We start from the raw sequence: 57,671 nt of genomic DNA, 5'->3' as shown, positions 1-57,671 counted from the left end.
GCCTGTCCACCCCCTTCGCCGAGCGCGTGCGCTCGAACATCGCCGCCTCTTCCGGCCGTTCAGCCACTGGTGCCCGCGAAGAGACCCGCCGGATCCCGCGGGGCGCCGTCGCCCGTCGTCGGGAGGTCGCCACGCTGGGGCTGGTCCTGGCCGCCCCCGTCTTCCGAGGGCAGGACATCGGCCGCCTCCCCACCGGAGGCCCGGTGGACGTGGTCCGCGGCCTGCCGCAGGACGTCGCGGCTCACCGTGCCCGTGTCCGCGGACAACCGGATCACGCGGTCCGCGTCCTCGAGCACATAGGAGTGCGAGGTACCCGTCGCCCGGTACCAGTGGTTCCCCTCCTGCTCGCACGTCGCCTGATCGGTGCCCGCTTTGCCGGCGCTGTCCTCGCAGCCGACGGGACCGGCGTAAGCGCGCTCGTCGACCCGGAGTTCGATCGTTCCTCCGTCCGGCCCGGTGTAGGAGGCGCCGAAGCCGTGGTCGCCGATGACGCCGACGGACTGGAGGGCGACGCTGTAGCCGGGTACGTCGGTGACGTAGACCATGGCGGGTTCGATGCCCAGGGCCCGGGCCCTGCTGTCCAGCGCGGGCGCGTCCGCGGACTGCGTTCCGCAAGCGGACAGCGCCAGCACCCCTGACAGCAGCAGGGGCGGCAGGGCCGATCGTATGTGCGCCATGCGCTCATGATCTCTTGCGGGACGAGGGGGCGGGGACGTTTTCGTGATCGTCATGGGTCATGCCGGATTCGGCGGGTCCACCGGACGCTGCCTTTGGGTATCGCGTCGCGCGGCCTCCCTGAGCGCCGCACGGAGGTCCCGGCGGTGCCGCCACCACTCGGTCACCGAGCCCGTCTCGCCCCGCCGGTGGGGTGGCACCAGGAACTTGGGCCGGTTGAACCACGCGATCGTGGCGTGCAGCATCAGCAACGGGAACGAGCCCAGTACGAAGAACGCGCCGACGGCCTCGACAGAGGGGCCCGCCCCGCCCGAGGCCGCGGCGGAGGCGACGATGCCGATCGTCATGCACACCAGCCAGGCCGCGAGGGCGACGACGCCGCGCTCGTGCCCGCGGATGACCGACGGGTTCCTCGTGTACCGGTACGTTCGCATGGCGGGCGCGCGCTCCGAGCCGGTCCAGTGGAGCCACGCCGCCCGTACGGAGAACAGGCTCACCGCTGTCATGAAGAGAAGGACGAAGATCCCGAAGCTGATGTCTGCCACAGCCCCTCCCCGGGGTCGGCGCCGACGAGACCCCCAGTATCCGCGCGGCCTCGCGGGGTTGTCGGTCGGGGGTCCGGCGCCAGTGGTCCGATCCTCGGCTACTCCGGCTGTGTCGTGATGCGCGGGCTCTTCGATCGGCACCTGATCGACACGCTCATCGGCGTCGTCATGGCGGCCGCGTTCGCCTGCATGCTCACCGTCGCCGTGCCGGGAACGCCCGGCGGGCTGGTCGGCGCGTGGCTCTTCCGGGGCCGGCGGGCGCGGGGCGGCGGATCCGCGCGCGCCGACGGCGGCACCGGACCGGCCGGTGCGCGCGGCGTCCTCCCGGTCCCCGCCGACCACCCGCGCGCCGGCCTGCACGAGGAACTCGGGGACCTCGGTCTTTGTCAGGCCTGGCCTAGATCCAGGTGTCGAACCACATCCTGGCCTGCCAGCCGGAGTAGGGGATCGTCCGGCCGGTGTAGATCGGGAAGAAGTAGATGAAGTTCCAGACGATCAGCAGGACGAGGACGCCCGAGGCCACCGCCCCGTAGGCCCGACGGCGTTCGGACGCGCCCGGCGGGCCGAGGAGGGCGCCGAGCCCCATGGCGAGGGCCAGGCAGAGGTACGGGAGGAAGACGACGGCGTAGAACGAGAAGATCGTGCGGTCTTGGTAGTTGAACCACGGCAGGTAGCCGGCCGCGACCCCGCACAGGACGGCACCGGCGCGCCAGTCGCGGCGCAGGGCCCAGCGGTAGAGGACATAGGCGAGGGCGAAGCAGGCCGCCCACCAGAGCAGGGGCGTGCCGAGGGCGAGGATCTCCCGTGAGCAGCCCTCGGCGGCGCGGCAGCCGTCCTGCCCCGGCTTGGGGGATTCGTAGAAGAAGGACACGGGCCGGCCGAGGACCAGCCAGCTCCAGGGGTTGGACTGGTACCTGTGCGGATCCTCCAGGCCGATGTTGAACTGGTAGACCCCGTACTCGTAGTGCCACAGGCTGCGCAGCGGCGCCGGGATCCACGACCACGTGCCGCCGCGGCCGTCCGCCCAGTGCCGGCCGTAGCCGTCGTCGGTGAGGAACCAGCCGGTCCATGTCGTCAGGTACGTCAGCAGGGCGACCGGCACGAGGGACAGGAACGACCAGCCGAGGTCCCGGCGGAGCACCGAGACGTACGGGCGGCGGGCCCCGGCCAGGCGGCGGGCGCCGACGTCCCAGAGCACGGTCATCAGCAGGAAGAAGACCAGGAAGTACAGGCCGTTCCACTTGACGGCCGAGGCGAGGCCGAGGAGCGCGCCGGCCGCGAGCCGCCAGGGTCGCAGGCCGGTGCCGGCCCGGGCGGCGGTGTACGCGTCGGGGCCGGCGAAGCCGTCGCCGTCCACCGGGAGGGCGGCCGCGAGCCGGGCCCGCGCGCGGTCGCGGTCGACGAGCAGGCAGCCGAACGCCGCCAGTACGAAGAACATGACGATGACGTCGAGCAGGGCGGCGCGGCTCAACACGAAGTGCAGCCCGTCCACCGCCATCAGCCCGCCGGCCAGGCACCCCAGGGCCGTGGAGCGGAAGAGCCGGCGCCCGATGCGGCACAGCATCAGCACCGAGAGGGTGCCGAGCACGGCCACCATGAAGCGCCAGCCGACCGGGTTCAGGCCGAACATCCACTCGCCGAGGGCGATGACCCACTTGCCCATCGGCGGGTGGGCCATGAAGTGACCGGTCTCGGAGAGGGGTACGACCTGGGGGTCCGCGAGGATCTGGGGATCGGCGACCTTGCTGTCGGGCCAGGTGCCCTCGTAGCCGAACCGCAGCAGGGACCAGGCGTCCTTGGCGTAGAACGTCTCGTCGAAGACGACGCGGTGCGGGCTGCCGAGGTGCACGAAGCGCAGGACACCGGCGAAGAGGGCGATCAGGAGGGGGCCGAGCCAGCCCGTGGCCCGTGCGGCGCGTTGCGCCCGCACCGGGCCGAGGCCCACCGTCCGCCAGATCCGGGTCCCCGGCTCCGGGAAGGGCGGGACCAGCCGCTCGCGGGTGTCGGTGCGGGGGCGTGCGGTGTGGCCGAACCGGCGCAGTCGCAGTGGCCAGTCGGAGGGCGCGGTCGCCGCCCGGGAGTCGCCGGCGTCGTCGGTGCGGTCCGGCGTAGCGGTGTCCGTCGTCACCGGGCCATCTTAGGGAGGTTGTCGGATCGTCATACCGGCCGTGGGCGGGAAGAGCCTGTCGCCGGTTCCGCTCGGTCCGGTGGTGGAGCCGCTCGCCGGGCGGCCCGGGCGGTGACGCCGCCGCGCGGCCCGGGCCGACCTCGATGACGCGCAGGTCCGGGACCGTGCCGCGCCGTCCGTCGCTCAGGTCGTGCGACGCCGTGCCCACCGGGTGGCCGACGAGGAATCCCCGGACGTGCCGGTCGAGTGCCTCGCGCGCCGGATCCGCCTCGCTCGTCGTCGTGGCGGGGATCCTTTCGGTCGCTCCGCGGCCGCCCGGGCGCCGTCGTGGGGGCGCGCGGGAGTCCGTCGCGCGCCCCGGGAAGCGCCGGTGCTTCCCGGGACCCGTGCTCCGCGAGGGCGGCGGACCGCTGCCCGTTTCCGGGGGTGGGACGGGAGTGACACCGCTGACGGGTGCGACCGCCGATCCCATCGCGCGGAGCCCGCGTGCCACCGCCAATGCCGACGGCGCACGCGTCAGTTGCGGTAACGGCGGGTGACGGAAAGCCGAAGCGCGCCCACGGGGCCCGGACGCGTCTAGGCTGGTGCTGCGCGTTCACGCGCCCCCCGCATACCGCTGCATTGGAGACCCCGCCATGGCCGCTGACCGCCTCGACCTGCCGCCGGTGAGGCTGCTGCCCGAGGAGGAGCTGGCGCGGCTCGCACTCGCCGTACCGCTCCTCGACCGCGCGGTACGCCTTGCCCGCTGGTCCGCGCCCCACGTGACCGTGGACGCGATGGGGGAACTGACCGCCGACGACGCCGTGCGCGCGGTGCGCGAGCTGGGTCTGGAGGGGCAACCGGACGGCCCGGCGGAGACGGCACAGGCCTGGGGCGTGGCCGTGGACGCGGGACTGGTCGACCTGGACATCGAGGACGCCGACGAGGCCACGGCGGACGAGGGCCCCGGCGCCGGCAGCGTCGCCCTGGACGAGCCCGCCGGGCGCGCCGTGCCCGGCGAGGCACTGAGGCGGCTGGAGGGCGGCGCGCCCCGCGACGTGCTGGAGCTGTGGCTCGCCGCCGTGGACACCGCGCTGGCCGAGGCCGCGACCCCCGACCTCGACGGTCTGATGGAGGAGCTGGGCCCGGACGGCGAGGTCGATCTGAGCACCCTGGACTGGGACCCGGAGGAGGAGGCGGAGTTCCTCGACGGCGCGCTCGCCAACCTCTACCTCTTCACCGCCATGGAGGACTCCGGTTCCGGCGACACCAAGGACGCCGTACCGCTGCCGGTCCTCGCCGCCTCTCTCGTCGTCCCCGAGGACGTGGAGGAGCCGAGCGACGCCCTGCTGGAGGACGTCACCGAGGTGATGATGCGCCTGGACGACCACTTCCGGCTGCTTACCACGACCGGGCTGCTGGAGTACCAGCCGCTCGACGAGGCGCTGATCGAGGAGGCCGAGTCCGAGGACGCCGGGCCCCCCGAGAGCGCCGCGGCCCTCCCGCAGGAGATCGGGCCCGAGGAGGTCTCCCGCTACGGGCTGGTCCGGCTGACCCCGCTGGGTCTCTACGGCGTACGGTCCCGGATGATCGACGCCGGCATGCGGGCCCCGGCCGCCGGGGATCTGGCCGGACAGCCCGCCGCCGTCCTCCTGGAGGCGCTGTTCGAGTACCCGGACCAGATCGCCCGCCGGGAGGCCGACGCGTGGCTGGGCAACCGCAAGGCGTACGAGGCGGCCCGCGAGCTGCTGGAGGCGGCCCGCGGCGAGGACCGCAACGCGCCCGGACGGCGGCTCGTGGCCCAGCAGACCCTGAGCCTGCTCGGTGACGAGGCGGAGCCGGCCCTGCGCGAGGTGCTCGCCGACCGCCAGCTCGGCGGGCTGGCGCGGGTCTGGCTGACGGAACGCGGCGCCGCGGACGTCCCCGCGCCCGACGAGGACATGATCTTCTGGCTCACCGTCGACACCATCGCCGCCCAGCTGGACGCCGACGACGACCCGGAGTTGCTGCGCGAGCTGGTCACCGACCTCGTCGCCCGGCACGACGGGTTCTTCGCCGCGGCCTGGCGGGTGGACCACCCGGCCACCGCCGACGTCCTGGAGGCCATGGGCCGCATCCACCCCGACAAGCGGCTGGCCAAGGAGGCGCGCAAGGCCGCCTTCAAGGCCCGCTCGGCGGGACCCACGGCGCCCTGACCCGGCCGGCGGCGTCCGACCCGGCCCGCGGGCCGGGGACGGGGCCCGAACGCCTCAGGGAATGGGCGGCGGAATGTCCCGCTCAGTTCAACTCGTGTTCGCCATGGGGCGGGAGCGTGACTGCGCCAGAGCAGTGACCTTGTTGCCCCAGGAGTAGACGATGCCGCTCACCCGCAGAGACTTCGCCAAGCGTACGGCGATCACCGGCGCGGGAGTCGCGCTGGCCGGAACCGTGGACGTCCTCGCCACCGCGCCGGGCGCCCTCGCCGCCGAGGCTCCGGCGACCGCCGCGGCGGCGGGCGCCTCCCGGCACCACGCCCAGCTGGGCTACGGCGAGCTGATCCCGGACCCCAAGGGCGTGCTCGCCCTCCCCAAGGGCTTCTCCTACCGCGTCATCACGCGGACCGGCGTCACCAAGCTGGAGTCCGGCGAGTCGACCCCCTCCAACCACGACGGCACGGCCACCTTCGAGGGCCTGCGCGGCGCCACGCTGCTCGCCAACAACCACGAACTGGCCGGCGCCCGCGCCGACTGGCCGCACCCGGTGCCGCTGACCGAGGGCCTGGTCTACGACTCCGGCGCGGCCGGCGGGGTGACCATCGTCGAGGTCGCCCAGCACGGCGGGCACGTCGTGGAGTGGGTCGGCGTCGCCGGCACCGCCACCAACTGCGCGGGCGGCCGCACCCCGTGGGGCACCTGGCTGACCTGCGAGGAGACCGAGGACAAGGCCGGCAAGAACGGCTTCCTCAAGGACCACGGCTATGTCTTCGAGGTCGACCCGTACGACCGCAAGGCCAACCGCGACCCCAAGCCGATCAAGGCCCTGGGCCGCTACGCGCACGAGGCGGTCGTCGTCGACCCCAAGCGCGGCCACCTCTTCCTGACCGAGGACGCCTCCAACCCCAACGGGCTCTTCTTCCGCTGGACCCCGCCGGCCGGCTTCCACCACGGCCGCGGGAGGCTGCGCGGCCTCAAGGACGACGCGGGCGTGCTGCAGGCCTTCAAGTGCTTCGACTCCGGCGGCAAGTTCGTCGACGACCTGTCCCGCGCGACGAAGATCGGCACGGTCTACGGCGTGGACTGGGTGGACGTCCCGGACCGCGACGCCAAGGCCGTCTCCGTGCGCAAGCAGTTCGCGGCCGGCGAGGTCACCCGCGCGCGCAAGCTGGAGGGCATGTGGTGGGGTGACGGCGGCGTGTACGTCGTCTCCTCCTACGCCCGCGAGGAGAGCCCGGGCGCGTCGCACGACGGTGCCGTGTGGTTCTACGACCCCAAGCGCCGCACCCTGACCCTCAAGGTCCTGCTGGGCGTCAACCCCGACCCGTCGGTCGACGGCGCCTTCGACGGCCCGGACAACATCACCGTCTCGCCCTACGGCGGCCTGGTCATCGCCGAGGACGGCGAGGGCCAGCAGCACCTCTTCGGCGCGCTCGGCGACGGCCGCACCTACCCGATCGCCCGCAACGAGCTGAACATCGGCACCGCGGAGGAGCCGGAGTACAGCGAGTTCACCGGTGTGACCTTCTCGCCCGACGGCAAGACGCTCTTCGCCAACATCCAGGTGCCCGGCATCATGGTGGCCATCACCGGCCCCTGGCGCCGCCAGGGCCACGGCGGCGCCTGCTGAGCCCCGACCGCACCACTCGCGCCCGGTGGTCCGTGCCTCCGCACGGACCACCGGGCGCGCCCGTGTCGCTCAGAGGGCCTGCGCGGCGGGCTTGACCATGCCCTTCACGGTGCGGGAGTCGACGAAGTCGCCCATCGCCGTCATCTCCCACTCGCCGGAGAACTGGCGGATGAACTTGGCCATCATCACGCCCGTGCGGGGTTCGGCGCCGGTGAGGTCGAAGCGCACCAGCTCCTCGCCCGTCGCGCCGTCCATCAGGCGGCAGTAGGCCTTGGCGACCTGGTTGAACTTCTGGCCCGAGAAGGAGTTCACCGTGAAGACCAGCCCGGTGACCTCGGGCGGCAGTCCGCCGAGGTGGACGGTGATGACCTCGTCGTCGCCCGCGCCCTCGCCGGTGAGGTTGTCACCGGAGTGCTGGATCGCGCCGCCCAGGATCGTGAGCCGGCCGAAGTAGCAGGACTCGATGTGGTTGCGCTGCGGCCCGTACGCGATGACCGAGGCGTCCAGGTCGATGTCCTTGCCGCGGTACGCGGGCTCCCAGCCGAGGCCCATGCGGACCGAGGTCATCAGCGGCTTGCCGCCCTTGACCAGGGAGACCGTCTGGTTCTTCTGGAGGTTGACCCGGCCCTTGTCCAGGTTGATCTTGCCGGTGCCGACCGGGGGAGCAGGGGGTGCGGCCGGCGGTGCGGGCGGCGCCGGGGGTGCGGCCGGGGGCGTCATGGCGGCGGCCGGGGGAGCGGGCGGCGGGGGAGCCATGGGCGGTGCCTGGGGTGCCGCCTGCGGGGCGGCGGCCGCGGGCTCGTCGACGGAGACGCCGAAGTCGGTGGCGATGCCCGCCAGCCCGTTCGCGTACCCCTGGCCGACCGCGCGGGCCTTCCAGACGCCGGCGCGGCGGTAGATCTCGACCACGACCAGGGCGGTCTCGTTGGTCAGGGCGGACGGGGTGAAGGTCGCGATGACGCTGCCGCTGCCGGCGTCACGGATCGTCGCCGTGGGCTCGGTGCCCGCGAAGGTCGCCCCCGGCGCGTCGGGACTCGCCGTGACGACGATCTTCTCGATGTCGGCCGGCACGGCTGCCGTGTCCACCGTGATCGCGTCGGGGGAGGTGCCACCGCCGGACCGGTAGGTCACGCCCGGCCCGGTGGGCTGGTTGTAGAAGACGAAGTCGTCGTCGGAGCGCACCTTGCCGTTGGCGGCGATCAGCAGGCCCGACACATCAAGCCGCACGGGCGCGGATACCTCCACTGCCACGCGCCCCGCGGAGAGCGGGATGTTCGAGCCGGGTGTCATTGCGGTCATGTTCCGCTTAACGATCGTTCCGGGTTTACGGTTCCATTACCGAACGGCGTTTTCACGTATCACGCATCGTGGCCGTCAGCGGCCGCGGTACGGGGATCGGCCCGGCCGTCGCGGAGGCCCTCGTCCGCGACGGGGATCAGGTCGTGCCGATCGGACGGCCGGGGCGACGTCCTGGACGAGGCGGTCGCCCGGCTGGGCTCCGGATCGGCGCCGGCCGTCCCGGCGGCCTGACCGGCGAGGCGGCGGCGGCCGGGGTCGGCGACCTCCGCCCATCTCACCGCCCGGATCCAGCAGGTCGACGGCTGGGTCGGACGCGGCCGGTGGGCGCCGCCCCGGTCAGTGGGGCCAGATGGGCGGGTGCGTGGTGAAGTGGCCGCCGAGGTGGGCGTGGTCCGGGTTCGCGGGGTCGAGTTCGCCTTGTTCCGCGATGAGCTTCGCGGCGAAGGGCTCGGAGTCGTCCCGCGGCTCGTACCCCAGCGCCCGCGCCGAGGACAGGTCCCACCACAGTCGGGTGTTGGCCGAGCTGCCGTAGACGACGGTGTGCCCGACGCCCTCGGCGGTGAGGGCGGCGTGGAAGAGCCGGGCGCCGTCCTCCGGGCTCATCCAGACCGAGAGCATGCGCACCGACGTCGGCTCCCGGAAGCAGGAGCCGATGCGGACGGAGACGGTCTCCACGCCGTGCAGGTCCCAGTAGAGCTGGGCGAGGTCCTCGCCGAAGCCCTTGGACAGGCCGTAGTAGGTGTCGGGACGGCGCGGGGTGTCGACCGGGATGAGCGGGTCGTCCCCGACCGGGCGCGGGGTGAAGCCCACGGCGTGGTTGCTGGAGGCGAAGACGATCCGCGGCACGCCTTCCTCGCGGGCGGCCTCGTAGAGGTGATACGTGCCCTCGATGTTGGCGCGCAGGATCTTCTCGAAGGGGGCTTCCAGGGAGATGCCCGCGAGGTGGATGATCGCGTCGACCCCGCGCACGGCCTCGCGCAGGGCCGCGCGGTCCGCCAGGTCCGCGGTGATCGCGTCCGGCGCGCCCTCGACGGGCAGCATGTCGAGGAGGCGCAGCTCGTAGCCGTACGCCGGCAGCAGCTCGCGCATCAGGGTGCCCAGGCCGCCCGCGGCGCCGGTGAGCAGGACGGTGCGGGGAGCGGGCATACGCGGATCTCCTCGATCAGTTGTCCACGTTCATGGACATCATTCATATCTATGGACACGCTAGAGAGCGCCTGCCGGAGCGTCAAGACTCCACCACCTGCGGCTGTCTTCCTTGACCCTTCCTCCTGTGCTGCTTTAGCGTGAACGCGTTCATGAATATAGACATCGATCAGATGAGCGCACAGACGCCAGTCTTCAGGGAGAACCCGATGACCGATGCCGCCTCACTCTCCGCGCGCCTCGACGGCCTGCTGTTCTTCCCCGTGACGCCCTTCGGCCCGGACGGCGCCGTTGACCTGGAGGTCTTCCGCACGCATGTGCGCCGCGGGATCGAGGCCGGGGCCGGAGCGGTCTTCGTCTGCTGCGGCACCGGCGAGTTCCACGCGCTGACACCCGAGGAGTTCCGCGTCTGCGTCGCCGCGGCCGTCGAGGAGTCCGCGGGCCGGATCCCCGTCGTCGCCGGCGCCGGCTACGGCACCGCCCTGGCCCTGCAGTTCGCGCGCCTCGCCGAGGAGGCGGGCGCCGACGGACTGCTCGCCATGCCGCCCTACCTCGTCGTCGCCGATCAGGCCGGACTGCTGCGGCACTACACGGCGCTCGCCGAGGGCACCTCCCTGGACGTCATCGTCTACCAGCGCGACAACGCCGTCCTCACCCCCGCCACCGTCGCGGAACTCGCCCGCGTCCCCCGCGTGATCGGCCTCAAGGACGGCGTCGGCGACCTCGACCTGATGCAGCGCATCATCAGCGCCGTCCGCAGCTCCGTCCCCGATCGCGACTTCCGGTACTTCAACGGGCTCCCCACCGCCGAACTCACCGGCCTCGCCTACCGAGGCATCGGCGTCACCCTCTACTCCTCCGCCGTCTTCTGCTTCGCGCCCGAGATCGCCCTCGCCTTCCACCGCGCCCTGACCGGCGGCGACGACACCACCGTCAACGCCCTCCTCGACGGCTTCTACCGGCCCCTGGTGGAGCTGCGCCAGAAGGGCCGGGGCTACGCGGTCTCCCTGGTCAAGGCGGGTGTCCGGCTGCGCGGCCTCGACGTCGGCGAGGTGCGCCCGCCGCTGTCCGAGCCCTCGCCCGCGCACATCAAGGAGCTCGCCGAGCTCATCGACCGCGGACTGGCCCTGCTCGGCGAGGGCTGACATACGGTGACCCGCGACACCCCCCATCCCCAGGAGCCGAGTTGAGAGCCTCCACCTTCGTCTACCCGTGGGACGTCGTCGGCGACCCGGACGCGGCGGACCGCATCGCCGGCCTCGGCGTCCAGCAGGTCACCCTCGCCTCCGCCTACCACTCCACGCGGGCGCTGACCCCCCGGCACCCCGGGCACCGCGTCGTCACCGCCCGCCACGCGGCCGTGCTCTACCCACCCGACGAGCACCGCTGGGCGGGGCGCGCCCTGCGGCCCTACACCCAGGACTGGGCGGGCGCCGAGGACGCCTACGGCGAGGCCGCCGCGGCCCTGCGGGCGGCCGGGCTGGCCGTGCACTCCTGGGTCGTGCTCGCCCACAACTCCCGTCTCGGGGACGAACACCCCCGGGTGAGCGTGCGCAACGCCTACGGCGACCGCTATCCATGGGCGCCGTGCATCGCGCAGCCGGAGGTGCGCGCGTACCTGGTCACGCTGGCGGCGGAGGCCGCGGTGCGGCCGGGGACGGGCACGGAGGGCACGGAACTGGAGTCGTGCGGCTGGTACGGCCTCGCCCATCTGCACGCACACGACAAGACCGGCGGAGTGCCGCTGCCCGGGGCCGCGCAGTACCTGATGTCCCTGTGCTTCTGCCCCGCGTGCGAGGCGGGGTACGCCGGGCTGGGCGCGGACCCGGACGAACTGCGGGCGGCCGTGCGGGGCGCCCTCGCGCCGGTGTGGGCGGGGGAGTGGGCGCCGGCCCCGGGGTCCGACGAGTGGGCCGACGTCGAGAAGCTGCTGGGGGCGGACCTGGCGGGGCTGACCATGGCGTGGCGGGGGCCCGTGGCGCGGGAGCTCCAGCGGGCCGCGGTGGAGGCGGTCCGGGAGGCGGCCCGGGAGGCGGTCCGGGAGGCCGCGGCACCGGGGTTCCGGGTGCTGCTGCACGCGGACCCGCACGCGCACCGCTGCGGGGCCAACGTGGGCGTCGACCCGGGGTACGTCCTGGGCCACGCGGACGGGCTCGTGCTGCCCGGGGCGGATCTGGTGGCCGCGTGCGTGCCGCACGCGCGGGCGGGGACCGTGCTGGCGGCGAACTTCCCCGTGGTCGCGGGGATGGGGGGCAGCCCCGGCACGTTGGCCGCGGACGCGGCCCGGGCGGCGGCGGCCGGGGCGACGGAGTTGCGGCTCTACCATGCGGGGCTCGCGTCCGCGGGGGATCTGGCGGCGGTTCGGGCGTTTTTGGCGGGGGTACGTTGACGCTTGCGCGTCGTGTTCCGGTTGGTTGTCGTTGCGGTCCGTTGTTGTGTGCGGGTTCGTTGCGCCTGCGGCGGGCTGTCCCCCGCCCGCCCGCCCTCCCCCAACCTTCGGCCGGGGGTGCCCCCATCCGGCGCGGTCAGTGACCGCGCCGCTGCGTGTGGGGTGGGCCGGGGGCGGGGCCTCCGGGGCTGGGCATTCTGGACCGCATATTTATGTGCATGGCGGGCGGTACTTGTTGTGCCGTCTGTGCCGCACAACAAATACACGTAAGTGTCCAGAACGCCCACCCTCCCCCAGCCTTCGGCCGGGGGTGCCCCCAACTCCCCGCCCCCTCCGTCTCGTAGCGCGCCTGATCCCCGGAGGGGGGTCAGAAAGCGGTCCGGGGTTGCCGCAGTCCGCAGGATGCGAGCACGAGGTGCAGGCGCTCTTCGGTGGCGTCTGCAAGAGGCGGGACCAGCAGGGTCGCGATACCGGCCTCGACTCCCGCACCGTCGTAGGCGGAACGGTCGCCGACCATCAGCGCCTCGCTCGGCGCCACGCCGAGCTCGTCCAACGCCAGGCGGAAGATGGCGGGATCGGGCTTGCAGACACCGTGCTCGAAGGACAACACGAACCGGTCGACGTAGCCGTCGAGGCCGACTTTCTGGAACCACGGGCGGATGTCGAAGTGGACGTCACTGACCACGGCCACCCGCACCCCCGCGGCCTTCAGCGTCGCGAGGGTCGGCTCCACATCCACAGCGAAGAGAGCGACGTCCGGTTGCGCCAGTTCGGCCAACAGCGCGTCCATCAGCACCTCGTCGATGCCCGCGGCCGAGGCCCATCGCCTGAATCCGGCCCCGTACGACTCCACGGACGCGTCCGCGCCGCTCATCGCACGCGCCACCTCGGGTCGCCTGATCGCCGCGTCGAGAGCAGCGCTGATCCGCCTCACCTCCGACAGCGAAGCATCCCGCCCTACGCGTCGCAGCGCGCCCTCGATCCACAACGCACCCTTGGGACCGGCGTGGTCAGGCCCCCACTTGGGGACGATCAGCGTTCCCACCCAGTCCAGCAGGACGGCCTTGAAAGTGGGCATGTCTCCCTCGGGGCACATCTGTTCAGTCACCTCGCCGGTATACCGGTGCGCTGTTGCCAGCGGAAGGCGACTCCCCCCCCTCGCCCCCCTCCGGGGATCAGGCGCACTACGAGAGCGAGGGGGCGGGGGAGTTGGGGGCTCCCCCGGCCGAAGGCTGGGGGAGGGTGGGCGTTCTGGACACTGGGCGTATTTGTGTGCGGCACAGACGGCACAGACGGCACCGACGTGGACCGCCCGCCATGCACGTAAATATGCGTCCAGAATGGCCAGCCCCGGAGGCCCCGCACCCGGCCCACCCACACACGCAGCGGCGCGGTGCCTGACCGCGCTGGGCAATCGGGAGGGCGGGCGGGGGAAACCCAACCGCAACCACAACGCACCCGCACACAAGTACGCGCCGAACTCGGCGCACCCCATTGACGAAGCCCGCCCCCCGCCCTACTTTCATCGCGTCGTACTTCGTACGTCATATATGAGACGCCATACGCGAGACCCGAAAGAGCCCTCATGGACCTGCTCGCCGGCACCGCGCCGACGCCGATTCCGTCCCGTACCCAGGTCGTGTTGGAAACGATCAAGCACGGGATACTGACCGGCCGGCTGAAGCCCGGTCAGGCACTCGTGGAGGCCGAACTGGCGGCGCAGTTCGGGGTGTCCAAGACGCCGGTGCGGGAGGCGCTCAAGACCCTCGCCGGGACCGGGCTGGTCGTGATGAGCCAGTACAAGGGCGTGACGGTACGGACCGTGGACGCGGAGATGGCGCGTCAGGTGTACGACGTGCGCCTGCTCCTGGAGCCGGAGGCCCTGCGCCGCACCGTCACGCACCGCGCCCCGCTGGACGCCGCCCGGGACGCGCTGGCGCGGGCCGACGAGGCGGCGGACCGCGCCGACCGCTCGCTCGCCAACCGGGAGTTTCATCGCGCGCTGTACCTGCCGTGCGGCAACCCCCTGCTGGCCCGGATGCTCGACGACGTGCGGGACCAGGCGGCTCTGGTGTCGGCCGTCGTCTGGCAGGAGACCCCGTCGTGGGAGCAGGAGGCCCGCGAGCACCGGGAGATCCTGGCGCACGCGCTGGACGGTGACGCGGACGGCGCGGCGCGGCTGCTGCACGACCACATCGCGAGCTTCGTGGCCCGGGCCTTCCCGGACGGCGGCGCGGTGCCGGCCCGCTGAGCCGCGGGTGCGCGGAGGGAGGGGACGGTCCTCCGCGCACCCGCTTCCCCCACGGCAGGACCCCCGAACCCGATCGAAGGGCAACCGCATGTCGTTCGCAGAGCAGTCGTCGGCGCTCGCCGAGGTCGTGGCGATCCCCGTGACCCCGTTCGACGGGGACGGAGGCGTGGATCGCGCGGCGTACCGGGCGCTGTTGCGCAGGCTGCTCGACAGCGGGGTGCGGACCGTCACGCCGAACGGCAACACCGGCGAGTTCTACGCCCTGGACCCGGCCGAACGCCGTCTGGTGGTCGACCTGACGATGGCGGAGGCGGGCCCGGACACCCAGGTCGTCGTGGGCGTCGGCCACGACGTGCCGACCGCGGTGGCCGCGGCGCGGTACGCCCGTGACGCCGGGGCGCGGATGGTGATGGTCCACCAGCCGATCCACCCGTATGTGTCCCCGGACGGCTGGGTGGACTACCACCGCGCCGTCGCGGAGGCGGTCCCGGAGACCGGGGTCGTCCCGTACATCCGCAACGCGGCGCTGGACGGCGGCGTGATCGCCCGGCTCGGGGAGCTGTGCCCGAACGTCGTCGGGGTGAAGTACGCGGTGCCCGACGCCGCCCGCTTCGCGGCGGTGGCGCGGGACGCGGGGCTGGACCGCTTCACCTGGGTCGCCGGCCTCGCCGAGCTGTACGCCCCCGCGTACTGGGCGGTCGGCGCCACCGGCTTCACCTCGGGCCTGGTCAACGTCGCGCCCAGGGTGTCGCTGGAGATGCTGCGCGCGCTGCGCGACGGCGACTACGCGGCGGCGATGAAGGTGTGGGAGCAGATCAGGGAGTTCGAGGACCTGCGCGCCGAGCAGGGTTCGGCCAACAACGTGTCGGTGGTGAAGGAGGCGCTGGCGGTGCTGGGGCTGTGCCGCCGCGAGGTGCGCCCGCCCAGCCGCCTGCTGACCGGTGACCGGCGCGAGCGGGTGGCCGCCCTCATCGCCGGCTGGGACGTGTGAGCCGGGACGGGACGGAGGGCCGCCATGAAGAAGCCGGAAGAGCTCCGCAGCCACCAGTGGTACGGGACGGACGGCCTGCGCTCGTTCAGCCACCGGGCCCGCACCCGGCAGCTGGGCTATCTGCCCGAGGAGCACCTGGGCAAGCCGGTGATCGCGATCCTCAACACCTGGAGCGACATCAACCCGTGCCACGTCCACCTCCGCGACCGGGCCCAGGCGGTCAAGCGCGGGGTGTGGCAGGCGGGCGGCTTCCCCCTGGAGTTCCCCGTGGCGACGCTGTCGGAGACCTACCAGAAGCCGACGCCCATGCTCTACCGCAACCTGCTCGCGATGGAGACCGAGGAGCTGCTGCGCTCCTATCCCGTGGACGGGGCCGTGTTGCTGGGCGGTTGCGACAAGTCCACGCCCGCGCTGCTGATGGGGGCCGCCAGCGCCGACCTGCCGGCGGTCTTCGTGCCGGCCGGGCCGATGCTGCCCGGGCACTGGCGGGGCGAGGTGCTGGGTTCCGGCACCGACATGTGGAAGTACTGGGACGACAAGCGGGCGGGTCTCATCGGCGACTGCGAGATGGCCGAGCTGGAGAGCGGCCTGGCGCGGTCGCCCGGTCACTGCATGACCATGGGCACCGCCTCCACGCTGACCGCCGCGGCGGAGGCGCTGGGGATGACCGTGCCGGGCGCGTCGTCGATCCCCGCCGTTGACTCCGGGCACGACCGCATGGCGGCGGCGTCCGGGATGCGCATCGTCGGCCTGGTGCGCGAGGACCTGAGGCCGTCGGCGATCCTCACGCGCGAGGCGTATGAGGACGCGGTGGCCACGGTGCTCGCGCTGGGCGGCTCGACCAACGCCGTGATCCACCTGATCGCGATGGCGGGGCGGAGCGGGGTCCGGCTCACCCTTGACGACTTCGACCGCGTCGCGCGTACGGTGCCCGTGCTGGCGAACCTCCGGCCGGGCGGCCGGTATCTGATGGAGGACTTCCACTTCGCGGGCGGCCTCCCCGGTTTCCTCACGCGGCTGCGGGACGCCGGCGTCCTGCACCTGGACCGGCCCACGGTCGCGCACGGCACGTTGCGTGAACAGCTCGCCGGGGCGCTCGTCCACGACGAGGACGTGATCCGCCCGCTGGACAATCCGCTCGCGGCCGAGGGCGGCGTCGCCGTGCTGCGGGGCAACCTGTGCCCGGACGGTGCGGTCATCAAGCACATCGCCGCCGAACCGCGCCTGCTGAAGCACACCGGCCCGGCCGTCGTCTTCGACGACTACCGGACCCTGCAGCGCACCATCGACGACCCCGGGCTCGGCATCACCGAGGACAGCGTCCTGGTGCTGCGCGGCTCCGGTCCGCTCGGCGGGCCGGGCATGCCCGAGTACGGGATGCTGCCGCTGCCCGGCCACCTCCTGAGGAAGGGGGTGCGGGACATGGTGCGGATCTCCGACGCCCGGATGAGCGGGACGAGTTACGGCGCGTGCGTCCTGCACGTGGCGCCCGAGTCGCACGTGGGCGGCCCGCTCGCCCTCGTCCGCACCGGGGACCCGATCACCCTGGACGTCGAGGCGCGCACCCTGCGCCTGGAGGTCGAGGACGCCGAGCTGGAGCGCCGCCGCGCGCAGTGGCAGGCACCGCCGCCCCGCTACGGACGCGGGTACGGCGCGCTGTACCAGGACCAGATCACCCAGGCCGACACCGGCTGCGACTTCCGCTTCCTGGCCCGGCCCGGAGAAGTGCCGGAGCCCTACGCGGGCTGACGCCCCGCCCCGCAATACCCCGCCGCACCCGCCCCGCGCCATGGGCGGCCCCGCACCGTTCAGCAAGCGCTTTCCCCGCATCGCACCCGTACGAAGGAGTACCGGTCATGGCCACAGCCGTGGCGAAACCACCCCGGCCCCCGCGGCGCCGGCCGTCCGGCGCGGCCCGGCGCACCCCGTACCTCCTGATCGCCCCGGCCGTCCTGCTCATGCTGGGCTTCATCGCCTACCCGATGCTCAGCGTCCTCTACTACAGCCTGCAGGACCACAACGTCACCAAGCCCTGGCGGAACGGCTTCGCGGGCCTCGGCAACTTCCGCCGGATCCTCTTCGACGACCCGCTGTTCTGGCAGAGCCTGCTCTTCAGCGTCAAGTGGGTCGCCGCGGAGGTGGGGCTGCAACTCGCCCTCGGACTGGTGCTGGCCCTGATCGTCAACCAGACCTTCGTCGGCCGCGGACTGGCGCGCGCCCTGGTCTTCTCGCCGTGGGCCGTCTCCGGCGTGCTGACCACGACCATCTGGATGCTGCTGTACAACCCCGCCACCGGCATCAGCCGCTACCTCGCGGACGCCGGCATCGGCGCGTACGGCACCTCCGTGCTCTCCGACCCCGACACCGTCTTCCCGGCCGCCGTCCTGGCCGAACTGTGGCGCGGCGTGCCCTTCTTCGCCATCCTCATCCTCGCCGACCTGCAGTCCATCCCGAACGAGCTGTACGAGGCCGCCTCGGTCGACGGGGCCGGGCGCTTCCGGCGGTTCCTCCACATCACGCTGCCCCATCTGCGGGACGCCATCGTGCTGTCCACGCTGCTGCGCGGGGTGTGGGAGTTCAACAACGTCGACCTGCTCTACACCCTCACCGGCGGCGGTCCCGCCGGTTCGACGACCACCCTGCCGCTGTACGTCGCCAACACCGGCATCGACGGCCACGACTTCGGTTACGCGTCGGCGCTGACCACCGTCGCGTTCGTGATCCTGCTCTTCTGCTCGATCGTCTACCTGCGTCTCAGCAAGTTCGGGGGCGACCGCACATGACCACCACCGTGTCGGAGAAGAACGGCGTCCCCGTCCCGGGCGTCGCAGCGGTCGCGCGCCCCGACGGCGGCGGCACCGGGCCGCGCCGCGGGCGCCGGGCGCTCGCCGCCGGGGCGCCGCGCTGGCAGATCCACCTGCCGCTCGGCCTGTACCTGCTCTTCACGCTCGTCCCCTTCTACTGGATGCTGCTGTTCGCGCTACGCCCCTCGGGGTCCACCTCGCTGGTGCCGTGGCCGGCCACCACCGCGCACTTCTCGAAGGTGTGGAACGACCTCGGCTTCGCGGTCTTCTTCAAGAACAGCCTGCTCATCGGCGTGGCCACGCTCGTGATGACCACCGTGATCGCCCTGCTCGGCGGCTACGCCCTGGCCCGCTTCGACTTCCGCGCCAAGCGGGCCTTCCTCCTCGCCCTGCTGTGCTCGCAGTTCATCCCGGGCGCGCTCATGCTGGTGCCGCTCTTCCAGATCTTCAGCGAACTCCGCATGATCGACTCCCTCTGGAGCGTCATCGTCGCCGAGACGGTCTTCCAGCTGCCACTGTCGATCATCCTGATCAGCGGCTTCATCAAGAACGTGCCGGTGTCGCTGGAGGAGGCGGCCTGGGTCGACGGCTGCAGCCGGGTGCGCGCCTTCTGCGCGGTGGTGCTGCCGCTGCTGAGGCCCGGGCTGATCGCGGTGGGCTCCTTCGCCTTCGTGCACAGCTGGAACCACTTCCTCTTCTCGCTGATGTTCCTCAGCACCCAGGAGAAGTACACGATCCCCGTCGGCCTCAGCTACACCATCGGCTCCGGCGAGAGCGTCGAACTGGGAACGCTCGCGGCCGGTGGCGTCGTGGCCGCCGTGCCCGTCGTCATCGTCTTCGCCTTCATCCAGAAATGGCTGGTCACCGGCTTCAGCGCGGGAGCGGTGAAGGGCTGAGGCCCTTCCCGCCGACCCGCTCATGCCCCGCGGACGAGGAGGTCCGAACCGTGCGTGATGCGTTTCCACCGCCCGCCGCCGGCGGCGGTCCGGCACGGACACCGGCCGGCGCGCCCTTGCCGGTCGTCCTGGCCGGAGCCCGCGGCCACGGCGCCTGGCACCTGGCGAACCTGCGGCGGCTCTCGGCGGCCGGACTGGTCCGCCTCGCCGGGGTCTGCGACACCACCCCGTTCGGCCCGGGGGAACTGCCCGGCTTCCCCGAACCCGCGCAGGGCACCGACCTCGGCGAGCTGACCGCGCGGACCGGCGCCGGGATAGCCATCGTCTGCACACCCCTCCACACGCACACCGACCTGGCGCTGGCCGCGCTCGCCCAGGGCGCCCACGTGCTGCTGGAGAAGCCGCCGGCGCCCTCGTACGCCGCCTACGAGCGACTGGTCGCCGGGGTCGAGGCGAGCGGCCGGGCCTGTCAGATCGGTTTCCAGTCGCTCGGCTCGCACGCCCTCACCGCCGTCCGCGAACTCGTCGCGGACGGAGCCGTCGGTGCCGTGCGGGGCATCGGCGCGGCGGGCAACTGGGTGCGCGAGGAGCACTACTTCAACCGTGCCGCCTGGTCCGGCCGCCGCAGGATGGGCGGTACGGACGTCGTCGACGGGGTGCTCACCAACCCGCTCGCCCACGCCGTCGCCACCGCGCTCGCCCTCGACGGCAGCGAACACGCCGAGGACGTCGGGGAGATCGAGCTCGAACTGTTCCGGGCCAACGCCATCGAGGCGGACGACACCTCCGCCCTGCGGCTGCGCACCGCGCGGGGCACGGTCGTCACGGTCACCGCCACCCTGTGCGCCGAACGGGACACCGAGCCCTATGTGATCGTGCACGGCGACCGCGGCCGGGTGACCTTCTGGTACAAGCAGGACCGGGTGCTGCTGCAGCGCGCCGGACGCGGTCCGGAGGAGCACCGGTACGGCCGCACCGACCTGCTGGAGAACCTGGTCGCGCACCTGCGGCACGGCGAGGAGCTGCTCGTGCCGCCCCGCGCGACCGGTGCCTTCATGAAGGTCGTCGAAGCCGTGCGCACCGCCCCGGACCCGGCCCCGCTCCCCGAGGGCGTCTGGCGCACCGAGCCCGGCGAGCGCTCCGCACGGCGCGTCGTCACCGGGGTCGACGGCATGGTCGCCGCCGGCGCGGAGACCCTGGCCCTCTTCTCCGAGCTGGGCGCCCCCTGGGCCGCGCCGACACGGGTGGGCCCGCGATGACGACCACCGAGCTGCGCGTCGCCGGGCGCCCCGTCGGCCGGTACGTCCACCGCCCCGAACTGCCGGAGCGGCTCTCCCCGCGCCCGTACCTGCATCCGCTGACCACCCTGGCGGGGGTGCCGGTCACCGACTTCATGCCCGGCGACCACCTCCACCACCTCGGGGTGAGCCTCGCCGTCCCGGACGTCGACGGGCGCAACTTCTGGGGCGGCCGCACCTTCGTACGGGACCGGGGCCCGACCGAGCTCGACAACCACGGCGTCCAGGAACACCGGGCCCTGCTCCGCGGCGGCCCGGACGGCTTCGCCGAGGAGCTGTCCTGGCGCTCGGGGGGCCGTGAACTGCTCCGCGAGCGCCGTACGGTCGCGGTCCGCGCGCTCGGCGAGGGCCGCTGGGCGCTCGACGTCACCTTCGCGCTGGCCAACCCGGGCGCCGGGGAGCTGTCCCTCGGCAGCCCCGCCACCAACGGCCGCCCCGGCGCCGGTTACGGCGGCTTCTTCTGGCGCGCGCCCGCCGGGCCGGAGCCGGCACGGGTGTTCTCGGCCGGCGCGGAGGGCGAGGAGGCCGTGCACGGACGTCCGGCCGACTGGCTGGCCCTGGCCGGAGAGAGGTGGACGCTGGTCTTCGCCGGGGCGACCGAGGAGACCCGGCGTGATCCCTGGTTCGTGCGCGTCGCCGAGTACCCCGGCGTCGGCTCGTCGCTCGCGTGGGCGGAGCGGCTGCCGGTCCCGGCGGGCGGCACCGTGACCCGGCGGATCGTGACCGCGGTCGCCGACGGACGGCTCGGCCCCGCGGCGGCCGGCGCGCTGGCCCGCCGCCTCGTCGAGGGGAGCCGCTGACGATGCGCCCCTGGACCGCCGGCCTCGGCGACGGCCCGTGGCGCCGGGTCGGCGCGCGGCTCGGGCTCCGCGTCGCGGCGCCCACGGCGTCCACCACGCCCCGCGCGCCCACCGGTTCCGGCGGTCCCGCCGGGTACGCGGACTTCTCGCACTTCCGGATCACGGCGGGCACGGGCCGCCCCGCCCGCCCCGGACCCCGCGCCGGAACCCCGGCAGCCCCGAACGTCCCCACCACCCGCACACATCCCGACAGGAGAGTCACCATGAGAGCACCGATGGGCCGCGGAGCGCGCCTGACCGCCGCCGTCGCGGCCGTCTCCGCACTGGCGCTGACCGCCACCGCCTGCGGCACCGACGGCAAGGGCAGCTCGGGCAGCGAGGGCAGCGGCAAGGGCACCGTCGTCTTCTGGGACAACAACGGCGGTGTCCGCACCGAGGTGTGGAAGGAGATCATCTCCCGCTTCGAGAAGAAGAACCCGGACATCGAGGTGAAGTACGTCGGGGTCGCCGCCGCCGACGTGCAGTCCAAGTACGACACCGCCATCGCCGGCGGCAAGGGCCTGCCCGACGTGGGCGGCGTGGGCACCGCCATGCTCGCGAGCCTCGTGGCGCAGGGCGCGCTCGACCCGGTGACCGACCGCATCGCGGACGGTTCCCTGAAGGGCAGGTTCGACCCCAACCTGGTCGAGAGCGTGCGGGTGGCGGGCGGCGGCGACGAGCTGTTCTCCGTGCCGACCTCCGCGAACATGGGCGTCCTGTGGTACCGCACCGACCTGTTCGAGGCCGCGGGGGCGCCCGCGCCCACCACCTGGGACGCCTTCTTCTCGGCCACGGAGAAGCTGACGGACAAGAAGAAGAACGAGTTCGGCTTCACCTTCCGCGGCGGCGCCGGCTCGATCGCCCAGGCCCTGGACATGATGTACGGCCAGTCGGGCATCGACACCTTCTGGAACGGCGACTCGACCACGGTCAACGACCCGAAGAACGTCGCGGCGCTGGAGAAGTACGTCGCGCTGTACAAGAAGACCACGCCGGAGGCCGACCTCAACAACGACTTCACCAAGATGGTCGCCGAGTTCGACAACGGGAAGATCGGCATCCTGCAGCACAACCTGGGCTCCTACCAGAACCACCTGGACGCCCTCGGCAAGGACAGGTTCGCGGGTGTGGCCATGCCGGTCGACGCGTCGGGGGTCCGCACCACGGTGTCCAACCCGGTGGACGGGCTGGGCCTGTTCAAGAGTTCCGGGAACAAGGAGGCCGCCTGGAAGTTCCTCGAGTTCGCCGCCTCGGCGGAGGCGAACAGCCTGTGGAACGAGTCGGCCGGGGCGATCCCGTCCAACACCGAGGCCCAGGACGACGACTGGATCGCCTCCGCCGGGGCCACCAAGATCGCCCTCGACGCGCTCACCGACCCCAAGACCAAGATCGTCCAGCTGCCGTACTACCTGCCGGACTGGAACACCCTCAGCAAGGCCGACACCGAGCCGGAGTTCCAGAAGGTCGTCCTCGGACGGCTGAGCGCCAAGGACTTCCTCGACGCGTTCGCCGGGAAGCTGAACGCCGCGCAGGCGGACTGGAAGAAGCACAACTCCTGATCCGCGCTTACGGGAACGGGACGGCCGGTGGTGACCACACGGTGCCGAGCCGCCGGCCGTCCCCCGGGCCTGCGCGGCCGGGCCGACCGCGTCGCCGCGGTGCCGCGCACCGCGGACTGCCACGCGGGCAACGGAGGGCTCAGGCCGCCGGGGCGCCCTCGGGCGGCGCGGCCGGGGCCCCGCGGCCCTCGCGCCAGAGGGCCGCGCCCGTCACGAGCGCGCCCACGCCCTCCCACACGCCCACCCCGAGGAAGCCGGACGGGGCTCGGCCGGCGAGTACCGCCACCGTGAAGACCGTGAAGGTCAGCAGCCGGAACGGGACCGTCCAGCGGAAGAAGGCGCGCCAGTCGGCGAGGGCGGCGAGGACGTAGTACACGCCCATGTTGAGCGCCGCCATCGAGGACGCGGTCAGGAAGACCAGGGTGTAGTCGCCGGTCGCGCGGTGGTCCGGCTGGTGGAAGCCGAGCAGGGACAGCTGCACGGCGGGGGAGACCAGGCCGACGATGCCCAGCGCCGCGGCGAGCAGCCCGAAGACGGCCATGGTCCAACCGGAAAGGGAGCGGGGGAGACGCACCGGTCCTCCAGAGTCCTGGGGCAGTGTGCGATGCCCCAACTCCCTTGATCCTAGGGGATGTTCAGGTCGACTCCCGCCGCACCAGCTCCGTCGGAAGGATCACCCCGGACGCCTCGTCGCCGGCGATGCGGGCGAGCAGCAGCCGCACCATCTCGGCGCTGATCCGGTTCCATGGCTGGCGGATCGTGGTCAGCGGCGGCAGCGTGGCCAGCGCCGCCGGCGAGTCGTCGAAGCCGCCGACCGCGACGTCCTCCGGCACCCGCCGCCCGGCGCGCTCCAGTGCCGCCAGCGCGCCCTGCGCCATCAGGTCGGAGGCGACGAAGACCGCGTCCAGGTCGGGGGCGCGGCCCAGCAACGCGCCCATGGCGGCCTCGCCGCTGGCCCGGCTGTAGTCGCCCTCGGCGATCAGCGTCTCGTCCGCGGGCAGCCCCGACGCGGCCAGCTCCTCGCGGTAGCCGGCCAGCCGCTGGACACCGCCCGGGGTGTCCAGCGGACCGGTGATCATCGCGATCCGGCGCCGCCCCGAGGCCGCGAGGTGGCGCACCATCTGGTGCGCGCCGCCCCGCTCGTCCGCGGCGACGTAGGCGACCCTGCCCCCCTGCCCCAGCGGCTCCCCGCAGGCGACGACCGGGACTCCGGCCTTCTCCAGCCGCTCGGCGACCGGGTTCCCGGAGTGGCTGGACACCAGCAGCACGCCGTCGACGTGCCCGGCGGTGATGTAGCGGGTGATCCGCCGCCGCTCGGGCTCGTCGCCCGCGATCATCAGGAGCAGGGGTATGTCGTGCGCGGCCAGCGCCTGGGTGCAGCCGCTGAGCAGCACATTGAAGTTCGGGTCCTCGAAGAAGCGCTCCTGCGGCTCGGTGAGCAGGAAGCCCACCGAGTCCGAGCGCCCGGTGATCAGGCTGCGGGCGTGCCGGTTCACCACGTAGCCGGTACGGCGGATCGCGGCGTTGACCGCCTCCATCGCGGCCGGGCTCACGTTGTGCCCGCCGTTGAGGACGCGCGACACCGTGCCCCGCGACACTCCGGCCTCGCGGGCCACGTCGTGGATCGTCGGGGGACGGCGTCGTTCTGTGCGGCTCATACCGTTCTTCCTTCGGGGGCTCGTCAGGACTTTACGGCCCCGGAGAGCAGGTCCAGGCTCCAGAACCGCTGGATGACCAGGAACAGCGCGATCAGCGGCATTATCGCCAGCATCGCACCGGTGATCACCAGGGTGTAGAGGGCGGGCGCCGAGGCGCCCTGCTGGAGCAGGGTGTAGAGGCCCAGGGTCACCGGGAACTTCTCGTCGTCGCCGAGCATGATGAACGGCAGCAGGAAGTTGTTCCAGATCGCCACGAACTGGAAGAGGAAGACCGTCACCAGTCCCGGCACCATCACCGGCAGCGCGATCGTCCGGAAGATCCGCCACTCCCGCGCCCCGTCGACCCGGGCGGCCTCCACCACCTCGTCGGGCACGGCGGCGGACGCGTAGATCCGGGCCAGGTAGATCCCGTACGGCGCCAGGACGCTCGGCAGCAGCACCGAGAGGTAGCTGTCGGCGAGCCCGGCCTTGGCCATCAGCAGGTACTGCGGGATCGCCAGGATGACCGGCGGCATCAGCACACCCGTCAGCAGGACGTTGAAGATCGCCTCGCGGCCCCGGAAGCGGTACTTCGCCAGCGCGTAGCCGCTCACCGCGGACACCGCCGTGGACAGCAGCGCGCCGAGCCCCGCGTAGAAGAGGGAGTTGAGCATCCACCGCCAGTAGACGCCGTCACGGTACGCCGACAACTGCGAGACGTTCTCCGCCAGGCCGGTGCCGGGCAGGAAGGTGAACGTCGCGAACAGCTCTCGGCTGCTCTTCGTCGACGCCACCAGCACCCATGCGACCGGGAGCAGGCAGTACGCCGCGCCGAGCATTGGACTACTGGGCCTGGGGCCGCGAGGTCGACCTCGTCACCAACGACCACTACCTGATCACCGACGGCCGCCGCACCCACGTCAACCTGGCCATGGCCGCCGACCTCACCCGCTCCGTCGCAGGCGGCGCCCCCTGGCTGCTGCTGGAGCACTCCACCAGCGGCGTCAACTGGCAGCGCCGCAACCCCGCCAAGGCCCCCGGTCAGATGGCCCGCAACAGCCTCGCCCACGTCGCCCGCGGCTCGGAGGGCGCCCTGTTCTTCCAGTGGCGGCAGTCCCGCTACGGCGCCGAGAAGTTCCACTCCGCGATGCTGCCGCACGCGGGCACCGACAGCCGTGTCTGGCGCGAGGTGGTCCGGCTGGGCGCCGACATCGCCGCCCTCGCCGAGGTCGCCGGCACCCGGACCGCGGCCGACGCCGCCGTGCTGTGGGACTGGCAGTCCTGGTGGGCGCAGAAGCTGGAGTGGCGGCCGAGCCAGGACCACGACGCGCGCGAGCGCGCCGACAGCTTCTACGAGGCCCTCTTCGACCGTCACCTCACCGTCGACTTCGCGCACCCCGAAGCCGATGTGTCGGCTTATCCCCTTGTCGTCGTCCCCGCCCTCTACCTCACCACCGAGGCCGCCGGACGGAACCTGCGCGCGTACGTCGAGGGCGGCGGCACGCTGCTGGTCTCCTACTTCTCGGGTGTCGTCGACGAGCACGACACCGTCCACCCGGGCCCCGTGCCCGGCGCCCTGCGGGACGTGCTCGGGCTGACGGTCGAGGAGTTCGCGCCCCTGCTCGACGGCGAGCGGGTCCGCCTCGACGGTCCCGACGGCTCCGCCCTCACCGGCGACCTGTGGACGGAGATCGTCGTGCCGCGCGGCGCCGAGCCGGTGTGGACGTACGCCGAAGGCCCGGCCGCCGGCCGCCCCGCCGTCACCCGGCACGCCCTGGGCGAGGGCACCGCCTGGTACGTCTCGACCCGGCTGGGCCCCGCGGAGCTCGGCGCGGTCCTGGCCGCCGCCGCGGAGGACGCCGGCCTGCCCGAGCGGGCCGAACTGCCCCGGGACGTCGAGGTCGTCCGCCGCGCCGGGGAGCACGGCACCTATGTCTTCGTGATCAACCACACCGAGACCGAGGCGAAGGTGCCCCTCGACGCGCCGGGCACCGAACTGCTCACCGGCGAGCGGGTGATCGGCCGGCTCAGCGTGCCGCCGGGAGCGGTCCGGGTGCTCCGGGAGGAGTTCTGACGGGGGCGGTCAGAGGCGGCGGGTCGCCAGCGTGAGGCGGTCGCGCGCGTCGAAGAGGGCGTCCTTGATCAGCTGCTCGTGGGCCGGGGTCAGCCGGGCAACCGGGACCGAGCAGCTGATCGCGTCGCGGGCCGGCGTGCGGTAAGGGATGGCGACGCCGAAGCAGCGCAGGCCCAGCGTGTTCTCCTCGCGGTCCACGGCGTAGCCCTGCTCGCGGATCTGGTGCAGCTCGGCGATCAGCTTCTCGCGGTCGGTGTGGGTGTGCTCGGTCAGCGGCTCCAGCGTCTCCGGCAGCAGCTTGCGCACCTGCTCGTCGGTGTACGTGGCCAGCAGCGCCTTGCCGAGCGAGGTGGAGTGGGCCGGCAGCCGCCGGCCGACGCGGGTGAACGGCCGCAGATAGTGCGAGGACTGACGGGTCGCCAGGTAGACGACGCTGGTGCCGTCCAGCCGGGCAAGGTGGATGGTCTCGCTGGTGTCGTCCGAGAGCCGGTCGAGGGTCGGCCGGGCCGCCGCGACGACCTCGTCGCCGTCGATGTACGAGGTGCCGACCAGCAGGGCGCGCACGCCGATGCCGTAGCGCGTGCCGGTGGCGTCGGTCTCGATCCAGCCGAGTTCCACCAGCGTGCGCAGCAGCATGTACAGGCTGGACTTGGGGTAGCCGACGGCCTCCTGGACGGCGGCCAGGCTGTGCATGCCCGGCTGCCCGGCGAAGAACTCCAGCAGCTCCACCGTCCGCACCGCGGATTTGACCTGCGCCCCGCCCTCACCTGCAGCCATCTGGAGTGGACCCCTCTTGTTCGGCCGGGACCCGCGCAAGTAGGCTCCCGAGCAGATTCACAGTTGCGGATGCTGTTCAGTATATCGAACGGAAGGCCTGGAGGTACCCGCGGTGGCCGTACCAGTGTGGAGCGTCGATCCCCGAACCGGGAAGCAGCGGGAGCAGGTCGCCGTCGAAGCAACCGCCGAGGAGGTGGACGCGGCCGTCCGCGCCGCCGCCGCGGCCTTCCCGGCGCTGGCCGACCGCGAGGTGCGGGTCCGGCTGCTGCGCACCGCGGCCGACTTCCTGGAGGAGGCCGGCCCCCGCATCCTCGAGGCCGCCGACGCGGAGACCGCCCTCGGACCGGCCCGGCTCACCGGCGAACTCGGCCGCACCACGTACCAGCTGAGGGCCTTCGCCGACCTCGTCGAGGAGGGCGCCTACCTCGACGTCATCATCGACCACGCCGACGCGACGCTCGCCCCGCCCCGGCCCGACCTGCGGCGCTACAAGATCCCGCTCGGCGTCGTGGCCGTGTACGCGGCCAGCAACTTCCCGCTCGCCTTCTCCGTGCCCGGCGGTGACACCGCGAGCGCGCTGGCCGCGGGCTGCCCCGTCGTCGTCAAGGCCCACCCCGACCACCCCGCGACGAGCGAGCTCTGCGCGGACGCGCTGCGCCGGGCCGCCGTCGAGGTCGGGCTGCCGGCCGACGTCGTGTCCGTGGTCCACGGCTTCCGGGCCGGAATCGACCTCGTCGAGCACCCGCTGGTGTCCGCCGCCGGGTTCACCGGCTCCGTGCGGGGCGGGCGCGCCCTCTTCGACGCGGCCGCGGCGCGGCCCGCGCCCATCCCGTTCCACGGCGAACTCGGCAGCCTCAACCCCGTGGTCATCACGGAGGCCGCCGCCGAGGAGCGTGCCGAGCAGATCGGCGCGGGGCTGGCCGGGTCCATGACGGTCGGCGTCGGCCAGTTCTGCGTCAAGCCGGGCCTCGTACTGGCCCCGGCGGGGGAGGCGGGCGACCGCCTCCTGAAGTCCCTGGCGGCCGCGGTCGGCGACGTCGCCCCCGGCACGCTCCTCGACGCCCGCATGCGGGACAACTTCATCGCGGGGGTGCGCGAGCTGACGGCGCTGCCGGAGGTGGAGGCGCCCGTGGAGCCCGGCGACGGCGGCGAGCACCTGGTCCGCGCCGGCTTCGTCTCCGTGCCGGCGGCCCGTCTGGCGGAGGGCGGCGAGCACGACGCGCTGCTGGACGAGCACTTCGGGCCGGTGACCGTCGTCGCGCGGTACGGGACCGCGGAGGAGGTCGAGGGGGTGCTCGGCCGGCTTCCCGGGAACCTCACGGCCACGGCCCACCTGAGCGAGGCCGAGGCGTCCGGGGGAGACGGCTCCGGCGCGGAACTACTGCGCCGGCTCACCCCGTTGGCGGGGCGCGTCGTGGTGAACGGCTGGCCGACCGGCGTCGCCGTGGCCCCGGCCATGCACCACGGGGGGCCGTATCCGGCGACGACGTCGACGTCCACGTCGGTGGGCGGTACCGCGATCGAGCGGTGGCTGCGGCCCGTCGTGTACCAGGACGCGCCGCAGGGGCTGCTTCCCGCGGAGCTCCGGGACGAGAACGTGCTGGGGCTGCCGCGGCGCGTCGATGGGCGCCGCGAGGGCTGACGCTGCGCTGGCGGTCCGGGGTGCGTTTTGCTGGTGCCCGGTTGTCGTGTGCGGGTGCGTCTTGGTTGATGTTGGGTTTTTCCCCGCCCGCCCTCCCGATTGCCCGGCGCGGTCAGGCACCGCGCCGCTGCGTGTGTGGTGGGCCGGGGTCGGGGCCTCCGGGGCTGGGCATTCTGGACGCATATTTACGTGCATGGCGGGCGGTCCATGTTGGTGCCGTCTGTGCCGCACACAAATACGCCCAGTGTCCAGAACGCCCACCCCTACGACCCCGCCCCCTCCCTCTCGTAGCGCGCCTGATCCCCGGAGGGTGGGTACAGAAGGCGGTCCGGGGGCGCCGCAAACACCCACCTCACCCCCACCGGGTCAGGCACCCCACGGGCGTACCGCCCAGCGGTAGCTGGGGGACGCAGGGGGTGAGCAAGCGGTCCGGGGTGACCCCGATTGCCTAACTGAACCCCCCACCGGCCGTCATGCGCCCACACACCGGGAGGGGGTGTGGCGGGGTGCCCCCCTGGCCGAAGGCTGGGGGAGACGAGCGGCGAACCCGGCGCCGCATGACGTGGGCGTAAACCGCGAGCGTTGGTGGGGGTACCCCCGGCCGGAGGCTGGGGGAGGGAGGGCGGGCGGGGGAAACCGCAACCGCAACCACAAGCGGCGCCGCACACGACAACCGGGCCCCACAGAACGCACCCCGCACAACGCGTCAGCGCACAGCCGTGAAGTCGCGCGCCCCGATGAACTCGGGGCGGGGGAAGGGGGCCGCGAAGGGGGCGACCGCCGCGTTCTCCACGCTGTTGAAGACGATGAAGACGTTGCTGCGGGGATACGGCGTGATGTTGTCCCCCGAGCCGTGCATGCAGTTGCAGTCGAACCACACCGCGGATCCGGGCGGCCCCGTGAAGAGCCGGATCCCGTGCCGGCCCGCCAGTTCCGTGAGCGCCGCGTCGGAGGGCGTGCCCGCGTCCTGCATCCGGAGGGACTGCTTGTAGTTGTCCTCCGGGGTGGCGCCCGCGCAGCCGAGGAACGTGCGGTGCGAACCCGGCATGATCATCAGTCCGCCGTTGGTGTCGTGGTTCTCGGTGAGCGCGATCGAGACCGACACCGCGCGCATGCGGGGCAGCCCGTCCTCGGCGTGCCAGGTCTCGAAGTCCGAGTGCCAGTAGAAGCCCGAGGCGCCGAAGCCCGGCTTGACGTTGATCCGGCTCTGGTGGACGTACACGTCCGAGCCGAGGATCTGCCGGGCCCGGCCCACCACGCGGGGGTCGCGGACCAGTTCGGCGAAGACCGGGCTGATCTTGTGGACCTCGAAGACCGAGCGGATGTCCCGGGACTTCGGCTCCACGACAGACCGCTCGTCCGCCCGCACCGCCGGGTCCGCGCAGAGCCGGTCCAGCTCCGCGCGGTAGCGGGCCACGTCGTCGGGTCCGATGATCGCGTCCATCGCGTGGAAGCCGTCGCGGTCGAAGTCGCGCAGTTCGGAAGGCTGCAGGGGGCCGGCGGTGCCGGGCTCGCCCCAGACGGCCGGGTCCTGGCGCGGGGTCAGTACCTCGGCCGTGCCGCGGGTGGGGTAGAGGTCGGCGCGGGTCCTCGTCGTCGCGGTGGTCATCCGTTGTCACGCTCCCTCGGTGAGCAGGGGGTATACGCCGTTCTCGTCGTGCACCTCACGCCCGGTGACGGGCGGGTTGAACACACAGACGAAGCGCAGGTCGGTCTCGGGTCGCATGGTGTGCCGCTCGTGGCCGTTCAGCAGGTAGAGCGTGCCGGGGGAGATCCGGTGCCGCTCACCGGTCTCGTCGTCGGTCAGTTCGCCCTCGCCCTCGACGCACAGCACCGCCTCGACGTGGTTCGCGTACCACATGGAGGTCTCGGTGCCCGCGTACATCACCGTCTCGTGCAGCGAGAAGCCCACGCGGTCGTCGGCGAGGATGATGCGCTTGCTGCGCCAGGTGCCGGTCTCGGCGGTGACATCGCGGTCGGTGCCCTCGATGTCCTTCAGGGATCGCACGATCACGGTCGGACGGTTCCTTTCGTCAGGCGGTCTCACGGACGGAGCGGGCGAGGATGCGCAGCCCCTCGTCCAGCTCGTCGGGGGTGATGGTCAGTGCGGGCAGCAGCTTGACGACCTCGCCGCGGGGGCCGGAGGTCTCCAGCAGCAGGCCCAGTTCGAAGGCGCGGGCGCACACCCGGGAGGCCCGGCCGGGGTCGGTGAACTCCAGGCCCCAGACGAGGCCGCGGCCCCGGTGGCGGGCGCCGGAGCGCGAGTGCTCGGCGCAGATCTCGCGCAGCACGGCCTCGACCTGTTCGCCGCGCTTGAGGGTCTGCTTCTCCATGCTGCCGCCGTCCGCCCAGTAGGTGTCGAGGGCGGCGGTGGCGGTGACGAAGGCGGGGTTGTGGCCGCGGAAGGTGCCGTTGTGTTCGCCCGGCTCCCAGATGTCCAGTTCGGGCCGGAACAGGGTCAGCGACATCGGCATGCCGTAGCCGCCGATGGACTTGGAGAGGGTGATGATGTCCGGCACGATGCCCGCCTCCTCGAAGGAGAAGAACGGGCCGGTGCGGCCGCAGCCCATCTGGATGTCGTCGACGATCAGCAGCATGTCGCGGCGCCGGCACAGGTCGGCGAGGCCGCGCAGCCACTCGGGGCGGGCGACGTTGATGCCGCCCTCGCCCTGGATCGTCTCGACGATCACGGCGGCGGGCCGGTTGAGGCCGGAGCCCTGGTCCTCCAGCAGCCGCTCGAACCAGAGGAAGTCCGGGACGCGGCCGTCGAGGTAGTTGTCGAAGGGCATCGGGGTGCCGTGCACCAGGGGGATGCCGGCCCCGGCCCGCTTCATCGAGTTGCCGGTCACCGCGAGCGAGCCCAGCGACATGCCGTGGAAGGCGTTGGTGAAGGACACCACCGACTCGCGGCCCTTGACCTTGCGAGCCAGTTTCAGCGCCGCCTCCACGGCGTTGGTGCCGGTCGGGCCGGGGAACATCACCTTGTGGTCCATGCCGCGCGGGCGCAGCACGACGTCCTGGAAGCGCTCGAGGAAGGCGCGCTTGGCGGTGGTGCTCATGTCCAGGCCGTGGGTGATGCCGTCGCGCTCCAGGTAGTCCAGCAGGGCGCGTTTGAGCACGGGGTTGTTGTGGCCGTAGTTGAGGGCTCCGGCGCCGGAGAAGAAGTCGAGGTGGGCGTGGCCGTCCTCGTCGAAGAGCCGGCTGCCCTGCGCGCGGTCGAAGACCGCGGGCCAACCCCGGCAGTAGCTGCGGACCTCGGACTCGAGGGTCTCGAAGACGGACATGGCGGGCGGGGTGAGGGTCACCGTGGATTCCTTCTGTGGGGGGAGTCGGTCAGCCGAGGGGGCCTATGCGGTACAGGACTTCGGGCTGGTGGCCGCCGTCGTCCGGGAACAGGGCCGCGTCGAAGAGCACCTCGCGTTCGGTCCGCGCGCCGTGCCGTTCGCCGAAGGACGTGAACAGGCGCTGCGAGGCCTCGTTGTCCGGGGTGATCGTGGTCTCGATCTCGCGCACCCCGGAGGCGGCGGCCCGCCGTGCCAGGTCGTCGAGCATCGCGGCCGCGAGGCCCCGGCCGCGATGCCCGACGTCCACGGCCACCTGCCAGACGACGAGGGTCCGGGGGCGCTCGGGGCGGACGTATCCGGTCACGAAGCCGATCGCCTCGCCGTCTGCCGCACGCGCCACCACCGACGTGCCGGCGAAGTCCCGGCACCACAGGAGATAGCTGTACGGGGAGTTCAGATCCAGGGCCCGGGAATCGCGGGCGATGCGCCACAGCGCGGCGCCGTCCTCGATTCGCGGGGTGTCGAGCAGCAATTCCCTTGCGACGGTCATGCGGAAAGAACTTAGCGGGATGAATTCGAAATCGCATTCCGCGCGGCCCTTGTGGCGGGCCGGTGCTGCTGATATCAGGCGCGTGAAGGCCGTCGATGCGGGATGATTTGGCCGGATGTATCCGGGCGAAAGGGCGAGGCTGTGGGCTCGGTCACATCCTCGGAATCATCACGTCGCGTCGATGGAATCTTGGCGTTTGAAGCCGGGATCCCGGGGCAGGAGTTGAATGCGGAATGGTTTCCCCGGTGCTCCGGATAATTGCCCGGAATTCCCTGTAGGTCAAGCCGCGGGGAATTCCTGGGGTTCCCGCGGGAAGGGGTGGAAGCGGTCGTCCGCGTGCCGACGGCGAAGGGGCCGCCCGGGCCGTTCACTGCGGCCCGGGCGGCCCCTTCGCGGTGCGGTCGGGTCAGGCCCTCCAGGCCGCCTCGGCCGCCGCGACGGCCGGCTCGGGATCCGCATCCAGGGCGGCGCCCAGCGCGCGCAGCGTACGGACGACCAGGTCCGGATCGGCGTCCCCGCCGTAGTGGTTGACCCGGATCATCTCCTTGGCCAGCGCCCCGCCGCCGGCGACCAGCGGCAGCCCCGGCTCCAGCGCCAGGGCGCGGGCGACGAGTTCGTCGGCGGCGACGCCGTCCAGGGTGCGCAGCGTCGTGGCCACCGGTGCCGCGTCCACGTCCCGGTACACGTACGGCTCCACGGCGGCGGCCAGCGCGGCCGCGCCGGCCCGGGTCGCCGCGGCGGCGGCGCGGTGCCGGGCGATCACCGCGTCGAGGCCGGCCTCCTCGATCCGCTCCAGGCAGGCCTCCAGCGCCAGCATCTCCAACTGGGCGGGCGCGTGGGGCAGCGCCCTGCGCCCGCCGTCGATCCAGCGCTCCTTCCAGTCCAGCAGCGACAGGTACGAGCGGCGCGGGGCCGCCGGGTTGTCCGCCAGGCGCCGCCACGCGCGCTCGCTCACCGACACCGCCGACACCCCGGCGGGCCCGCCCATCGCCTTCTGGGCGCCGATCACGCACAGGTCCACGCCCCACGCGTCCACCAGCAGCGGCTCCGCTGCCACCGAGGCCACCGCGTCGACCATGAACAGCGCGCCGTGCGCCCGGACCACCTCGCCGATCTCCGCCACCGGGTTGGTGTTGCCGGTGGCCGCCTCCGCGTGCACCAGCGACACGAAGTCGATCTCCGGACGGGCGGACAGCGCCCGGGCGACGTCCTGCGCGCTCACGGCGGCGTGGAAGGGCACCTCCAGGTCGACGACCGTGGCACCCGCGTCCCGCAGCCAGCCGCCGAAGGTCTGGCCGTACGGGCCGGTCACCACGTTGAGTGCCGTGGAGCCCGGTCCCGCACCGCCGCGGATGCAGCCCTCCAGCGGCAGCAGCGCCTCGCCCTGCGTGATCACGACGTCCTGCTCGGTGTGGAGCAGCGCGGCCACTCTCCGCTCGATCGCGGCGAAGCGCGCGGCGGTCAGCGGGGGCAGGTCAAGCAGGGGATGGGACACGGTGGAGCCGCTTCCTTCGTCGAGGGGTGTACGGGCCGAGCGTACCCACCGGCTCGTAGAGTGCTGACATGGCTGATCGCGAGGCGCCGCACGCACTGCACATCACAGGCCGCATCCTGGCCGGGCCGGAGGACGTCCGGGACGAGCTCTGGGTGCTCGACGGGCGCGTCACCTACGACCGCCCGGCCGGCGTCCGCGACATCACCACCGTCGAGGGCTGGGTCCTGCCCGGCCTGGTCGACGCGCACTGCCACGTCGGCCTCGACCACCACGGCCCCGTCGACGCGGGCACCTCCGAGAAGCAGGCGCTCACCGACCGCGACGCCGGCACCCTGCTGCTCCGCGACGCGGGGTCGCCCTCCGACACGCGCTGGATCGACGACCGCGAGGACCTGCCGCGGATCATCCGGGCGGGCCGGCACATCGCCCGTACCCGTCGCTATATCCGCAACTACGCCTGGGAGATCGAGCCCGAGGACCTGGTCGCCTACGTGCGTCAGGAGGCCCGGCGGGGCGACGGCTGGGTCAAGCTGGTCGGCGACTGGATCGACCGCGACGCGGGCGACCTCACCGCCTGCTGGCCGCGCGGCGCGGTCGAGGACGCCATCGCCGCGGCCCACGAGGAGGGCGCCCGCGTCACCGCCCACTGCTTCGCCGAGGACTCCCTGCGGGACCTGGTCGAGGCCGGCATCGACTGCGTCGAGCACGCCACGGGTCTGACCGAGGACACCATCCCGCTCTTCGCCGAGCACGGGGTGGCCATCGTCCCCACCCTGGTCAACATCGCCACCTTCCCCCAGCTCGCGGACGGCGGCCAGGCCAGGTTCCCGCGCTGGTCCGACCACATGCGCCGGCTCCACGCCCGCCGCTACGACACCGTGCGCGCCGCGTACGACGCCGGGATCCGGATCTTCACCGGCACCGACGCCGGGGGGTCCCTCGCCCACGGGCTCGTCGCCGGGGAGGTCGCCGAACTCGTCACCGCCGGCCTCCCCGCCCTCGACGCGCTCTCCGCCGCCACCTGGTCCGCCCGCGAGTGGCTCGGCCGGGACGGCCTCACCGAGGGCGCCTCCGCCGACCTGGTCGTCTACGGGTCCGACCCCCGCGCCGACGTCCGCGTCCTGTCCGCGCCCCGGCGCATCGTGCTGCGCGGCCGCGTGGTGGGGTGATCCGGCGGGCACGCAGGGGTCACGGTAGCGAGGCGTTGCGACCGATGCGCCCGGAATGATCCCGTCGCACCGGTTCGAGTGACGCTGTGCGGGAAATGCCGGTCCGTCCCCTTCCGTCATGCTGCGATCGGTCCTGCCGGCCGACACCGCAACGGGACGGGGAGCACGATGACCAGGCAGGGACCGCAGAAGTACCCGGGGGCCTCGCGCAGGTACTGGTACCAGGACGACTACGGCGGGGACGCGATGGAGGTCAACGCCATCGTGCTGCACACCACCGAGGGCCGCAGCGTGCCGTCGTACGGGGGCGGGAGCAGCGCGCCCAACCTGACCGCGAAGCCGGACTTCGAGGACGAGAAGCTGGTCTGGTATCAGCACTTCGACATCGACATCTCCTCGCGCGCCCTGGTCAACCGGCCGGGAGGCGTGGAGACCAACACGCTGAACATCTGCCAGGTGGAGCTGGTCGGGACCTGCGACCCGGAGCGGCACGAGGACTGGGGCGCCGCCAACCGGCACGTTTACTGGCCCAAGGCCCCGCAGTGGGCGCTGCGCGAACTCGCCGAGTTCCTGGCGTGGATGCACACGCACCACGGCGTGCCGCTGAAGGGGCCGAAGCTCTGGCCGCCGTATCCGCGCTCGTACGGGAACGCGGGCGGGCAGCGGATGACCGGCCGCGAGTGGAACGCCTTCCGCGGGATCTGCGGACATGAGCACGTGCCGGAGAACTGCGTCCACCCGGACACCCCCGTGCTCCGCGCCGACCTGAGCTGGGCACGCGCCGCGGACCTGGCCGTCGGCGACGAGATCGCGTGCTTCGACGAGGAGGCCGGGGACGGCGGGCGGGGCGAACGCCGGCTGAGCCGCGGCGTGGTGACCCGCAACGACCCGGCCCGCAAGGACGCGTACCGGGTGGCGACCGGCCGGGGCGAGGTGGTGGCGACGGCCGACCATCCGTGGCTGGTACGGCTGCCGCACGGCGACGCGTGGGTGACCAGCCGCGAACTCACCCCGTTCAAGCACCGGATCGTCGCCCTCGGCGACCGGCCGGGCGCCGACCCCTCCACCTGGGAGGGCGCGTCGGTCGCCGACGTCACCGGCGAGGCGGAGGTGCTCGCGGTCGAGCACCTGGGGGAGCGGCCCATCGCGTCGCTGTCGACCTCGGCCCGTACCTATGTGGCGCGTGGCCTTCTGTGCCACAACTCCCACGGGGACCCAGGGGCGCTGGACTTCGCCAAGCTGCTCGAATACGCGCGCTCGCAGGTGTGACGCGCGGGAACGCGTGTGCCGCGGGTTTCGAATAAGGAGACGAAAACCACCCTTTGGAGTGAACCGGGCCCAGGCGGGTGCCGGTTCACTCTCCGTACGTAAATCATTACGGGGTCGAGGTCGCCCCCGGCGAAGCGCGCTGTCCCCTTCAGCGGCGCCGCGGCGACTCCATGACCATTTGGGGGTTTTCCACTTTGTCCAGCTCTCCCTTCAGCATGCCCGCGCGCCGTCCCGCCGCCGCGCTGGGCGCCGCCGTCGCGCTGGCGGCGGGCGCCCTCGCGCTGGGGCCCGCGACCCCGGCCGCCGCGACCGGGGGGACCCACGGCTCGTCCGGCAAGGCCGGGGCGGTCGTCCTGCGGACCGGCCTGGAGGTCTCACTGCTCCGCAAGTCCGTCGACGTGCCGCTGAACCTCACGCTCAACGAGGTCCACGCACCGGCGAGTGCCGACGAGACCGCGCTCACCGCCACCCTCGACGGAGTCGACCGCGGCAGGCCGTTCACCGTCCTGCGCGCCGACGTCGCCACCGCCCGGGCCACCGTCGACCGCCGCAAGGCGGAGGGCTACACCAACCTCGTCCGGGCGCGCGTCAACCTCCCCGGACTGCCGTTGCTCGGGCTCGTCAAGGTCGACGCGATCTCCGCGCGTGCCACCTGCGCCGCCGGCCGCAAGCCGGTCGCCGAGGTGGAGATGCCCGGCCATGTCGTCGTCCTCGGCAAGCGCGTCAAGGTCTCCGCCGGCGGCACGACCCTGGTGGAGGTGCCCGGCGTGGGCGAGGTCCGCCTCGACCTGGCCAAGAAGGCCGTCACCTCGCGCACCGCCGCCGCGACCGCCCTCGAGCTGTCGGTCGAGGTCAACCCGCTCAAGCTCAACGTCGCCGAGGTGAGGGGCACCGTCACCCTCGCCGAGGCCACCTGCGAGACGCCCCGCCGCGGGCACGGCTCCGGAGGCGGGCACGGCTCCGGAGGCGGGCACCACGACGGCGGCGGCGACCACGACGGCGGCGGCAAGGGCGACGACACCGGTGGCGGCGAGGAGCCGCAGACCGGCGGCGAGTCCGAGCAGCCCTCGGAGTCGGCGCAGCCCACGCAGTCCGCCGAACCCTCCGAGTCCGCCCGCGCCGAGCAGTCCCCGCAGGCCGCCCCCGCGGCCGCCGGTGACCTCGCCGAGACCGGCAGCAGCTCCATGACCCCGTATCTCGCCGGTGGTTCGGTGCTGCTGTTCGCCGCCGGATTCCTCGTGATCCGCAAGACCCGCCGCAAGCCGGCGGCCGAGAACGCCCGGGACTGACGGGTCCGGGTGACCCCAGGGGGCGGATCGGGGTAGGGGGGCGTGGAGGGCGGCCGGGTGTCCGGGGCCGCCCTCCACGCGTGCTCGGGCGAGTGCTCACCGCACTCCTCCCGCGTGCTCATCGGCGTCTGAAAAGGGCAGTTTCCACTACCCTGTTGGGGAGTGTCCGCGCGCCCGTCGCGGACGGGGCCGGGGGGTCGCATGTTCGCGGGACGGTATGAGTTGCGGGCGCTGCTCGGCTCCGGCGGCATGGCCCGCGTCCATCTGGCGTACGACACCCGACTCGGCCGGACCGTCGCCGTCAAGACGCTCCTGCCGGAGCTGGCCCGGGACCCGGAGGCGCGGCGCCGCTTCGCCCGCGAGGCACGGGCCGCGGCCGGCCTCAACCACCCAGGCATCGTCACCGTCCACGACCAGGACGAGGTCACGGCGGACGACTCGGTGGTGCCCTATCTGGTGATGGAGCACATCGAGGGCCGTACCCTCGCCGAACTCTCCCGCGACCAGGCCCCGCTGGAGATCGAGCGGGCCGTCCGCATCACCTGCGACATCCTGGACGCCCTCGCCCACGCCCACGCCCGCGGCCTGGTCCACCGCGACGTGAAGCCGTCCAACGTCCTGGTCACCACCGGGGGCGCCGTCAAGGTCGCCGACTTCGGCATCGCCCGGGTCGTCCACTCCCTGTCCCGCATCACCGGCACCGGCTCCGCCATCGGCACCCCCGGCTACATGGCCCCCGAGCAGTGCGCCGGTGACGCCGTCGACGCCCGCAGCGACCTGTACGCGGTCGCCTGCATGCTCACCGAACTCCTCACCGGGACCGTCCCCTTCGCCGGGACCACCCCGCTGTCGGTGATGTACGCCCACGTCCACCAGACGCCACTGCCGCCCTCCGCCCGCAATCCGCTGGTGCCGCCCGAACTCGACGCCATCGTGCTGTCCGCCCTGTCGAAGAACCCGGCGCTGCGGCCGCGGGGCGCCGAGCAGATGCGCGACGCCCTCAGCGGTCACCTCGCCTCGCGGACCCCGCCGTCGGGCCCGCCCGCGCTGCCCCCGCCGCCCACGCGGCCGCCCGCCGTGCCCCATCCGGCGTACAACGCGCCCTCGTACAACCCGCCCTCGTACGGCCCGCCCTCCCACCCCACCCGGCCCGCATGGGACACCCCGGTCCCGGTGCCCCGGCGCCGCCGATGGGGCGTGGTCGCCGCCGCGACCGCGGCCGTCGTGGCCGTCCTGGTCACCGTCGCCGTCGTCGTGGACCCCTTCGGCGACGACCGGAAGAAGCCGTCCACCCCCACCGCCCAGGACCTGATCGCCGCCCGCAGGTCCACCGGCGGCTACAACGGCGCCCTCACCGGCGCCGTCGACCCGTCCACCGCCAGGGGCGGCACGCTGCGGCTCGTCTCGGCCTACACCCCCGACTCCCTCGACCCGGCCCGCACCTACTCCCCGATCGTGTGGAACCTCGGCCGCCTCTACCTGCGCAAACTCGTCGAGTTCGCCCCGCAGCCCGGTGCCGCCGGCACCCGGCTCACCCCCGACCTCGCCACCAGCACCGGCCGGATCTCCGACGGCGGCCGCACCTACACGTACACCCTCAAGGAGGGCGTCGCCTTCGAGGACGGCACGCCGATCACCTCCCGGGACGTCAAGTACGGCATCGAGCGCACCTTCGCCCGGGACCTCTACCCCGGCGGCCCCACCCACTTGCGCGACCTGCTCGACCAAGGGCAGGCCTACCCCGGCCCCTACAAGGACACCGACCCCGACGGGCTCGGCCTGAAGAGCGTCGATACCCCCGACGACCGCACCGTCGTCTTCCACCTCGACGCGCCCTTCGCGGACTTCCCCTCCGTGCTGGCGCTGCCCATGTCCTCGCCCGTCCCGAAGGCGAAGGACACCAAGGACGACTACCAGAAGCAGCCGGTCGCCAGCGGGCCCTACCGGATCGCGTCCTACGACCCCGCCAAGGGGCTGCGCCTGGTGCGCAACGACAAGTGGGATCCGGCGACCGACACCATACGCACCGCCCTGCCCGACGAGGTGGAGCTCACCATCGCGCCGGACGCGGCGGCCGTGGACGCCGCGCTGATGGACGGGACCGCCGACCTCGACCTCGCGCAGACCGGCGTCCAGGAGGCCACCCGGACCAGGATCCTCGACGACGACGTGCTCAAGGCCCGCGCCGACCTCGTGCAGACCGGCGCCGTCCGCTACTTCACGCTGCAGACCGCCGTCGCGCCCCTCGACGACTACCGCTGCCGCTGGGCCGTCCAGTACGCCACCGACCGCCGGCTGCTGCGCGACGCCATGGGCGGGAAGGACGCGGGCGACGTGGCGGGCGGCATGCTCCCGCCGACCGTCGGCGGCCATGACCGGCACCTCGACACCTACGGCACCGCGACCGGCGGTTCCTACCCCGAGCAGGCCCGGCGTTTCCTCGGCGAATGCGGGCACGCCAAGGGGTTCGGCACGGTCGTCGCCGTCTCCGGCAGCGACCCGGCCGCCCGCAAGGCCGCCGAGTCGCTCGTCGGCCAGCTCGCCGCGGTCGGCATCAAGGCCACCGTGCAGACCCCCGACCCCGCGGACCTCTACGCCGCACTCGCCGACCAGGAGCAGATCAAGGCCAAGGGCTGGGGCATCGTCATGACGACCTGGCAGTCCGACTGGCCCTCCCCGGCCGGCTTCCTCCGCCCGCTGCTGCTGCCGCGCAGCCCCACCAACTACGCGGGCCTGGACGACCGGGAGCTCAACTCCCTGATGGACGAGGCCGACGCCGAGACGAACCGCAACGCCGCGGACAACCTCTGGCGCACCGTCGACTCCACCGCCCAGGACCGCGGCGTCCTCCTCCCCTTCCTCTACGAACGCCGGCTCAACTACCGCTCCGACCGCCTGACGAACGCCTACGTCCACCCGGCGCTGGGCGGGATCGACATTCAGGCGCTCGGCGTCAAGAGATGATCGTCCGGGGAGCCGGCGGCCCGCCGAGCGTGCGCGCTCTCGGCCGGTGACGTGGGCGTACGGGGGTGACCGGCTCTGCGGGCGCGGTGGTTGCGGGTGTCTTCGGAGGTTCGGCGCGCCGACCGTCGGATGTGGCCGTTCGCCGCCGATGGCGTGGACGTCGGGTGCCGACCGGTTCCGCGGGTGGGTCATGTGCGCCCTTCGGTCCGCTGGTTCCGCCGGCGTGGTGTGGGGGTGTGGTCCCTGTCGGGGACGGGCCGCCGACGCGGCCGCCGGCGTGGTCCGAGGCGCCGTGCGCGGCGGCCCGGCCGCTGACGTGGGCGCCCGGGGGTGACCGGCGTGTGTCCCGTCCGCCTGCCGTCGACCGCCCGGCACGGCAGTTCGTCGCCCGTGGCGTGGATGAGCGTCCGGGGCCGGCCGGAGCCCGCCGTTCACGCCGTCGTGGCCGGCCGCGCCGCCGTTTCCTCAGCCGCCGAGCGCCTTCGACAGGGCGACCGCGAAGCGGTCCGTCGTGGCGGGGTCGCGGACGGCGAGGCGGAGCCAGTCGGGGGACAGGCCGGGGAAGGTGTCCGCGCGGCGGACCGCGAAGCCGAGATCGCGGAGGCGCTCGCGGACGGAGGCCGCGCCGGGGAGGCGCACCAGGACGAAGGGGCCGTGCGCCGGGGCGGCGACCTCGACGTCGTCGAACTCGGCCAGCCTGGACAGCAGGTGCTCGCGGTCGGCGGCGATCCGGTGGGCCGCCTCCTCGGCCTCCGCCAGCGCCGCGGGGCCGCAGCAGGCCTCGGCCGCGGTGAGCCCGGGCGCGGAGACCGCCCACAGGGGCTGCGCGCGGCGCAGCGCCGCCACGCACTCGCGGTCACCGAGGACGTAGCCGACCCGCAGGCCCGCCAGGCCCCAGGTCTTGGTGAGGCTGCGCAGCACCACCAGACCGGGCAGGTCGCGGCGGGCGGCCAGGCTCTCCCGCTCGCCCGGCACCGCGTCCATGAACGCCTCGTCGACGACGAGGGTGCGGCCCGGCCGGGCGAGGCGGGCGAGGTCCGCGGCGGGGTGCAGTACGGAGGTGGGGTTGGTCGGGTTGCCGACGATCACCAGGTCGGCCGCCTCCGGCACCGCCCGCGGGTCGAGGCGGAAGCCGTCCTCCGCCCGCAGCACGACGCGCCGCACGGTGTGCCCCGCGTCCCGCAGCGCGGCCTCCGGCTCGGTGAACTGCGGGTGCACGACGACCGCGTGGCGGGCCCGCGTGGTGCGGGCGAGCAGGACGAACGCCTCGGCGGCACCGGCTGTGAGCAGCACTTCCTGCACCGGGCGGCCGTGGCGGGCGGCCACCGCCCGGTGTGCGGCGCGGTCGTCCGGGTAGCCGGCCAGCCCGTCGAGGGCGGCCGCGAGGCGTTCCCTGAGCCACCGCGGGGGAGTTCCGGCGCGCACGTTGACGGCCAGGTCGGTGAGGTCCTCGCCGCCGTCGCGGACCTCGGCGTCACCGTGGTGCCGCAAGTCGTGGTCGAGCACGTCGCCCGGGTGTTCCGCGCCCTCGGCCGCGACGGCCGCCGCGTACCGCACGTCGGCCTCGGGACGCGCCTCGGCCCAGCCCTCCGCCTGCTGCCTGACCCGCCCCTCCAAGGCCGCGTCCGCCGGGAAGCAGGGCAGTACGACGATCCGCCGTGCCCCCAGCCGCAGGCAGCGTTCCAGCCCCGCCGGGACGTCCGGCGCCGCCGTCGTCAGGAAGGCGGCCTCCACGCCCGCGTAGCCGCGGCCCTCCCATAGCAGCCGCGCGGTACGCGCCACTTCGGCGTTGGCCGCGGCTTCGGGTGAGCCGGCGCCGACCAGCAGCACCATGGTGGCCGCCAGGTCCAGCGGCGTGCGGCGGCCGCCGCCCAGCGCCGCGTCGACGCTCCGCTCCAGTGCGTCCTCGGGCGGGGTGATCACGGTGCCGTCTCCTCCGTCGTGCCGTGCGTGTCGTGCGTGCCGTGCGTGCGGTGCGTGTCGTGCGTGCCATCCGTGCCGTGCTCGGGCGTCCGCAGCCCAGCCACGGCCGCGGTCGCCCTCGCCGCTCCGCTCTCGGGGGCGGACTTCCTCTTCGGCACCAGCAGTTCGCCGCCCGGCGCCGCGGCGAGCGCGGCCGCCTCCGCGACGGAGGGCGTGCCGACGGCGGCCAGCGGCGCGCCCGAGGGGCTCGGCACGTCGACCGCGGCCAGCGTACGCGCGTCGTACGTCACCAGGGGCACGCCCAGGCGTACGGCGGCCGCGACGACACCCGGCTCCCCGGCCTTGCCGTCCACGGTCGCCAGCGCCGTGACAGACGCCTCGGGCACCCCGGCCTCGGCGAGCACCGCCCGTACGAGCGCCAGGACTTCGGCCGCCGGGACGCCGCGCCCCGCGCCGACGCCGACGACGACCTTCACGCGGGCGTGTCCGCGCCGCCCGCGCAGGAGGCGACGAACCGCCGGGCCAGGGAGGGCTCGGCAGCCCAGTGGACATGCAGGTACGACGCGTGCACGCCGCCCCGCACGAAGCCCTCCACCCGCCGTTCGGGCCGGATCAGGCCCCAGGCGGGCGTGGCCCCGGCGGCGGGTTCCACCACGGTGCGGTGGAACTCGTGGCCGCGCACCCGGGTCCCGGCGGCCGCCAGCGCGTTGTCGGCGATCGCGACCGCCTCGCGGTAGCCCAGCGTGAGCCGTTCGGTCATCCGGGCCGTGGTGTCCAGGACCCCGCACATGGGACGTCCGTCCAGTTCCCGGCCGAGGTAGAGCAGGCCCGCGCACTCGGCGGTCACGGGCCCGGTGAAGGCGGCCACGGCCTTGCGCAGCGGCTCGTTCGCGGAGAGCTCGTGGGCGTACATCTCGGGGAAGCCGCCGCCTATGACCAGCCCGGCGGCGCCCGGCGGCAGGTGCTCGTCGCGCAGCGGGTCGAAGGTGGCGACCTCCGCCCCGGCGGCGGCGAGGAGTTCGACGTGCTCGGCGTACGAGAAGGTGAACGCCGCCCCGCCCGCCACCGCGACCACCGGCCGGGCACCGGGCACCGCCGGACCGGCCGCCGCCTCCCGCGGGTCCCAGGGCTCCTCCACGAGCGGGGGAGCGCTGCGCGCCAGCGCCAGCAGCGCCTCCATGTCGCAACCCGCCCGCACCCGGGCGGCCAGGGCCCGCACGGCGTCGACGGCGTCCGCGCGCCGTTCCGCGACCGGGACCAGCCCCAGGTGCCGGGAGGGCGTGCCGACCGCCGTGTCGCGCCGCAGCGCGCCCAGCACCGGCACACCGGCCCCGTCCAGGGCGTCGCGCAGCAGTTCCTCGTGCCGGTCGGAGCCGACCTTGTTGAGGATCACTCCGGCGACCCGCACCTCCGGGTCCCACGAGGCGAAGCCGTGCACCAGCGCCGCCACCGAACGGGACTGCGAGGAGGCGTCCACCACCAGCACCACCGGTGCCCGCAGCAGCTTCGCCACATGCGCGGTGGAGGCCAGCTCGCCCATCCCGGAAGCCCCGTCGAAGAGCCCCATCACGCCCTCCACGACGGCCAGGTCGGCCCCCCGCGCGCCGTGCAGGAACAGCGGCGCGATCCGCTCAGGGCCGCACATGTACGCGTCCAGGTTGCGGCCCGGGCGGCCGGTGGCCAGCGCGTGGTAGCCGGGGTCGATGTAGTCGGGGCCCACCTTGTGCGGGGAGACCGCGAGCCCGGCCTCCGCGAAGGCGGCCATCAGCCCCGTGGCGACGGTGGTCTTGCCGCTCCCCGAGGCGGGGGCCGCGACGACGAGCCTGGCTACCACTCGATGCCCTTCTGGCCCTTCTGGCCGGCGTCCATCGGGTGCTTGACCTTGCCCATCTCGGTGACCAGATCGGCGTAGTCCAGCAGCGGCTGCGGGGCGTTGCGGCCGGTGATGACGACGTGCTGGGTGCCGGGGCGGTCGCGCAGCACCGAGACGACCTCTTCGGTGTCGATCCACCCCCAGTGCAGCGGGTAGGCGAACTCGTCCAGCACGTACAGCCGGTAGGTCTCGGCGGCCAGGTCCCGCTTGACCTGCTCCCAGCCCTCGCGGGCCGCGTCCTCGCTCTCCGAGATGTCCCGCTGGACCCAGGACCAGCCCTCGCCCATCTTGTGCCAGGCGACGGTTCCGCCCTCGCCGGAGGCGCCGAGCACGCGCAGTGCCCGCTCCTCGCCGACCTTCCACTTCGCGGACTTGACGAACTGGAACACCCCGACCGGCCAGCCCTGGTTCCAGGCGCGCAGCGCGAGCCCGAAGGCGGCGGTCGACTTCCCCTTGCCGGTGCCCGTGTGCACCATCACCAGCGGCCGGTTGCGGCGCTGGCGCGTGGTCAGCCCGTCCTGCGGCACCACACTCGGCTGTCCCTGCGGCATTACGCGGCCCTCCGTACATCCCGTACCAGTGCCGCGACGCTGTCCGCTCGCAGCTCGTCCAACGTCACCGCGGCGCCCTGCAGTTCGCGGGCCAGCTCGCCCGCGAGCCCCAGCCGCACCGGCCCGGACTCGCAGTCGACGACGACCGAGGCGGTGCCCCCGGCCGCCAGCAGCCGCGCGGCGCGCGCCGCCGTGCGCACCGGCTCGGGGCCCCCGGTCGCCCGGCCGTCGGTGACGACCACCAGCAGCGGGCGGCGCGAGGCGTCCCGCAGCCGCTCCACGCGCAGCACGTCGTGCGCCTTGAGCAGCCCGGCGGCCAGCGGGGTGCGGCCGCCGGTGGGCAGCTTCTCCAGACGTGCCGCGCCCGCGTCGACCGACGAGGTCGGCGGCAGCGCCAGCTCCGCCGACGCGCCCCGGAAGGTGATCAGGCCGACCTTGTCGCGCCGCTGGTAGGCGTCGAGCAGCAGCGACAGCACCGCGCCCTTGACCGCGCTCATGCGCTGCCGTGCGGCCATCGAGCCGGAGGCGTCGACGACGAAGAGCACCAGGTTGCCCTCGCGGCCCTCCCGCACCGCCTCGCGCAGGTCGTCCCGGCGGATCACCAGGCCAGGTCCGCCGCGCCCGCGCGCCCGCTGGTGCGGGGCGGCGGCGTGCACGGTGGCGGCCAGGTGCAGCTTGGACAGGCTGCCCTGGGGCCGCCGGGCGCCGGTCGTCCTGCCGTGCGCGGTACGGGCGCGGGAGCGGCGGCCCGCGGCACCCTCGCCGAGACCGGGCACGGTCAGGGTGCGGGCCTTGAACGGCTCGGCCGCCGGCACCGCGGCGCGTTCCCCGCCGCCCGGGGCGGCGTCCGTGCCCTCCGCCTGGGGTCCGGACTCCGCCGGCTCCCTGGGCGGGGCGATGTCCGGGGCGCCGTCGTCACCCTGCGGCGGACGGCCGCCCCGGTCGGGGCCGCCGCCGTCCGGGCCGGGGTCCGGGTCCGGGTCGTCGTCCTGGCCGCGGTTGGCCTCCAGGGTCTCGTCGAGCTTGTCCTCGTCCAGGCCCGGCGCGTCGAAGGGGTTGCGGCGGCGCCGGTGCGGCAGCGCCAGCAGCGCGGCCTGCCGTACGTCGGCGTCGGTGACGTCGGTGCGTCCGGCCCAGGCGGCCAGGGCGGTCGCCGTGCGCGCCATGACGATGTCCGCGCGCATCCCGTCCACCTCGAAGGCCGCGCAGGTGGCCGCGATCTGACGGAGCGCGCCGTCGCCGAGCGAGACCGACGGCAGCAGCGCCCGCGCCGCCGCGATCCGCTCCCGCACCGCCCGCTCCTCCGCCTGCCAGGCGGCGGCGAAGCCCGCCGGGTCCGCGTCGTAGGCCAGGCGCCGCCGGACGACCTCCACCCGCTCGTCGGTCTCCCGTGAGGCCGCGACCTCCACGGTGAGTCCGAAGCGGTCCAGCAACTGCGGCCGCAACTCGCCCTCTTCGGGGTTCATCGTGCCGACGAGGAGGAAGCGCGCCGCGTGGCGTACGGAGACGCCCTCGCGCTCGACGTAGGACGCGCCCATGGCGGCGGCGTCCAGCAGCAGGTCCACCAGGTGGTCGTGGAGCAGGTTGACCTCGTCCACGTACAGCACGCCGCGGTGCGCGTCGGCCAGCAGCCCCGGCTCGAAGGCCTTCACGCCCTCCGCCAGGGCCCGTTCGATGTCCAGCGCCCCGACCAGGCGGTCCTCGGAGGCGCCGACCGGCAGCTCCACCATCCGTGCCGCACGGCTCTCCGCGCCGGCGTCGGGGCCGTGCGGTCCGTCCGGGCACGCCGGGTCCGGCGCCGCCGGATCGCAGCCGAAGCGGCAGCCGGGCACCACGTCCACGGGCGGCAGCAGCGCCGACAGCGCCCGGACGGCCGTCGACTTGGCGGTCCCCTTCTCGCCGCGCACCAGGACACCGCCCACCGCGGGGCTGACCGCGTTCAGCAGCAGCGCCAGCCGCAGGTCCGCCATCCCGACGATCGCGGTGAAGGGGTAAGGGGTGCTCACGCGGCCTCCTGGGTCGAACGGTCGTTGCTGCGGTGCTCACGGGCGGCCCGGCTCCGGGTCCGCGGCGGGGCGCTCACGGCGCCCCCGGGGCCACGAAGGGCAGCCCCGCCGGGGGGCCCTGCTCGATGAGGCGGAGCAGGGCGCCGGTGTCGGCGTGCTCCTCGATCAGATCGCCCAGCCGGTCCAGCTGCTCCTCGCGGAGCGCGCCGAAGGCGGTGCCGGGGGCGGGGACGAAGCGCCGCCCCGCGGCCTGCGCGACGCGGCGCAGGAAGGCACGGCGGAAACCGTCGCTCTCCAGCGAGCCGTGCCAGTGGGTGCCCCAGACCGCGCCGGTGCGGCAGCCGTCCAGGAAGGGCTCGTCGCCGCCGCGGACGTCGGCGACGCCGTGGTGGATCTCGTACCCCTCGACGGGCTCGCCGTACGCCTTCCCCGAAGGCCGGGCCAGGGTCTTCTCCACGGCGAAGCGGACCCGCACCGGCAGCAGGCCGAGCCCGGCGACCGTGCCCGCCCGCGACTCGACGTCGTCCTCGATCGTCTCGGCGAGCATCTGGAAGCCGCCGCAGATCCCCAGCACCGGGCGCCCCTCGGCGGCCCGGCGGACGAGGGCGTCGGCCAGGCCGCGCCGCCGCAGCCACTCCAGGGCCTTGACCGTGCCGCGCGTGCCGGGCAGGACGACGAGGTCGGCGTCGGCCAGTTCCTCGGGCCGGTCGACGAAGCGGACGACGACGCCCGGCTCGGCGGCGAGGGCGTCCACGTCGGTGAAGTTCGACATCAGCGGCACCGCCGCCACGGCGACCCGCAGGATGTCCTCGCCGTGCGGCGGCGCCGTGTCCGACTCGCGGACGGTGCCGCGCAGCGACATCCGCAGCCCGTCCTCCTCGTCGATGCCGAGGCCGTGCCGGAACGGCAGCACCCCGTAGAAGCGGCGCCCGGTCAGCCCGCTCAGCATCTCCAGACCGGGCTCCAGCAGGGACACGTCGCCGCGGAACTTGTTGACCAGGTAGCCGCAGACCAGCTCCTGGTCCTCGGGGCTCAGCAGTGCCGTCGTCCCGAAGAACGAGGCGAACACCCCGCCCCGGTCGATGTCGCCGACGACGATCACCGGGAGCCGGGCGGCCCGCGCCAGGCCCATGTTGACGATGTCGCCCTGCCGCAGGTTGATCTCGGCGGGGCTGCCCGCGCCCTCGCAGATCACCGCGTCGTACCGGCCGCGCAGCTCCTCCAGGCAGCCGGTGACGGTCTCCAGCAGCTCCGCGCGGCTCCCGTTGTGGTAGCCGCGCGCGCTCATCTCTCCCACCGGGCGCCCCATCAGGACCACCTGGCTGGTGCGGTCCCCGCCGGGCTTCAGCAGCACCGGGTTCATCAGCGCCGAGGGCTCCACACGCGCGGCCTGCGCCTGCATCGCCTGGGCGCGGCCGATCTCGGCGCCCTCGCGGGTCACATACGAGTTCAGCGACATGTTCTGCGCCTTGAACGGCGCCACGGACACGCCCTGCCGCGTCAGCCACCGGCAGATCCCCGCCGTGACGACGCTCTTGCCGGCGTCCGACGTCGTTCCGGCGACCAGCAGACCCCCGCCCCTCATGCGTTCCTCCTCCGGGCGACCGCGCCCCACGCCAGGCGCCCGCCCACCGCGACCGCCAGCGCCAGCGCGCCGACCCGCCGCGACAACCGCGCCGCCCGTTCGATGTCCCGTACCTCCACCGCCCGGTTCCCCGCCCCCAGCACGGGCCGGTGCTCCACCCGCCCGCCATAGGCAAGCGTCCCCCCCAGGCGCACGCCCAACGCCCCCGCGAACGAAGCCTCCACCGGCCCCGCGTTCGGGCTGGGATGCCGGGCCCCGTCGCCGCGCCAGGCCCGCCAGGCACCCCGGGGGTCGGGCCCGGCCAGCACCGCGAGCGCGGCGGTCAGCCGGGCACCGGGATAGCCGGCCACGTCGTCCAGCCGGGCCGCCGCCCAGCCGAACCGCCGGTGCCTCGGCGACTTGTGACCCACCATCGCGTCGAGGGTGTTCACCGCCCGGAAGCCCACCAGCCCGGGGACGCCGCCCAGCGCGCCCCACACGAGGGCGCCGACGACGGCGTCCGAGGTGTTCTCCGCGACGGACTCCACGACCGCCCGCGCCAACTCCGCCTCGTCCAGCGCCTGCGGGTCGCGCCCGCACAGATGGGGCAGCCTCGCGCGCGCCGCCGCGGTGTCCCCCGCGGACAGGGCGGCGCCGATCGTGCGCGCCTCCCGTACCAGCGAGGTCCCGCCGAGCACGGCCCAGGTCGCAGCCGCCGTCAGGACGACGGAGGCGGGGGCGGAGCGGCGCACCGCGCGCTGCAGACCGGCCGCGGCCGCCACCGCGCCGCCGGCGCACAGCGCCGTGTGGAGGGCGCCCCTGCCGCGGTGGTCGGCCCACAACGCGCGCTCGAGGCCGGCGGCGGCACTTCCGAACGCCGCCACGGGGTGGCCGCGACGCGGGTCGGCGAGGACGAGGTCGGCGAACCAGCCCAGGGCGGCACCGGTGGCGAACGCGCACGGCGCCGCGGCGCCGCTGTCGGGTGAACGGCCGGAGCCGCGCATCACAGGAGTCCTCACTCAGGGTCCGCGCCCTGGTTCGACGTGACCGGCGACGAGAGTCTCCTGGCTCCCGGATCGGCGGCACCCCCGGCCTTCCAGCCCCTCGTTCGGGCCGTGGCCATGGGCGGGGGTCCGCTCCCCGGTGACAGTGGCGGGACCGCGCCGGATTCGCACCGGACTTCCTCTCCTGCCGCCGTTTGGCGGTTCCGATACCACCACGCCCCGCTGCGGCCCGTCAACTCACCGCGACGGCCTGTGGAAAAGAAGAAACCCCAGCTCACGGCCGGAGAGCCGGGAGCTGAGGTCAACTTCACACGGTGCCGCGCGAGGTCGCGGGGCGTGGAGCCGGGGCCGGACCGTCAGGAGACGATCAGGAAGATCCCGTACGCCACGGCCGCCGCGCACAGCGCGAAGCACAGGTAGGCGCCGGAGCGGGCCAGGGCGGTCGGGCCGCCGGCGGAGGCGGTGCCCGCCTCGCCGGTGGCCGTGGCGCGCTTGGACAGGCCCACGATGCCGAGGGTGAACAGGCCGACGAGTCCGACGGTCACGGCGAGACTGACGCCGAAGACGGAGCCGAGGGCAGCCCAGTCGATGTGCATGGTGCTGGTTCCTTCCGGGGCCGGTGCGGCGCCGCCGTCAGGCGGAGGCCTTGGCGGGGTCGACGTCGGCGGCGGTGGCGGTCAGGCCCGCGGGCGGCGGGATCACTGCGGCGATGGCCGTGGTGATGACGCCCGGCTCCTCGGCGTCGTCGTGGCCGTCGTTGACGTTGGTGTGGTCGACGGGCTTGCGGCGGGAGGCGAGCCAGATCGCGGTGCACGCGGCGAGCGCCAGGACGGCGACCGTCGCGACGCCCCAGTCACCCTGGTCGGCCAGGAGCGCGGCGCCCGCGGCGACCAGGCCGGCGGCCGGCAGGGTCAGCCCCCACGCGACGAACATCCGGCCCGCGGTGCTCCAGCGGACGACACCGCCCTTGCGGCCGACGCCGGCACCCATGACGGCGCCGGAGCAGACCTGCGTGGTGGAGAGCGAGAAGCCGAGGTGCGAGGAGGCCAGGATGACGGTCGCGGCGCCGGTCTGGGCGGCGAAGCCCTGCGGCGGCTGGATGTCGGTGATGCCCTTGCCCATGGTGCGGATGATCCGCCAGCCACCGATGAAGGTGCCGAGCGCGATCGCCATGCCGGCCGAGACGATGACCCACAGCGGCGGGTCGGAGTCGGGGGCGACGACGTTGCCGGCGATCAGGGCGAGGGTGATGACACCCATGGTCTTCTGCGCGTCGTTGGTGCCGTGGGCGAGGGAGACGAGTCCGGCCGAGGCGATCTGCCCGGCGCGGTAGCCCTTGGCGGTCGCCTTCGGGTCCGCGTGGCGGCCGATGCGGTAGGTCAGGCGGGTCGCCAGGGTCGCCGCGACACCGGCGACGATCGGGGCGCAGACCGCGGGGATGAGGACCTTCATGACGACCGCGTCGCCGTTGACCGCGCCGAAGCCGGCGGAGGCGACGGAGGCGCCGATGAGGCCGCCGAAGAGGGCGTGAGAGGAACTGGAGGGCAGCCCCGCCAGCCAGGTCAGCAGGTTCCAGACGATCGCGCCGACGAGCCCCGCGAAGATCACTTCGGGCCTGATGCCCGCGCTCTCGTCGAGGATGCCGCCGGAGATCGTCTTCGCCACCTCAACGGAGAGGAAGGCGCCGACGAGGTTGAGCACGGCGGACATGGCCACCGCCGTCTTGGGCTTGAGTGCGCCAGTGGAGATGGTGGTCGCCATCGCATTGGCGGTGTCGTGGAAACCGTTCGTGAAGTCGAACACGAGTGCGGTAATGATCACGATTCCGATCAGGAGCGTGATGTGTTCCATTGACCCAGGCATTCGTTCGATCGGACAGTGGCGGTGGCGACCGTACGGAGTCTGGATGAACGGAAGGTGAACGAGGGGCGGCGCGGCGGTGCCCGTACGTGCGGGGGGTGTGGGTCGGGGGGGATATCGCCCGATTATTCGACCTTTTGTCCACTTCGGCGGCGGTGTATCGGCGGCACGGAAGAGATCCTGCTCACGCGACGACAGCCCGGCTCGGCGAACCGCCACGCGATGTGAAGCGGGGTGTGGCGGGCCCGGTGGTTCGGCTGTCCCGCCGTCTCGCTCCCTTCGGTCGCAAAGCGGCTGGCTGGGGAGGGGAGGGTGGGGACTCGGGGCTTCGCCGCGGTGTGCGGGCCGGTGGGTGGCCGGGGTTCAGGCGCCGGAGCGGGTCTCCTCATCGGTGCTGTCTGTCTCGTTGCCGTCCGCGGGTATAGATGGCTGGTTGCCACGCCCACCGTCCGTGGGCGGCGCGCCCGCCGTGACCTGCGTCTGCGGGTGATTCCCCGGCAGCACCAGGCTTGGCGGGTGGTCTGTCGAGATCGGGCTCTGTTTCGCCGACATAGTGGGCGAAAGCGGGCCCGATCTTCTCCGGTTCAAAGATCGGGCTCTGTTCCGCCGACTATGTCGGCGAAAGCGAGCCCGATGTCCCGCCCACCCTCATCAGCACCTCGAATCCGTCGCAGACGCGGGTCACGGCGGGCGCGCCCACCGCGAACGGTGGGCGTGGAAGCGGCCATCTATACCCGCGGACGGCAACGAGACCCCAGCCGCCGGAAAGGCATCCCGCTCCGGCGCCTGAACCCCGCCGACCACCCACCCGCACACTGCTGAAGAGGGCCGCCCCACCCTCCCCTCCGCAGCCAGCCGCTCTGCGACCGAAGGGAGCGAGACGGCGAGACAGCCGAACGACCCGCACGGCCCGGCACTCACCCCTACCGACCCGACCACCGGCACGGCACCCACGGGCACGGCACCCGCCGGCACCTGGCTAATGGCGCCCCGAGACGCGGTCGGCGATGCGGGCGACTCGGTCGGTCTCCGCGCTCCGCCCGGTCTGCTCGCGCCGGTCGGCGGCGCGGTAGGCCGCGTACAGCCCGTGCACCCCGACCCACCGGAAGGGCTCGGGTTCCCAGCGGCGTACGCGGTGGTGCACCCACGGGAGGGCCGTCAGCTCCGTGCCGTGCGCCTGACCGGAGTCCAACTGGACGAGGTCCCGCAGTGTCCGCGCCGCGAGATTGGCCGTCGCGACCCCGCTGCCGACGTAGCCGCCCGCCCAGCCGAGGCCGGTGGACCGGTCCAGTTCGACGCTCGCGCACCAGTCGCGTGGCACGCCGAGCACCCCGGACCAGGCGTGGTCGATCGCCACCCGCCCCGCGGCCGGGAAGAAGCGCACGAGGATCTCGCGCAGCGCCTCGATCGTCGCCGCCTGCGTACGGCCGTCGTTGTCCGTGCGTGAGCCGAAGCGGTAGGGGACCCCGCGGCCCCCGATGGCGATCCGGTCGTCTGCCGTGCGCTGCGCGTACATGTACGCGTGCGCCATGTCGCCGAGGGCTTCCCGGCCCTCCCAGCCGATGGTGTCCCAGACGTCCGCGGGCAGCGGCTCGGTCACGATCATCGAGGAGTTCATCGGCAGCCAGGACCGCTTCTGGCCCTTGATCGCGGCGGTGAAGCCCTCGGTGCAGCGCAGCACATAGGGGGCGCGCACGCTGCCGAACGGGGTGAGCGCGTGCTTCGGCTTGATCTCGGTCACCGGCGTCGACTCGTGGATCACCACGCCGAGCTCCTCCACCACGCGGGCCAGCCCCTGCACCAGCTTCGCCGGGTGGATGCGGGCGCCGTGCGGCGTCCAGGTGCCGCCCGCCGTCCCGGCGACCCGGATCCGGGCGGCGGACTCGGCCGCGCCCAGCAGGAGCCGGTCCTTCTCTCCGAAGGCGACCTCCGTCTCGTGGAACGCCTTCAGCCGGGCCAGTTGCGCGGGGGAGTGGGCGACCTCGAGCACCCCGCCCTTGTGGATGTCCGCGTCGATGCCCTCCTCCGCGGCGACCCGGATGACCTCGTCCACGGTCCCGTTCATCGCGTGCTGCAACGCGACGGCGGCGTCGCGGCCGTGCAGCGCCGCGTAACGGTCCCGGCCGGCGATGCCGTTGTAGAGCCACCCGCCGTTGCGGCCGGAGGCGCCGTAACCGCAGAAGCGCTGCTCCAGGACGACGATCCGAAGGAAGGGCACGGCCTTCTTCAGGTAGTAGGCGGTCCACAGCCCGGTGTAGCCGCCGCCGACGATGCACACGTCGGCGGTGGTGTCGCCGGGCAGCGGCTCGCGCGGCACGGGAAGCCCCGACGTCGCGTACCAGAAGGAGATGCCGCCGTTGACGGTGGTCATGGTGCCCCTGCGATTTCGTGTGCGTATCCGGTCCTGACGGTGTGCCGGGACGTTACTGTGCCCCGAGAGCGTGCGGCAACGGCCAACCTGTCAGGATCAGCGCTCGGAGGTGGCACGGATGTCGGTGCGGAACGCGGTCGAGCGGGCCTGGTCGGAGCTGGTGGACACGGCCCGCCGCTCCGTCGACGACGGCCTCGTGGTGGGTACGTCCGGCAATGTGTCGGTACGGGTCGGTGACGACCTCGTGCTCGTCACCCCCAGCGGCGTGCCCTATCACCGGCTCGGCCCGGAGGACACGGTCGGTGTCGGACTGGACGGCAAGCAGGTGCTCGGTGAGCTGCGGCCGACGAGCGAGCTCGCGATGCACCTGGCGATCTACCGCCACACCGACGCGGGCGCCGTCGTCCACACCCATGCCGTGCACGCCACCGCCGTCTCCACACTCCTCTACGAGCTGCCTGCCATCCACTACATGGCCGCCGCCCTGGGCGGCCGGATACGGGTCGCCGACTACGCGACCTACGGCAGCGAGGAACTGGCCGCCAACGTGCTGCGCGCACTCCGCGACCGCACGGGCTGCCTGCTGCGCAACCACGGCACCATCGTCTACGGGGACGACCTCGCGCAGGCCTACGACCGGACCGCCCAGCTGGAGTGGATGTGCCAGGTCTGGCTCGCCGCCCGCTCGGTCGCCGGGTTCTCCCCCTCCCTGCTCTCCAAGCGGGAACTCGCCCGCGTGGCCGAGAAGCTGCGGGAGTACGGCCAGCCCGGCGACGAGGAGCACGCGGAGACTCACGAGCACGAGCACGACGAGTACGAGCCCCACGAGCACGAGCACGAGCACGACGAGCCCCGCGAGCGCGACGGGCACGCGGTGCCCGGCGCGGACGAGCGGGGGCCCGTTCGCGTCGACGTCCCCCGGCCCCGCGAAGCCGGCGAGGACCGGCGGGACTGAGCCCGGACGGCCCCGCCCACTGGCCGCCCCATGCGAGCGCGCCGACACTGGAAGGGTGCGCGTCACCACCGCGGCGGCCCTCGCCGCCACGACAGCGTTCGGTGCCGGGGCGGCCGCCGTGGCGGCCGGGCGGCATGTGTCCGAGCTTGCCCTGAGGCCCACCTCGAGCGGCGTCGACCCGGACCCGCTCACCGTCCACTCCGTGACCGGGCAGGAGATCACCCTCACGCGCACCCTGGGCACCACCCGGCGGGGTGTGCACGGACTCATCGCCGCCGGGGTGCACGTCACCGTCGGCGAGGTGCGTTCGACGGCTCCCGACTCCGTGACCCGTCGCCTGGTCCGGATCAACCGCGGAGGGGTCGCGTCCGGCGACCGGGTGCGGCTCACCCCACAGGTGCACGTCGGCACCCCCGGCTCCGCGCTCGGCCTGGAGTTCCGGGACGCCGAGATCCCCGCCGAACTCGGTCTGCTGCCCGCCTGGTTCCTGCCAGGCGCCCGCGACACCTGGGTCGTCCTCGCACATGGCCTCGGCACCACCCGCGAGCTCGGCATGAACGTCATGCCGTTCCTGGGCAAACTGCGGCTGCCCGTTCTCGCGTTCGCGTACCGCAACGACGCCGGCGCGCCCCCCTCCTGGGACGGCATCGGCCACCTCGGCGACTCCGAGTGGCGCGACCTCGACGCGGCCATGCGCTACGCGGTCCGGCACGGCGCGCGCCGGCTGGTGCTGCACGGCTGGTCCACCGGCGCGACGATGGCGCTCCGCGCCGCCTGCCATTCCCCGCTGCGCAGCCTGGTGTCCGGGATGGTCCTGGACTCCCCGGTGCTGGACTGGCAGAGCACGGTCCGCGCCGCCGCGGCCGCGCGGGGCGCGCCCCGCGCCCTGCTGCCGCTCGGGGTGCGTGCGGCGGAGGGCCGCACCGGCCTGCACGCGGAGCGGATCGCGGAAGCCGCCGCCCCCGACCGGCTGGACGTCCCGGTCCTGGTGTTCCACGGTCCCGACGACACGCTCGCCCCCTGGGGGCCGTCCCGCCAACTCGCCCGGCTCCGGCCGGATCTGGTCACGCTGCACGCCGTCAGCGGCGCCTCGCACGCGGCGATGTGGAACGCCAACCCCTCAACATACGAGGAAGCCCTCCGGCGCTTCCTCACCCCCCTCCTCTGACGCCGTTCATACTGCGCTTTTATACCTGTACAAGCAGGCATCTATCGCATCAATCCGGGCGCGCCCAATCCCCCAGCGGGGACGCTCGTTTGGGTTTCCGGGTGCTCACCCGCAAGACTGCTCCCCGTGACGTCCCGTATTCCGCGAGACACTCCGCTGCGTCTTGTTCCGCGCAGGCCACTCGCCACCGCGCGCCGTGCCGCCACAGTGCGGCGAAGCCGCCCGCCGCGGCCGCCGGAGGGAATCCCGGCGCTGCCCGAGCTCGCCCGCAGGGCGCGCACCGAACTGTCGGACGCCGTGCTGCTGGCGCGCTGGGCCGATTCGGAGACCGGCGCCGCCGCACCCGGGACCGCCGGGATACTGCGGGACCCCGATGTACTGCGTGCCGCCGCCGTCCTGGGCCTGCGGGAACGGCAGGTGCGCGCCGCCTGGGACCGCGCCCGGCTGGCCGGCCTGATCGAGCTGCACAAAGGCGGAGCCGCCCGCCCGGGCTGGCGGCTGCGCGCCTGGGACCGCGACGACACCGCGGTCCTGCGCGGCTGGGTCGCGCTCTTCGACGCGTGGTCGCTGGCGCACCCCGCGGCGCTCGAGCCGGAGTGCGCCGACGCCGACCCCTCGCTTGTCGCCGAGGTCGTCGAGGCCGCGCCGCAGTTGCTCTCCCTGCTCCACCTCTCCTCCGGCCCGGTCGCGGTGGCGGTGCTGCTGGACCTGTTGCGGCAGCGTGTGGCCGAGCTACGCGCGGAGCGCCAGGAGCCCCCGGCGGGCGGCGGCCGCGACGATCTGCCCGCGCTGCTGGACTGGACGCTGGACGCGCTGGCGCGCGTCGGCGCCCTCAGGCCCCGCGACCCGGCCCGCCCCGGCGAGGTCACCATCACCGTGCTGGGCAGCTGGGCGGTGTGGGTGAAGCTGGAGCAGATCTGCGTAGCGGCGCAGGGCCCGGCCGGGCACTTCGAGCACTCCGCCGAGGAGATGCTCAAGGCGTGCATCGGGATGTCCCCCGGCCCGGCCCGCAGCGAGTACAAGGCCTGGCTGGCCGCCCGCCCGGTGGCGCAGGCGGTCGGTGAGTTCCTGGACGTGGCGCGCGGCGACGACGCCCTGCTGCGCGCCCTGGCCTTCGAGGCGCTGCGCGTCGTCGGCGGCCCCGCGGAGCCCGCCGTGCGGGACGTGGTGGAGGAGCCCGGGCTGCGGCCCTACGCGCTGCTGTGGCTCGCGGAGCACGAGGGCGCGGACCCGGAGGACGTCGCCGTGCTGCTCACCCGCGAGGAGTCCACCTGGCTGTGGGTGGACACCGCGGCGGCGGTCGCCGACCACGGCGAGAGCCACCTGCTGGTGAGCCATCTCGAGACGGCCGTCCAGGGCACGGTCACCCGCCTGCTGGAGGAGTTGCGGGACGCGGGCCATCCCCGCACCGTCCAGGTGCTGGTCGCCCTCGCCGCCGCGCACCCCGACCCGGCCCTGTCCAAGGCGATCCGCCGGGCCGCCTTCCAGGTGCACACCGGGGGAGAGTGACCCCCTACGCCGGTATCCGGGGCACGTAAGTGCCGAAGGACCAGAGGTTGCCCTCCGGGTCGCGGGCCGTGTAATCCCGCGACCCGTAGTCCTGGTCGGTCAGCGGCAGCACGACC

General features: G+C 73.6%; 45 protein-coding genes, 4 pseudogenes and 1 riboswitch (1 of these 50 cut by a window edge). Of the genes and pseudogenes, 21 read left to right on the top strand and 28 right to left on the bottom strand.

Features of this window, described 5'->3' with window-relative positions; genetic code table 11:
* Positions 1-59: 59 nt before the first annotated feature.
* From AB0F62_RS12325 to AB0F62_RS12315, 3 genes are all read right to left on the bottom strand, one after another.
* The gene (locus tag AB0F62_RS12325) at positions 60-677 is read right to left on the bottom strand and encodes a hypothetical protein (RefSeq protein ID WP_361796014.1); all 618 of its coding nucleotides are present in this window, start codon (positions 675-677) and stop codon (positions 60-62) included.
* Positions 678-734: 57 nt separating this feature from the next.
* Positions 735-1,220, bottom strand: a complete 486-nt coding sequence (locus AB0F62_RS12320) for a hypothetical protein (RefSeq protein ID WP_361796011.1) — start codon at positions 1,218-1,220, stop codon at positions 735-737.
* A 397-nt stretch (positions 1,221-1,617) separates the two neighbouring features.
* Positions 1,618-3,348 carry a phospholipid carrier-dependent glycosyltransferase gene (locus tag AB0F62_RS12315; protein ID WP_361796008.1) on the bottom strand — a complete coding sequence of 577 codons (1,731 nt, stop codon included), beginning with the start codon at positions 3,346-3,348 and terminating at the stop codon, positions 1,618-1,620.
* 635 nt (positions 3,349-3,983) lie between these two features.
* Between AB0F62_RS12315 and AB0F62_RS12310 the strand changes: the two genes are divergently transcribed.
* Together AB0F62_RS12310 and AB0F62_RS12305 are read left to right on the top strand one after the other, a co-directional pair.
* Positions 3,984-5,522, top strand: coding sequence for a hypothetical protein (locus tag AB0F62_RS12310; RefSeq protein ID WP_361796005.1), 1,539 nt, complete (start codon positions 3,984-3,986; stop codon positions 5,520-5,522).
* 160 nt (positions 5,523-5,682) lie between these two features.
* Complete coding sequence (locus AB0F62_RS12305; RefSeq protein WP_361796002.1) at positions 5,683-7,149, top strand: alkaline phosphatase PhoX; 1,467 nt, start codon at positions 5,683-5,685, stop codon at positions 7,147-7,149.
* Between the two features lie 69 nt (positions 7,150-7,218).
* Here AB0F62_RS12305 and AB0F62_RS12300 read toward each other — a convergent pair whose 3' ends face one another.
* From AB0F62_RS12300 to AB0F62_RS12290, 3 genes are all read right to left on the bottom strand, one after another.
* Positions 7,219-8,439 (bottom strand): TerD family protein, encoded by a 1,221-nt coding sequence (locus AB0F62_RS12300; RefSeq protein ID WP_361796113.1) that lies wholly within the window; start codon positions 8,437-8,439, stop codon positions 7,219-7,221.
* Positions 8,440-8,507: 68 nt separating this feature from the next.
* On the bottom strand, positions 8,508-8,726 hold the full coding sequence (locus tag AB0F62_RS12295) for a hypothetical protein (protein ID WP_361795999.1): 219 nt from the start codon (positions 8,724-8,726) through the stop codon (positions 8,508-8,510).
* Between the two features lie 58 nt (positions 8,727-8,784).
* Positions 8,785-9,594 (bottom strand): NAD(P)-dependent oxidoreductase, encoded by an 810-nt coding sequence (locus AB0F62_RS12290; protein WP_361795996.1) that lies wholly within the window; start codon positions 9,592-9,594, stop codon positions 8,785-8,787.
* Positions 9,595-9,803: 209 nt separating this feature from the next.
* Between AB0F62_RS12290 and AB0F62_RS12285 the strand changes: the two genes are divergently transcribed.
* Entirely contained in the window at positions 9,804-10,739 is a 936-nt protein-coding gene (locus AB0F62_RS12285) for a 5-dehydro-4-deoxyglucarate dehydratase (protein ID WP_361795993.1), read from the top strand.
* Positions 10,740-10,780: 41 nt separating this feature from the next.
* Complete coding sequence (locus tag AB0F62_RS12280; RefSeq protein WP_361795990.1) at positions 10,781-11,983, top strand: hypothetical protein; 1,203 nt, start codon at positions 10,781-10,783, stop codon at positions 11,981-11,983.
* A gap of 367 nt (positions 11,984-12,350) precedes the next feature.
* Here the strand turns inward: AB0F62_RS12280 and AB0F62_RS12275 are convergent, their stop codons facing one another.
* Positions 12,351-13,091 (bottom strand): HAD family hydrolase, encoded by a 741-nt coding sequence (locus AB0F62_RS12275; RefSeq protein ID WP_361795987.1) that lies wholly within the window; start codon positions 13,089-13,091, stop codon positions 12,351-12,353.
* Positions 13,092-13,568: 477 nt separating this feature from the next.
* On the opposite strand from AB0F62_RS12275, the gene AB0F62_RS12270 reads away from it, so the two are divergent.
* The 8 genes from AB0F62_RS12270 to AB0F62_RS12235 all read left to right on the top strand — a co-directional run bounded on the left by AB0F62_RS12270 (position 13,569) and on the right by AB0F62_RS12235 (position 22,621).
* Positions 13,569-14,234: a GntR family transcriptional regulator gene (locus tag AB0F62_RS12270; protein WP_361795985.1), complete on the top strand. Its 666-nt coding sequence runs from the start codon at positions 13,569-13,571 to the stop codon at positions 14,232-14,234.
* Between the two features lie 88 nt (positions 14,235-14,322).
* Positions 14,323-15,225 (top strand): dihydrodipicolinate synthase family protein, encoded by a 903-nt coding sequence (locus tag AB0F62_RS12265; RefSeq protein WP_361795982.1) that lies wholly within the window; start codon positions 14,323-14,325, stop codon positions 15,223-15,225.
* Between the two features lie 24 nt (positions 15,226-15,249).
* Positions 15,250-16,974, top strand: a complete 1,725-nt coding sequence (gene araD / locus AB0F62_RS12260) for an L-arabinonate dehydratase (protein ID WP_361795979.1) — start codon at positions 15,250-15,252, stop codon at positions 16,972-16,974.
* 107 nt (positions 16,975-17,081) lie between these two features.
* A complete protein-coding gene (locus AB0F62_RS12255) occupies positions 17,082-18,008 on the top strand; it encodes a sugar ABC transporter permease (RefSeq protein ID WP_361795976.1) in 927 nt (308 codons plus the stop codon).
* Entirely contained in the window at positions 18,005-18,925 is a 921-nt protein-coding gene (locus tag AB0F62_RS12250; protein WP_361795973.1) for a carbohydrate ABC transporter permease, read from the top strand. Before AB0F62_RS12255 ends, AB0F62_RS12250 begins: the two co-directional genes overlap by 4 nt.
* 116 nt (positions 18,926-19,041) lie before the next feature.
* Positions 19,042-20,184 (top strand): Gfo/Idh/MocA family oxidoreductase, encoded by a 1,143-nt coding sequence (locus tag AB0F62_RS12245; protein ID WP_361796110.1) that lies wholly within the window; start codon positions 19,042-19,044, stop codon positions 20,182-20,184.
* Complete coding sequence (locus AB0F62_RS12240; protein ID WP_361795970.1) at positions 20,181-21,023, top strand: PmoA family protein; 843 nt, start codon at positions 20,181-20,183, stop codon at positions 21,021-21,023. The genes AB0F62_RS12245 and AB0F62_RS12240 overlap by 4 nt, the downstream gene beginning before the upstream one ends.
* Positions 21,024-21,286: 263 nt before the next feature.
* Positions 21,287-22,621 carry a sugar ABC transporter substrate-binding protein gene (locus AB0F62_RS12235; RefSeq protein WP_361795967.1) on the top strand — a complete coding sequence of 445 codons (1,335 nt, stop codon included), beginning with the start codon at positions 21,287-21,289 and terminating at the stop codon, positions 22,619-22,621.
* Positions 22,622-22,760: 139 nt separating this feature from the next.
* On the opposite strand, the gene AB0F62_RS12230 is transcribed toward AB0F62_RS12235, so the two are convergent.
* The 3 genes from AB0F62_RS12230 to AB0F62_RS12220 form a co-directional block, all read right to left on the bottom strand.
* Entirely contained in the window at positions 22,761-23,162 is a 402-nt protein-coding gene (locus AB0F62_RS12230; protein WP_361795964.1) for a hypothetical protein, read from the bottom strand.
* Between the two features lie 94 nt (positions 23,163-23,256).
* A complete protein-coding gene (locus AB0F62_RS12225) occupies positions 23,257-24,279 on the bottom strand; it encodes a LacI family DNA-binding transcriptional regulator (protein ID WP_361795961.1) in 1,023 nt (340 codons plus the stop codon).
* A 23-nt stretch (positions 24,280-24,302) separates the two neighbouring features.
* Positions 24,303-25,097 carry a carbohydrate ABC transporter permease gene (locus AB0F62_RS12220; RefSeq protein WP_361795958.1) on the bottom strand — a complete coding sequence of 265 codons (795 nt, stop codon included), beginning with the start codon at positions 25,095-25,097 and terminating at the stop codon, positions 24,303-24,305.
* Here AB0F62_RS12220 and AB0F62_RS12215 point away from each other — a divergent pair.
* Positions 25,094-26,332: pseudogene (locus tag AB0F62_RS12215) on the top strand (beta-galactosidase trimerization domain-containing protein); the annotation flags it as partial. The gene AB0F62_RS12220 and the pseudogene AB0F62_RS12215 overlap by 4 nt on opposite strands.
* Positions 26,333-26,341: 9 nt before the next feature.
* Here the strand turns inward: AB0F62_RS12215 and AB0F62_RS12210 are convergent.
* Positions 26,342-27,109 (bottom strand): IclR family transcriptional regulator, encoded by a 768-nt coding sequence (locus AB0F62_RS12210; protein ID WP_361795955.1) that lies wholly within the window; start codon positions 27,107-27,109, stop codon positions 26,342-26,344.
* A 112-nt stretch (positions 27,110-27,221) separates the two neighbouring features.
* Between AB0F62_RS12210 and AB0F62_RS12205 the strand changes: the two genes are divergently transcribed.
* Complete coding sequence (locus AB0F62_RS12205; protein ID WP_361795952.1) at positions 27,222-28,751, top strand: aldehyde dehydrogenase (NADP(+)); 1,530 nt, start codon at positions 27,222-27,224, stop codon at positions 28,749-28,751.
* 706 nt (positions 28,752-29,457) lie between these two features.
* Here the strand turns inward: AB0F62_RS12205 and thpD are convergent.
* The 5 genes from thpD to AB0F62_RS12180 form a co-directional block, all read right to left on the bottom strand.
* Positions 29,458-30,360, bottom strand: a complete 903-nt coding sequence (gene thpD / locus AB0F62_RS12200) for an ectoine hydroxylase (protein WP_361795949.1) — start codon at positions 30,358-30,360, stop codon at positions 29,458-29,460.
* A gap of 6 nt (positions 30,361-30,366) precedes the next feature.
* The gene (locus AB0F62_RS12195) at positions 30,367-30,765 is read right to left on the bottom strand and encodes an ectoine synthase (protein ID WP_361795946.1); all 399 of its coding nucleotides are present in this window, start codon (positions 30,763-30,765) and stop codon (positions 30,367-30,369) included.
* 19 nt (positions 30,766-30,784) lie between these two features.
* Complete coding sequence (gene ectB, locus AB0F62_RS12190) at positions 30,785-32,056, bottom strand: diaminobutyrate--2-oxoglutarate transaminase (RefSeq protein WP_361795943.1); 1,272 nt, start codon at positions 32,054-32,056, stop codon at positions 30,785-30,787.
* A gap of 28 nt (positions 32,057-32,084) precedes the next feature.
* Positions 32,085-32,585, bottom strand: coding sequence for a diaminobutyrate acetyltransferase (gene ectA / locus AB0F62_RS12185; protein WP_361795940.1), 501 nt, complete (start codon positions 32,583-32,585; stop codon positions 32,085-32,087).
* Positions 32,586-32,991: 406 nt separating this feature from the next.
* Positions 32,992-34,080, bottom strand: coding sequence for an aminotransferase class V-fold PLP-dependent enzyme (locus tag AB0F62_RS12180; RefSeq protein ID WP_361795937.1), 1,089 nt, complete (start codon positions 34,078-34,080; stop codon positions 32,992-32,994).
* Between the two features lie 68 nt (positions 34,081-34,148).
* Here AB0F62_RS12180 and AB0F62_RS12175 point away from each other — a divergent pair, with 68 nt between their 5' ends.
* The 4 genes from AB0F62_RS12175 (at position 34,149) to AB0F62_RS12160 (ending at position 40,771) form a co-directional block, all read left to right on the top strand.
* On the top strand, positions 34,149-35,249 hold the full coding sequence (locus tag AB0F62_RS12175) for an amidohydrolase family protein (protein WP_361795934.1): 1,101 nt from the start codon (positions 34,149-34,151) through the stop codon (positions 35,247-35,249).
* A 168-nt stretch (positions 35,250-35,417) separates the two neighbouring features.
* On the top strand, positions 35,418-36,518 hold the full coding sequence (locus tag AB0F62_RS12170; protein ID WP_361795931.1) for a Hint domain-containing protein: 1,101 nt from the start codon (positions 35,418-35,420) through the stop codon (positions 36,516-36,518).
* 215 nt (positions 36,519-36,733) lie between these two features.
* Positions 36,734-37,807 (top strand): SCO1860 family LAETG-anchored protein, encoded by a 1,074-nt coding sequence (locus AB0F62_RS12165; RefSeq protein WP_361796107.1) that lies wholly within the window; start codon positions 36,734-36,736, stop codon positions 37,805-37,807.
* A 201-nt stretch (positions 37,808-38,008) separates the two neighbouring features.
* Entirely contained in the window at positions 38,009-40,771 is a 2,763-nt protein-coding gene (locus AB0F62_RS12160; RefSeq protein ID WP_361795928.1) for an ABC transporter substrate-binding protein, read from the top strand.
* 465 nt (positions 40,772-41,236) lie between these two features.
* Here AB0F62_RS12160 and cobC read toward each other — a convergent pair whose 3' ends face one another.
* The 11 genes and pseudogenes from cobC to AB0F62_RS12105 all read right to left on the bottom strand — a co-directional run bounded on the left by cobC (position 41,237) and on the right by AB0F62_RS12105 (position 53,923).
* Positions 41,237-42,277 carry an Rv2231c family pyridoxal phosphate-dependent protein CobC gene (cobC, locus tag AB0F62_RS12155; protein WP_361796104.1) on the bottom strand — a complete coding sequence of 347 codons (1,041 nt, stop codon included), beginning with the start codon at positions 42,275-42,277 and terminating at the stop codon, positions 41,237-41,239.
* Between the two features lie 90 nt (positions 42,278-42,367).
* Positions 42,368-42,604 (bottom strand): annotated as a pseudogene (locus tag AB0F62_RS12150) (CbiX/SirB N-terminal domain-containing protein); the annotation flags it as partial.
* A 188-nt stretch (positions 42,605-42,792) separates the two neighbouring features.
* Positions 42,793-43,164 (bottom strand): annotated as a pseudogene (locus tag AB0F62_RS12145) (cobalamin biosynthesis protein); the annotation flags it as partial.
* Positions 43,165-43,166: 2 nt separating this feature from the next.
* Complete coding sequence (locus tag AB0F62_RS12140; RefSeq protein ID WP_361795925.1) at positions 43,167-44,528, bottom strand: cobyrinate a,c-diamide synthase; 1,362 nt, start codon at positions 44,526-44,528, stop codon at positions 43,167-43,169.
* Positions 44,522-45,118: a cob(I)yrinic acid a,c-diamide adenosyltransferase gene (gene cobO / locus AB0F62_RS12135; protein WP_361795922.1), complete on the bottom strand. Its 597-nt coding sequence runs from the start codon at positions 45,116-45,118 to the stop codon at positions 44,522-44,524. Before cobO ends, AB0F62_RS12140 begins: the two co-directional genes overlap by 7 nt.
* A complete protein-coding gene (locus tag AB0F62_RS12130; RefSeq protein WP_361795919.1) occupies positions 45,118-47,124 on the bottom strand; it encodes a putative cobaltochelatase in 2,007 nt (668 codons plus the stop codon). Before AB0F62_RS12130 ends, cobO begins: the two co-directional genes overlap by 1 nt.
* A 73-nt stretch (positions 47,125-47,197) precedes the next feature.
* Positions 47,198-48,709 carry a cobyric acid synthase gene (locus AB0F62_RS12125; RefSeq protein ID WP_361795916.1) on the bottom strand — a complete coding sequence of 504 codons (1,512 nt, stop codon included), beginning with the start codon at positions 48,707-48,709 and terminating at the stop codon, positions 47,198-47,200.
* A complete protein-coding gene (locus tag AB0F62_RS12120; RefSeq protein WP_361795913.1) occupies positions 48,706-49,692 on the bottom strand; it encodes a cobalamin biosynthesis protein in 987 nt (328 codons plus the stop codon). Before AB0F62_RS12120 ends, AB0F62_RS12125 begins: the two co-directional genes overlap by 4 nt.
* Before the next feature lie 53 nt (positions 49,693-49,745).
* Positions 49,746-49,875: riboswitch (cobalamin riboswitch) on the bottom strand.
* Positions 49,876-50,048: 173 nt separating this feature from the next.
* Complete coding sequence (locus tag AB0F62_RS12115; protein WP_361795911.1) at positions 50,049-50,288, bottom strand: hypothetical protein; 240 nt, start codon at positions 50,286-50,288, stop codon at positions 50,049-50,051.
* A 37-nt stretch (positions 50,289-50,325) separates the two neighbouring features.
* Positions 50,326-51,543 (bottom strand): inorganic phosphate transporter, encoded by a 1,218-nt coding sequence (locus tag AB0F62_RS12110; RefSeq protein ID WP_361795908.1) that lies wholly within the window; start codon positions 51,541-51,543, stop codon positions 50,326-50,328.
* A gap of 988 nt (positions 51,544-52,531) precedes the next feature.
* The gene (locus AB0F62_RS12105; protein WP_361795905.1) at positions 52,532-53,923 is read right to left on the bottom strand and encodes an FAD-dependent oxidoreductase; all 1,392 of its coding nucleotides are present in this window, start codon (positions 53,921-53,923) and stop codon (positions 52,532-52,534) included.
* A 118-nt stretch (positions 53,924-54,041) separates the two neighbouring features.
* On the opposite strand from AB0F62_RS12105, the pseudogene AB0F62_RS12100 reads away from it, so the two are divergent.
* The 3 genes and pseudogenes from AB0F62_RS12100 to AB0F62_RS12090 all read left to right on the top strand — a co-directional run.
* Positions 54,042-54,692, top strand: a pseudogene (locus AB0F62_RS12100) (class II aldolase/adducin family protein); the annotation flags it as partial.
* A gap of 241 nt (positions 54,693-54,933) precedes the next feature.
* Positions 54,934-56,046, top strand: coding sequence for an alpha/beta fold hydrolase (locus AB0F62_RS12095; RefSeq protein WP_361795902.1), 1,113 nt, complete (start codon positions 54,934-54,936; stop codon positions 56,044-56,046).
* Between the two features lie 126 nt (positions 56,047-56,172).
* Positions 56,173-57,555, top strand: a complete 1,383-nt coding sequence (locus AB0F62_RS12090; RefSeq protein ID WP_361795899.1) for a hypothetical protein — start codon at positions 56,173-56,175, stop codon at positions 57,553-57,555.
* 4 nt (positions 57,556-57,559) lie between these two features.
* Here AB0F62_RS12090 and AB0F62_RS12085 read toward each other — a convergent pair whose 3' ends face one another.
* A protein-coding gene (locus AB0F62_RS12085) for a VOC family protein (RefSeq protein WP_361795896.1) crosses the window boundary here: on the bottom strand, positions 57,560-57,671 show its end. It continues 299 nt past the right edge of the window; the window shows 112 of its 411 coding nt (coding positions 300-411); its start codon lies beyond the right edge, outside the window; the stop codon is at positions 57,560-57,562.

This window comes from Streptomyces sp. NPDC026673, from assembly GCF_040638135.1.
In the GTDB taxonomy this organism is placed as follows: Bacteria; Actinomycetota; Actinomycetes; order Streptomycetales; family Streptomycetaceae; genus Actinacidiphila.
This window is presented reverse-complemented; position numbering and strand designations above follow the sequence as displayed.

Bases quoted from the DNA above. Each gene is read 5' to 3' on its own strand.
- AB0F62_RS12325 (WP_361796014.1), bottom strand. From the start codon at position 677: ATGGCGCACATACGATCGGCCCTGCCGCCCCTGCTGCTGTCAGGGGTG.
- AB0F62_RS12310 (WP_361796005.1), top strand. From the start codon at position 3,984: ATGGCCGCTGACCGCCTCGACCTGCCGCCGGTGAGGCTGCTGCCCGAG.
- AB0F62_RS12305 (WP_361796002.1), top strand. From the start codon at position 5,683: ATGCCGCTCACCCGCAGAGACTTCGCCAAGCGTACGGCGATCACCGGC.
- AB0F62_RS12300 (WP_361796113.1), bottom strand. From the start codon at position 8,439: ATGACACCCGGCTCGAACATCCCGCTCTCCGCGGGGCGCGTGGCAGTG.
- AB0F62_RS12290 (WP_361795996.1), bottom strand. From the start codon at position 9,594: ATGCCCGCTCCCCGCACCGTCCTGCTCACCGGCGCCGCGGGCGGCCTG.
- AB0F62_RS12285 (WP_361795993.1), top strand. From the start codon at position 9,804: ATGACCGATGCCGCCTCACTCTCCGCGCGCCTCGACGGCCTGCTGTTC.
- AB0F62_RS12270 (WP_361795985.1), top strand. From the start codon at position 13,569: ATGGACCTGCTCGCCGGCACCGCGCCGACGCCGATTCCGTCCCGTACC.
- AB0F62_RS12265 (WP_361795982.1), top strand. From the start codon at position 14,323: ATGTCGTTCGCAGAGCAGTCGTCGGCGCTCGCCGAGGTCGTGGCGATC.
- araD (WP_361795979.1), top strand. From the start codon at position 15,250: ATGAAGAAGCCGGAAGAGCTCCGCAGCCACCAGTGGTACGGGACGGAC.
- AB0F62_RS12255 (WP_361795976.1), top strand. From the start codon at position 17,082: ATGGCCACAGCCGTGGCGAAACCACCCCGGCCCCCGCGGCGCCGGCCG.
- AB0F62_RS12250 (WP_361795973.1), top strand. From the start codon at position 18,005: ATGACCACCACCGTGTCGGAGAAGAACGGCGTCCCCGTCCCGGGCGTC.
- AB0F62_RS12240 (WP_361795970.1), top strand. From the start codon at position 20,181: ATGACGACCACCGAGCTGCGCGTCGCCGGGCGCCCCGTCGGCCGGTAC.
- AB0F62_RS12235 (WP_361795967.1), top strand. From the start codon at position 21,287: ATGAGAGCACCGATGGGCCGCGGAGCGCGCCTGACCGCCGCCGTCGCG.
- AB0F62_RS12230 (WP_361795964.1), bottom strand. From the start codon at position 23,162: ATGGCCGTCTTCGGGCTGCTCGCCGCGGCGCTGGGCATCGTCGGCCTG.
- AB0F62_RS12225 (WP_361795961.1), bottom strand. From the start codon at position 24,279: ATGAGCCGCACAGAACGACGCCGTCCCCCGACGATCCACGACGTGGCC.
- AB0F62_RS12220 (WP_361795958.1), bottom strand. From the start codon at position 25,097: ATGCTCGGCGCGGCGTACTGCCTGCTCCCGGTCGCATGGGTGCTGGTG.
- AB0F62_RS12210 (WP_361795955.1), bottom strand. From the start codon at position 27,109: ATGGCTGCAGGTGAGGGCGGGGCGCAGGTCAAATCCGCGGTGCGGACG.
- thpD (WP_361795949.1), bottom strand. From the start codon at position 30,360: ATGACCACCGCGACGACGAGGACCCGCGCCGACCTCTACCCCACCCGC.
- ectA (WP_361795940.1), bottom strand. From the start codon at position 32,585: ATGACCGTCGCAAGGGAATTGCTGCTCGACACCCCGCGAATCGAGGAC.
- AB0F62_RS12175 (WP_361795934.1), top strand. From the start codon at position 34,149: ATGGCTGATCGCGAGGCGCCGCACGCACTGCACATCACAGGCCGCATC.
- AB0F62_RS12170 (WP_361795931.1), top strand. From the start codon at position 35,418: ATGACCAGGCAGGGACCGCAGAAGTACCCGGGGGCCTCGCGCAGGTAC.
- AB0F62_RS12165 (WP_361796107.1), top strand. From the start codon at position 36,734: ATGCCCGCGCGCCGTCCCGCCGCCGCGCTGGGCGCCGCCGTCGCGCTG.
- AB0F62_RS12160 (WP_361795928.1), top strand. From the start codon at position 38,009: ATGTTCGCGGGACGGTATGAGTTGCGGGCGCTGCTCGGCTCCGGCGGC.
- cobO (WP_361795922.1), bottom strand. From the start codon at position 45,118: ATGCCGCAGGGACAGCCGAGTGTGGTGCCGCAGGACGGGCTGACCACG.
- AB0F62_RS12125 (WP_361795916.1), bottom strand. From the start codon at position 48,709: ATGAGGGGCGGGGGTCTGCTGGTCGCCGGAACGACGTCGGACGCCGGC.
- AB0F62_RS12120 (WP_361795913.1), bottom strand. From the start codon at position 49,692: ATGCGCGGCTCCGGCCGTTCACCCGACAGCGGCGCCGCGGCGCCGTGC.
- AB0F62_RS12115 (WP_361795911.1), bottom strand. From the start codon at position 50,288: ATGCACATCGACTGGGCTGCCCTCGGCTCCGTCTTCGGCGTCAGTCTC.
- AB0F62_RS12110 (WP_361795908.1), bottom strand. From the start codon at position 51,543: ATGGAACACATCACGCTCCTGATCGGAATCGTGATCATTACCGCACTC.
- AB0F62_RS12105 (WP_361795905.1), bottom strand. From the start codon at position 53,923: ATGACCACCGTCAACGGCGGCATCTCCTTCTGGTACGCGACGTCGGGG.